General features: G+C 68.3%; 51 protein-coding genes and 2 tRNA genes (2 of these 53 only partly in view). 32 read left to right on the forward strand and 21 right to left on the reverse strand.

The genetic code is table 11. From position 1 onward, the window contains the following. The 4 genes from leuS to AAEX57_RS02295 all read left to right on the forward strand — a co-directional run. On the forward strand, positions 1-870 hold the 3' portion of the coding sequence (gene leuS, locus AAEX57_RS02280; RefSeq protein WP_446721050.1) for a leucine--tRNA ligase. Its footprint begins 2061 nt before the window's first position; 870 of the gene's 2931 nt are visible here — the last part of the coding sequence; its start codon lies off the left edge, out of view; it ends in the stop codon at positions 868-870. A gap of 208 nt (positions 871-1078) precedes the next feature. Then, positions 1079-1987, forward strand: a complete 909-nt coding sequence (locus AAEX57_RS02285; protein ID WP_342090640.1) for a type IV toxin-antitoxin system AbiEi family antitoxin domain-containing protein — start codon at positions 1079-1081, stop codon at positions 1985-1987. A 136-nt stretch (positions 1988-2123) separates the two neighbouring features. After that, positions 2124-2582: an S-ribosylhomocysteine lyase gene (locus AAEX57_RS02290; protein WP_342090641.1), complete on the forward strand. Its 459-nt coding sequence runs from the start codon at positions 2124-2126 to the stop codon at positions 2580-2582. Further along, positions 2579-3265, forward strand: coding sequence for a 5'-methylthioadenosine/adenosylhomocysteine nucleosidase (locus AAEX57_RS02295; protein ID WP_342090642.1), 687 nt, complete (start codon positions 2579-2581; stop codon positions 3263-3265). The genes AAEX57_RS02290 and AAEX57_RS02295 overlap by 4 nt, the downstream gene beginning before the upstream one ends. Before the next feature lie 92 nt (positions 3266-3357). Here AAEX57_RS02295 and AAEX57_RS02300 read toward each other — a convergent pair whose 3' ends face one another. From AAEX57_RS02300 to mshD, 8 genes are all read right to left on the reverse strand, one after another. Continuing rightward, positions 3358-4233: a sucrase ferredoxin gene (locus tag AAEX57_RS02300; RefSeq protein ID WP_342090643.1), complete on the reverse strand. Its 876-nt coding sequence runs from the start codon at positions 4231-4233 to the stop codon at positions 3358-3360. 286 nt (positions 4234-4519) lie between these two features. Beyond that, positions 4520-5296, reverse strand: a complete 777-nt coding sequence (gene pstB, locus AAEX57_RS02305) for a phosphate ABC transporter ATP-binding protein PstB (protein ID WP_342090644.1) — start codon at positions 5294-5296, stop codon at positions 4520-4522. Between the two features lie 21 nt (positions 5297-5317). Further along, positions 5318-6487, reverse strand: a complete 1170-nt coding sequence (gene pstA, locus AAEX57_RS02310; protein WP_342090645.1) for a phosphate ABC transporter permease PstA — start codon at positions 6485-6487, stop codon at positions 5318-5320. After that, on the reverse strand, positions 6484-7404 hold the full coding sequence (gene pstC, locus AAEX57_RS02315; RefSeq protein WP_446721057.1) for a phosphate ABC transporter permease subunit PstC: 921 nt from the start codon (positions 7402-7404) through the stop codon (positions 6484-6486). Before pstC ends, pstA begins: the two co-directional genes overlap by 4 nt. Before the next feature lie 310 nt (positions 7405-7714). Further along, the gene (pstS, locus tag AAEX57_RS02320; protein WP_342090729.1) at positions 7715-8908 is read right to left on the reverse strand and encodes a phosphate ABC transporter substrate-binding protein PstS; all 1194 of its coding nucleotides are present in this window, start codon (positions 8906-8908) and stop codon (positions 7715-7717) included. A 169-nt stretch (positions 8909-9077) separates the two neighbouring features. Continuing rightward, positions 9078-9959 carry an NUDIX hydrolase gene (locus AAEX57_RS02325; protein WP_342090647.1) on the reverse strand — a complete coding sequence of 294 codons (882 nt, stop codon included), beginning with the start codon at positions 9957-9959 and terminating at the stop codon, positions 9078-9080. 110 nt (positions 9960-10069) lie between these two features. Then, positions 10070-12241: an RNA degradosome polyphosphate kinase gene (locus AAEX57_RS02330; RefSeq protein ID WP_446721051.1), complete on the reverse strand. Its 2172-nt coding sequence runs from the start codon at positions 12239-12241 to the stop codon at positions 10070-10072. Continuing rightward, entirely contained in the window at positions 12189-13079 is an 891-nt protein-coding gene (gene mshD / locus AAEX57_RS02335) for a mycothiol synthase (RefSeq protein WP_342090650.1), read from the reverse strand. Before mshD ends, AAEX57_RS02330 begins: the two co-directional genes overlap by 53 nt. Positions 13080-13163: 84 nt before the next feature. Here mshD and AAEX57_RS02340 point away from each other — a divergent pair, with 84 nt between their 5' ends. Then, entirely contained in the window at positions 13164-13799 is a 636-nt protein-coding gene (locus AAEX57_RS02340) for a hypothetical protein (protein WP_342090651.1), read from the forward strand. A 10-nt stretch (positions 13800-13809) separates the two neighbouring features. Here AAEX57_RS02340 and AAEX57_RS02345 read toward each other — a convergent pair whose 3' ends face one another. Continuing rightward, positions 13810-14772 (reverse strand): NADase-type glycan-binding domain-containing protein, encoded by a 963-nt coding sequence (locus AAEX57_RS02345; protein WP_342090652.1) that lies wholly within the window; start codon positions 14770-14772, stop codon positions 13810-13812. A gap of 113 nt (positions 14773-14885) precedes the next feature. On the opposite strand from AAEX57_RS02345, the gene AAEX57_RS02350 reads away from it, so the two are divergent. After that, entirely contained in the window at positions 14886-15530 is a 645-nt protein-coding gene (locus AAEX57_RS02350; RefSeq protein WP_342090653.1) for a winged helix-turn-helix transcriptional regulator, read from the forward strand. A 494-nt stretch (positions 15531-16024) separates the two neighbouring features. Here the strand turns inward: AAEX57_RS02350 and dtd are convergent, their stop codons facing one another. Continuing rightward, complete coding sequence (gene dtd / locus AAEX57_RS02355; RefSeq protein ID WP_342090654.1) at positions 16025-16471, reverse strand: D-aminoacyl-tRNA deacylase; 447 nt, start codon at positions 16469-16471, stop codon at positions 16025-16027. A 53-nt stretch (positions 16472-16524) separates the two neighbouring features. Here dtd and AAEX57_RS02360 point away from each other — a divergent pair, with 53 nt between their 5' ends. The 4 genes from AAEX57_RS02360 to AAEX57_RS02375 are packed head-to-tail and all read left to right on the forward strand — an operon-like array spanning position 16525 to position 19127. After that, positions 16525-16653 carry a hypothetical protein gene (locus AAEX57_RS02360; RefSeq protein WP_342090655.1) on the forward strand — a complete coding sequence of 43 codons (129 nt, stop codon included), beginning with the start codon at positions 16525-16527 and terminating at the stop codon, positions 16651-16653. A gap of 1 nt (position 16654) precedes the next feature. Next, positions 16655-17158, forward strand: coding sequence for an FABP family protein (locus AAEX57_RS02365; protein WP_342090656.1), 504 nt, complete (start codon positions 16655-16657; stop codon positions 17156-17158). A gap of 7 nt (positions 17159-17165) precedes the next feature. After that, positions 17166-18104, forward strand: coding sequence for a CAF17-like 4Fe-4S cluster assembly/insertion protein YgfZ (gene ygfZ, locus AAEX57_RS02370; protein ID WP_342090657.1), 939 nt, complete (start codon positions 17166-17168; stop codon positions 18102-18104). A gap of 57 nt (positions 18105-18161) precedes the next feature. Beyond that, positions 18162-19127, forward strand: coding sequence for an asparaginase (locus AAEX57_RS02375; protein WP_342090658.1), 966 nt, complete (start codon positions 18162-18164; stop codon positions 19125-19127). A gap of 60 nt (positions 19128-19187) precedes the next feature. Here AAEX57_RS02375 and AAEX57_RS02380 read toward each other — a convergent pair whose 3' ends face one another. The 3 genes from AAEX57_RS02380 to AAEX57_RS02390 all read right to left on the reverse strand — a co-directional run bounded on the left by AAEX57_RS02380 (position 19188) and on the right by AAEX57_RS02390 (position 24173). Continuing rightward, positions 19188-20432: a L,D-transpeptidase family protein gene (locus tag AAEX57_RS02380; RefSeq protein ID WP_342090659.1), complete on the reverse strand. Its 1245-nt coding sequence runs from the start codon at positions 20430-20432 to the stop codon at positions 19188-19190. A gap of 206 nt (positions 20433-20638) precedes the next feature. Then, positions 20639-22522: a translational GTPase TypA gene (typA, locus tag AAEX57_RS02385; RefSeq protein WP_342090660.1), complete on the reverse strand. Its 1884-nt coding sequence runs from the start codon at positions 22520-22522 to the stop codon at positions 20639-20641. A gap of 151 nt (positions 22523-22673) precedes the next feature. Beyond that, the gene (locus tag AAEX57_RS02390; protein WP_342090661.1) at positions 22674-24173 is read right to left on the reverse strand and encodes an amino acid permease; all 1500 of its coding nucleotides are present in this window, start codon (positions 24171-24173) and stop codon (positions 22674-22676) included. Between the two features lie 162 nt (positions 24174-24335). Between AAEX57_RS02390 and AAEX57_RS02395 the strand changes: the two genes are divergently transcribed. Next, a complete protein-coding gene (locus tag AAEX57_RS02395; RefSeq protein ID WP_342090662.1) occupies positions 24336-24770 on the forward strand; it encodes a DUF3151 domain-containing protein in 435 nt (144 codons plus the stop codon). A 148-nt stretch (positions 24771-24918) separates the two neighbouring features. Here the strand turns inward: AAEX57_RS02395 and AAEX57_RS02400 are convergent, their stop codons facing one another. Then, entirely contained in the window at positions 24919-26340 is a 1422-nt protein-coding gene (locus AAEX57_RS02400; RefSeq protein ID WP_342090663.1) for an alkaline phosphatase, read from the reverse strand. Positions 26341-26597: 257 nt separating this feature from the next. Between AAEX57_RS02400 and AAEX57_RS02405 the strand changes: the two genes are divergently transcribed. Next, positions 26598-27881 (forward strand): adenylosuccinate synthase, encoded by a 1284-nt coding sequence (locus AAEX57_RS02405; RefSeq protein ID WP_342090664.1) that lies wholly within the window; start codon positions 26598-26600, stop codon positions 27879-27881. A 377-nt stretch (positions 27882-28258) separates the two neighbouring features. Beyond that, a complete protein-coding gene (locus AAEX57_RS02410; RefSeq protein ID WP_342090665.1) occupies positions 28259-28816 on the forward strand; it encodes a hypothetical protein in 558 nt (185 codons plus the stop codon). A 113-nt stretch (positions 28817-28929) separates the two neighbouring features. Here AAEX57_RS02410 and AAEX57_RS02415 read toward each other — a convergent pair whose 3' ends face one another. After that, positions 28930-31119: an NADP-dependent isocitrate dehydrogenase gene (locus AAEX57_RS02415; RefSeq protein ID WP_342090666.1), complete on the reverse strand. Its 2190-nt coding sequence runs from the start codon at positions 31117-31119 to the stop codon at positions 28930-28932. A gap of 164 nt (positions 31120-31283) precedes the next feature. Continuing rightward, positions 31284-31934, reverse strand: a complete 651-nt coding sequence (locus AAEX57_RS02420) for a TetR/AcrR family transcriptional regulator (RefSeq protein ID WP_342090730.1) — start codon at positions 31932-31934, stop codon at positions 31284-31286. A 241-nt stretch (positions 31935-32175) separates the two neighbouring features. Between AAEX57_RS02420 and AAEX57_RS02425 the strand changes: the two genes are divergently transcribed. The 3 genes from AAEX57_RS02425 (at position 32176) to AAEX57_RS02435 (ending at position 34942) form a co-directional block, all read left to right on the forward strand. Continuing rightward, positions 32176-32254 (forward strand) — tRNA-Gln (locus AAEX57_RS02425). A gap of 205 nt (positions 32255-32459) precedes the next feature. After that, complete coding sequence (glmU, locus tag AAEX57_RS02430; protein ID WP_342090667.1) at positions 32460-33965, forward strand: bifunctional UDP-N-acetylglucosamine diphosphorylase/glucosamine-1-phosphate N-acetyltransferase GlmU; 1506 nt, start codon at positions 32460-32462, stop codon at positions 33963-33965. Next, a complete protein-coding gene (locus tag AAEX57_RS02435) occupies positions 33962-34942 on the forward strand; it encodes a ribose-phosphate diphosphokinase (protein WP_342090668.1) in 981 nt (326 codons plus the stop codon). Before glmU ends, AAEX57_RS02435 begins: the two co-directional genes overlap by 4 nt. Positions 34943-35142: 200 nt before the next feature. On the opposite strand, the gene AAEX57_RS02440 is transcribed toward AAEX57_RS02435, so the two are convergent. Together AAEX57_RS02440 and AAEX57_RS02445 are read right to left on the reverse strand one after the other, a co-directional pair. Beyond that, positions 35143-37260, reverse strand: coding sequence for a helicase-associated domain-containing protein (locus AAEX57_RS02440; protein ID WP_342090669.1), 2118 nt, complete (start codon positions 37258-37260; stop codon positions 35143-35145). Further along, positions 37257-38264, reverse strand: coding sequence for a hypothetical protein (locus tag AAEX57_RS02445; protein ID WP_342090670.1), 1008 nt, complete (start codon positions 38262-38264; stop codon positions 37257-37259). The genes AAEX57_RS02440 and AAEX57_RS02445 overlap by 4 nt, the downstream gene beginning before the upstream one ends. A 136-nt stretch (positions 38265-38400) precedes the next feature. On the opposite strand from AAEX57_RS02445, the gene nagB reads away from it, so the two are divergent. The 3 genes from nagB (at position 38401) to AAEX57_RS02460 (ending at position 40466) form a co-directional block, all read left to right on the forward strand. Next, positions 38401-39189 carry a glucosamine-6-phosphate deaminase gene (nagB, locus tag AAEX57_RS02450; RefSeq protein WP_342090671.1) on the forward strand — a complete coding sequence of 263 codons (789 nt, stop codon included), beginning with the start codon at positions 38401-38403 and terminating at the stop codon, positions 39187-39189. A 105-nt stretch (positions 39190-39294) separates the two neighbouring features. Continuing rightward, positions 39295-39678, forward strand: coding sequence for a cold-shock protein (locus AAEX57_RS02455; protein ID WP_342090672.1), 384 nt, complete (start codon positions 39295-39297; stop codon positions 39676-39678). After that, positions 39678-40466: a DUF3027 domain-containing protein gene (locus tag AAEX57_RS02460; RefSeq protein ID WP_446721053.1), complete on the forward strand. Its 789-nt coding sequence runs from the start codon at positions 39678-39680 to the stop codon at positions 40464-40466. Before AAEX57_RS02455 ends, AAEX57_RS02460 begins: the two co-directional genes overlap by 1 nt. Positions 40467-40496: 30 nt before the next feature. Here the strand turns inward: AAEX57_RS02460 and AAEX57_RS02465 are convergent, their stop codons facing one another. Beyond that, the gene (locus AAEX57_RS02465) at positions 40497-40748 is read right to left on the reverse strand and encodes a DUF2530 domain-containing protein (RefSeq protein ID WP_342090674.1); all 252 of its coding nucleotides are present in this window, start codon (positions 40746-40748) and stop codon (positions 40497-40499) included. Positions 40749-40946: 198 nt separating this feature from the next. Here AAEX57_RS02465 and AAEX57_RS02470 point away from each other — a divergent pair, with 198 nt between their 5' ends. Further along, positions 40947-42365 carry an NCS2 family permease gene (locus tag AAEX57_RS02470; RefSeq protein WP_342090731.1) on the forward strand — a complete coding sequence of 473 codons (1419 nt, stop codon included), beginning with the start codon at positions 40947-40949 and terminating at the stop codon, positions 42363-42365. Positions 42366-42516: 151 nt separating this feature from the next. Here the strand turns inward: AAEX57_RS02470 and AAEX57_RS02475 are convergent, their stop codons facing one another. Next, complete coding sequence (locus tag AAEX57_RS02475; protein WP_342090675.1) at positions 42517-42924, reverse strand: cupin domain-containing protein; 408 nt, start codon at positions 42922-42924, stop codon at positions 42517-42519. 142 nt (positions 42925-43066) lie between these two features. On the opposite strand from AAEX57_RS02475, the gene AAEX57_RS02480 reads away from it, so the two are divergent. Then, entirely contained in the window at positions 43067-46477 is a 3411-nt protein-coding gene (locus AAEX57_RS02480; RefSeq protein WP_342090676.1) for a pyruvate carboxylase, read from the forward strand. Positions 46478-46558: 81 nt separating this feature from the next. Here the strand turns inward: AAEX57_RS02480 and AAEX57_RS02485 are convergent, their stop codons facing one another. After that, on the reverse strand, positions 46559-47218 hold the full coding sequence (locus AAEX57_RS02485) for a hypothetical protein (RefSeq protein ID WP_342090677.1): 660 nt from the start codon (positions 47216-47218) through the stop codon (positions 46559-46561). Between the two features lie 224 nt (positions 47219-47442). Here AAEX57_RS02485 and AAEX57_RS02490 point away from each other — a divergent pair, with 224 nt between their 5' ends. The 11 genes from AAEX57_RS02490 to AAEX57_RS02540 all read left to right on the forward strand — a co-directional run. After that, positions 47443-48432 carry a hypothetical protein gene (locus AAEX57_RS02490; protein WP_342090678.1) on the forward strand — a complete coding sequence of 330 codons (990 nt, stop codon included), beginning with the start codon at positions 47443-47445 and terminating at the stop codon, positions 48430-48432. 32 nt (positions 48433-48464) lie between these two features. Beyond that, complete coding sequence (nagA, locus tag AAEX57_RS02495; protein ID WP_342090679.1) at positions 48465-49619, forward strand: N-acetylglucosamine-6-phosphate deacetylase; 1155 nt, start codon at positions 48465-48467, stop codon at positions 49617-49619. 57 nt (positions 49620-49676) lie between these two features. After that, a complete protein-coding gene (locus tag AAEX57_RS02500) occupies positions 49677-50363 on the forward strand; it encodes a metal-dependent transcriptional regulator (RefSeq protein ID WP_342090680.1) in 687 nt (228 codons plus the stop codon). Positions 50364-50376: 13 nt separating this feature from the next. Then, complete coding sequence (locus AAEX57_RS02505) at positions 50377-51417, forward strand: hypothetical protein (protein WP_342090681.1); 1041 nt, start codon at positions 50377-50379, stop codon at positions 51415-51417. A 123-nt stretch (positions 51418-51540) separates the two neighbouring features. Further along, complete coding sequence (locus AAEX57_RS02510; RefSeq protein WP_342090682.1) at positions 51541-52293, forward strand: class I SAM-dependent methyltransferase; 753 nt, start codon at positions 51541-51543, stop codon at positions 52291-52293. A 109-nt stretch (positions 52294-52402) separates the two neighbouring features. Continuing rightward, positions 52403-52762 carry a thioredoxin gene (trxA, locus tag AAEX57_RS02515; protein WP_342090683.1) on the forward strand — a complete coding sequence of 120 codons (360 nt, stop codon included), beginning with the start codon at positions 52403-52405 and terminating at the stop codon, positions 52760-52762. 95 nt (positions 52763-52857) lie between these two features. Further along, positions 52858-52933, forward strand: a tRNA-Arg gene (locus AAEX57_RS02520). 255 nt (positions 52934-53188) lie between these two features. Next, positions 53189-54577 (forward strand): UTP--glucose-1-phosphate uridylyltransferase, encoded by a 1389-nt coding sequence (locus AAEX57_RS02525; RefSeq protein WP_342090684.1) that lies wholly within the window; start codon positions 53189-53191, stop codon positions 54575-54577. After that, positions 54574-54948, forward strand: a complete 375-nt coding sequence (locus tag AAEX57_RS02530; RefSeq protein ID WP_342097738.1) for a hypothetical protein — start codon at positions 54574-54576, stop codon at positions 54946-54948. Before AAEX57_RS02525 ends, AAEX57_RS02530 begins: the two co-directional genes overlap by 4 nt. A 215-nt stretch (positions 54949-55163) precedes the next feature. Continuing rightward, on the forward strand, positions 55164-56072 hold the full coding sequence (locus AAEX57_RS02535) for a hypothetical protein (RefSeq protein WP_342090686.1): 909 nt from the start codon (positions 55164-55166) through the stop codon (positions 56070-56072). A 20-nt stretch (positions 56073-56092) separates the two neighbouring features. Continuing rightward, on the forward strand, positions 56093-56679 hold the 5' portion of the coding sequence (locus tag AAEX57_RS02540; RefSeq protein WP_342090687.1) for a hypothetical protein. Its footprint extends 340 nt past the window's final position; only the first 587 of its 927 coding nucleotides appear in the window; it begins with the start codon at positions 56093-56095; the stop codon falls past the right edge of the window.

Here is a 56679-nt window from a genome sequence, read left to right on the forward strand (position 1 = left end):
GATCTTGGCCACGTCAGCTCCGAGGAGCCCTTCCGCAAGTACTTCGCGCAGGGGATGATCCAGGGTTACGCCTACACCGACAGCCGTGGCCAGTACGTCCCGGCCGCCGAGATCGAGGAGCGGGGTGAGGGCAAGCAGACGACGTACTGGTTCGAGGGCAAGCAGGTCAACCGCGAGTATGGCAAGATCGGCAAGTCGCTCAAGAACACCGTCAGCCCCGACGAGATGTATGCCGCCTACGGCGCCGACACCTTCCGCGTCTATGAGATGAGCATGGGGCCGCTGGAGCTCGGCCGGCCGTGGGACACCCGCGCCGTCGTCGGTTCGCAGCGCTTCCTGCAACGGCTGTGGCGCAATGTGGTCGACGAACAGACCGGTGAGCTGCGGGTCGTCGAGGCCGAGCTCGACGTCGAGACCGAGCGGATCATGCACAAGACCATCGACGCGGTCCGCAAGGACTACGCGACGCTGGGCTTCAACACCGCCATCGCCCGGCTGATCGAGTTCAACAACGCGCTGACCAAGCTGGATTCGGTGCCACGCGAGGCCGCCGAGGCCTTGGTGCTGATGGTGGCGCCGGTGGCGCCGCACCTGGCCGAGGAACTCTGGCAGCGGCTGGGCCATGACCAGACCCTCACCCACCACGGCTTCCCCGTCGCGGATCAGGCCAAGCTGGTCGACGAGCAGGTGACCTGCGTGCTGCAGATCAAGGGCAAGGTGCGCGCCACCCTGGAGGTCTCCGCCGAGATCACCGAGGAGGAGCTCAAGGCCCTGGCCCTGGCCCACCCGAAGGTGGTGGCCGCCACCGAGAATGGCGTGCGCACCGTGATCGTCCGGGCGCCCAAGCTGGTCAACGTGGTTCCCGCCTGACATACCGTCGCTCGGGTTCCCTCAAAGCGCTCGGGTTCCCTCAAGGCGCTCGGGTTCCTGCGGTCCGCTCGTGTTGCAACACACGCGGATCGCAGGAACCCGAGCGCCTGCCTGTGTTGCCCGGCCCGGCAGCCTGTGGACAACTTCTCGCTCACATTCCCCTGTGGATGGCTGACACTTTTCGGGGCCAGATGCACATAACAGGGGTATGGAAACCTTCACCCGCTCCGAGCTGGCTGCCCTTGGGATCTCCGACACCGACATCCGACGCCTGGTCAATGAGGGCCGCTATCTGCGGATCCGACGGGGCGACTACCTGAACGCCTCGTCAGGGCCCTTGCCCCGGTACGAGGCTCGCCACCGAATCCTGGCCCACGCCACCTGGCCGAGGCTTCACTCCGGAGTCCTGAGCCACCACTCGGCGGCAGCCTTGCATGGGCTCCCGCTCCCAGCCCACGAGCTGGAGCGAGTGCACGTCACCAGAGTGGGCACTGCTGGTGGCGTGCGGCGCCCAAGCGTCCAGGTGCACCGCGCTCGCCTCGACGACGTCGAAGTGACCGAGGTGGAGGGGCTGCCGGTGACCACCCTGGAGCGTACGGCCGCGGACCTGGCCCGGATCCTGACCCCAGACCGGGGGCTTGCCGTCGTGGATGCGGCGCTTCGCCAGGGAGCCAACCCCGCGTTGCTGGCCGAGATCGTCGAAGCGCAAGGCCGGATGGCAGGAGCACCACGAGCCCGGGCGGTGACCGCACTGGGGGATCCGCTGGCGGAGAGCGCCGGGGAGTCACGCAGTCGATGGTTCATGCACGAGTTCGGCGCTCCGGTTCCGGTGCTCCAGTTCTGGGTACTCGATGGCCAAGGGCAGCGCATCGGACGAGCGGACTTCGCATGGCCCGAGTGGGGTGTCGTCGGGGAGTTCGACGGGTGGGTGAAGTACGGCCGGCTCCTGAAACCCGGGCAGGACGTCTCCGAGGTACTGCGGGACGAGAAGACCCGTGAGCAGAGAATGCGAAATCAGGGCTGGTGGATGCACCGCTGGGGCGATCCGGAGCTTCGGACACCCGTCAAGTGGAGCAAGGACCTTCAACAGGCCCTGAAATCCGGAAGACCCCATTGATGCTGGGGCATGTAGACCAAAGAGCGATCCGAGTGGGTTGTTGCGGTCCGCGTGGGTTGCAACACACGCGGGTCTCGGGAATCCGAGCGTCGCGCAGCAACCCGAGCGGATTGGGCCGACCGATAACCTTGTGGCCATGCCGATGAATGTCGAGAGTTTCAACCTGGACCACACGCTGGTCGCCGCGCCCTACCTTCGGGTGGCCGACCGAAAGGTCCTGCCGCAGGGTGACGTGCTGACCAAGTATGACGTGCGCTTCTGCCAGCCCAACCAGGCCCACCTGGAGATGCCGGTGATCCACTCGCTGGAGCACACCATGGCGGAGAACTTCCGCAACCACGCGGACTACATCGTCGACTTCTCGCCGATGGGCTGCCAGACCGGCTTCTACCTGATCGTCGTCGGTGACCACGAGCAGGCCGAGATCGAGGAACTCGTCGCCGCCACCCTGACCGATGTGATCAACGCCACCGAGGTGCCCGCCGCCAATGAGGTGCAGTGTGGCTGGGGCGCCAACCACACCCTGACCGGCGCCCAGGAGGCTGCCCGGGTGATGCTGGACCAGCGCGCCGAGTGGTCCCAGGTGATGGCATGAGCGAGGTGCTGTTGCTGGCCGCGATGGCCGAGGAAACCCGCCCCGTGCTGGACGGGCGCCAGGCCACCGAGCTGGAGGTCGCCCGCGGCCGGGCCTGGCGGCTGGAATCCGACGGCCTGGAGATCACCCTGGTCACCTGCGGAATCGGGCTGGTGAACTCCGCCGCTGCCACCGCAGTCGCGATCGAGACCTACCAGCCCCGGTACGTGATCTCACTGGGATCCGCCGGTGGGCTGGGCACCGACGTCCGGGTGGGGGACATCATCGTCGGTGACTCCTACCGCTACGCCGACGCCGACTCCCGGATCTTCGGCTACGAACTGGGCCAGATCCCCACCATGCCCAAGGCCTACCAGGGCGACCCGGGACTGCTGGAGCTGGTGCGCGCCGACGACGCCGATGCCACGGTGCACGTCGGTGGGATCGTCAGCGGCAACTCCTTCGTAGCCGGCGACGTCACCACCGTGGTGCGCGGCCGCTTCCCGGACGCCCTGGCGGCGGACATGGAGTCGACGGCGATCGCGCAGGTGGCGCACCGGTACCAGCTGCCCTTCATCTGCGTCCGCTCGATCAGCGACCTGTGTTCGCCCAACGCCGACGACGAGTTCAAGGGCAGCATCGACGACGTCGCCCAGCGCTCCGCCGACGCCGTGTGGAGACTGGTTGCTCGGCTGCCGCGCTGAGGTCGCTGGTGAGCAGCGGCTGGCAGGCCTGATCACAGAAGCTCAATCACCCCGCCACCCCAGCCGCGTCCCAGCACCCAGAACCCCAGCCTTCAGACCGGCTCCACACTCCACCAGGAGACCGGCACCGGGGCCTTGCCGCAGCTCTCCGGCAGCTCCAGTTCGTCGGAGCTGTGCTTGGACACCCGCAGCGTCGAGACCCGGCCGTCGCGGTGGGTGGCGGTGACCAGATCCTCGTCGACGGCATAGGTGATCGCCCCGGGATCGGTCTGGCCGGTCTGGGTACGTAGCCAGCAGTCGGCCGCCCGGGCGGGCTGGGGCAGGTCGGAGCGGCCGCGGTCATGTTCCCCGTCCAGCGCCAGCAGTTGCCCGTCGAGCGCGCGGACGGCCAGTTCGCCGTCGATGAAGGCCAGCACCTGACGCGACGGCAGCGCCAGCGCCGTGCTGGCGAAGCGGTGCCCGCCCAGGTGGGTGGCCTCCCAGACCCTGCCGGGGAAGTGCTCCGCCAGCTCACGGGCCAGGGGCGCGCCCTTGACGGCGCAGCAGACATCGCGCTTGCCATTGGTGCAGACCAGCAGCATCGGCTCGCAAACCTCCAGTGGCGCCGGGGGAGCCGTCGCGGCACCCAGATCGCCCCACTGGGACAACAGGTGCACCAGCTCCGCGGCGTCGTCGAGCACGGCCGTCGCCAGCCACGGGGCGCTCACCGGGCCGCCGCCCACCAGCACCCGACGGGGGTTCTGGCCGTCGGGGTGGGAAAGTGGGCAACGCACCAGCAGCAGTCGACCGCCGGCCAGCGCCACGGTGCGTTCCAGCAGGGAGCCGAGCTCCGGATCCAGCCGGGACTGGGTGAAGGCCTTGGCTCCCCACGGGCCCGGCTGCTCCAGCGCCACCCAGAAGGCAGCGTCGGGCGCCGTCCCCCAGACCGGGATCCGGGCCGCCGAGAATCCGTCGGAGCAAGAAGTCATGCCTCCCACCTTATGCGGAGTGGCATCCCGGGCGCGCTGCTCCGACGCCCTGCTGCTCTTGAGCTCGCCCTGCGTCGCCAAGCGTGGCTCTGCGCCTGCAATAACCATGGCAAGCCCACGATTGGGGGAACAGGGCAGAAGTTCGGGGAGCGGGACGGGGGCGGTTCGGCGGAGGTGGTGCGTCGGCGGCGGAAACGGGCCGACGCCCCCGCGATGGTCTCGCGGGGGCGTCGGTGTGTGGCGACGAGGTGGCATCGGCAGGCGAAACCACCAGGAGGCAGATGGATCAGCCGAAGCGACCGGTGATGTAGTCCTCGGTGGCCTTCTCGTCGGGATTGGAGAAGATCTTCTCGGTCGCGCCGATCTCCACCAGCTGGCCCGGCTTGCCGGTGGCAGCCAGGTTGAAGAAGGCCGTCTGGTCGCTGACGCGGGCGGCCTGCTGCATGTTGTGGGTCACGATGACGACGGTGAACTTCTCCTTCAGCTCCTGGATCAGATCCTCGATCGCCAAGGTGGAGATCGGGTCCAGGGCGGAGCAGGGCTCGTCCATCAGCAGCACCTCGGGCTCGACCGCGATCGCGCGGGCGATGCACAGACGCTGCTGCTGGCCGCCGGAGAGGCCGACACCGGCCTTGTCCAGACGGTCCTTGACCTCATTCCACAGGTTGGCGCCCTTCAGCGAGCGCTCCACCACCTCGTCGAGCTTCGACTTGCTGCTGACGCCGTTCAGGCGCAGGCCGGCGGCGACATTGTCGTAGATGCTCATCGACGGGAAGGGGTTGGGCCGCTGGAAGACCATGCCCACCAGACGACGCACGGCCACCGGGTCCACCCCGTCGCCGTACAGGTTGACGCCGTCCAGCAGCACCTCACCCTTGCAGGAGGCACCGGGGATGACCTCGTGCATGCGGTTCAGGGTACGCAGCACGGTGGACTTGCCACAGCCCGACGGGCCGATGAAGGCGGTGACGGTGCGGGGCTCCACGGTGAAGGAGACGCTGTCGACCGCGTGGAACTTGCCGTAGTAGATGTTGAGGTCCTTGACCTCGATGCGCTTGGCCATTGTTGTTCTTCCTTCTCGGGCTTACTTCTCTTGGAGCTTGCCCATGCGGGCGATTGCGCGAGCAATGAGGTTCAGGATCATCACGAGCAGTACCAGGGTCAGGGCGGCGCCCCAGGCGCGCGTCTCACCGGTGGTGCCCGTCGCAAAACGACGGTCCTCGTTGATCATGGTCGGCAGCGAGCCCATGTTGGAGGCCAGCGGGCTGTAGTTGGTGCCGGTGGCGAAGGCCACCAGGATCAGCAGCGGAGCGGTCTCACCCATCACGCGGGCCAGACCCAGCACGATACCGGTCAGGATGCCGGAGCTGCAGGTGGGGATGACCACCTTGAGGATCGTCTTCCACTTGGGCACGCCCAGCGCATATGAGGCCTCGCGCAGGCTGTCCGGCACCAGCTTCAGCATCTCCTCGGTGGAGCGCAGCACGGTGGGCAGCATCAGCAGCACCAGGGCCAGCGACGCCGCGAAGGTGGAGCGGTCCATCCCACCGATGGTGATCACCAGGGCGAACATGAACAGCGCGGCGACGATCGAGGGCACGCCGGAGAGGATGTCGATGGCGAAGGAGACCGCCTTGGCGATCTTCTTGCCGCGGGCATACTCCACCAACCAGATGGCGCCCAGCACGGCGATCGGCACGGCGATCAGCGACGTGATCAGGCCGATCTCCAGGGTGCCGATGATGGCGTGCTTGGCGCCGCCGATCGACGAGTTCTGGGTGGCCTGGCCCTCGTCATTGGTCCACCACTGGGTGCTGAAGTTGCGGGCGGTGCCGGCGCCGGAACCCTCCGGCTCACCGATGATGATCTCGCTGGAGACCGCGGTGGGCTCCTTGCCCTTGGTCACGCCGGAGAGCTTCTCCCCGACGGCGACATAGCTGCCGGACTCGGTGTAGCGGTAGTCCAGCGGGGCGGCCGGCTCGGCGCCGCACTGGGACTGCTCCACCCGGATCCACTTTGACCCGTCCTTGGTGGCGCAGGTCTTGATGTAGTCGGGCTGTACGCTGACCAACGGCGTGATGCCCTTGATCACCACGGTGGAAAGGATCCACAGCAGCGGGATGATGGCCAGCAGACCGGCCAGCCACACGAAGGTGGTGGCGGTCTTGTCGGTCAGCTGGCGCTTGCCGCTGGGGGTGCGCAGCTGGACGCCGGACCCGGACGGGGCGGGGGTGTTCTCGACGGCGGTGCTCATGCCTTGACCTTTCCGGCGTTGGCGAGGGTACGGGCGATCGCGTTGACGACGAAGGTCAGCACGAACAGCACCAGACCGGCGGCGATGTAGGCGCCCGTCTTGTCTGCGCTGTCCAGCTCACCGGCGCCATTGGCGATCCGGGCGGCGAAGGTCTCGCCGCCATCGAACAGGGAGAAGCCGAGATCCTGCACGGTGGACAGGATGATCATCACGGCGACGGTCTCACCGAGGGCGCGACCCAGACCCAGCATGGCCGCGGCGGTGATGCCCGAACGGCCGTAGGGGATCACCGCGGTGCGGATCATCTCGGTCTTGGTGGCGCCGAGCGCCCATGCGGCCTCGATGTGGTCGCGGGGGGTCTGCGCGAAGACGTCGCGGCTGATCGAGGTGACGATCGGCAGGATCATGATCGCCAGCACGGTGGAGGCGGTGAACACGGTGCCGGGCGACGGCAGCAGGCCCGGCTTGAAGATCGGGATCCAGCTCAGGGCCTTGGAGATCACCTCGCCGATCGGAACCAGCGTCGGGCCGAGCACTCGCAGGCCCCACAGGCCGTAGACCACGGAGGGCACGGCGGCCAGCAGGTCAACCATGAAGCCGATGGTGTTGGCCAGCTTGCCGCGGGCGTAGTGGGTGATCAGCAACGCGACGCCGATCGCGATCGGCACCGCGATCATCATCGCGATGATCGAGCTGAAGACGGTGGTCCACAACAGGCCCAGGATGCCGAAGCGGAAGTTGGTGCCCAGATCCCACTCGTTGGAGGTGAGGAAGTTCGCATTGTTCCGGGTCAGGGCCGGCACCGCCAGCGCCAGCAGGAAGATGGCGATGAAGCCGACCAGCGAGACGATCAGGCCGGCGGACAAGCCGGTGGCCGACTTGAAGACCAGATCGGCGCCGCGCTTGACCTGGTCCAGGTGGACGGGCGCGGTCTCGACCTCCGGGGTGGACGCGGCCGCCTTCTGACTGGCGACGGCACGACGCACGCTGGGCGTGGGGGCCTCGGCGTGGGGGTGGGTGTGGACGATGTCTGCCGGCGACTCGGTGGCGTCGACCGGCGGCGCACCGTAGCGAGGCTCATTGCCTGGTGTGGGCATGGGTTTTTCCCTGTTCTCCTGGGGCTTGCCGTGCTGGGGCGTGACAGTGACAGGGAGTGACCTCCTCGCCTCGGCGAGAAGGCCACTCCCGGTCGTCAACTGCAGGCTGTCACTGCGGTCTTGCGAATGATCAGGCGACGGCCTTGATGGCTTCCTGAACCTTGGACTGCATCGACTTCGGCAGCGGGGCGTAGCCAGCGTCCTCCAGCTGGCTCTGGCCCTCGTCGGAAGCCATGTAGGTCAGGTAGTCCTTCAGCAGGGCGGTCTTGCCGGCATCCAGGCCCTTCGAGCAGACGATCTCGTAGGTGACCAGGATCGCCGGGTAGGCGTCGGCCTCCTTGATGTCGTACTTCAGACCGAGCTTCAGGTCGTTGCCCTTGCCCTTGACCTCGGCGCCCTCGATGGCCTTGCCGACGGCCTCGGCGCTCAGCTCAACCGCACCCGCGCCGTTGTCCAGCTGGGCGATGTTCAGGTCATTGGACTGGGCGTAGCTCCACTCCATGTAGGAGATGGAACCCTTGGTTGACTTCACGGCCTCGGCGACGCCGGAGGAACCGTCCTTGCCCTCGCCGGCCTTCATCGGCCACTTCTTGCCGGTCTCGGCGGTGAAGGCGGCCGGGGCGGCGGCCTTCAGGTACTTGGTGACGTTCTCGGTGGTGCCCGACTCGCCGGAGCGGTAGAAGACGGTGATCTTGTCGCCGGGCAGCTTGGCATCCGGGTTGACCTTGGCGATGGCCGGGTCATTCCAGGTGTTGATCTTGCCGGCGAAGATGTTCGACAGGATCTCGGGGGTGAGGATCAGCTCCTCGACGCCCTCCACGTTGTAGGCGAAGGCGACCGGGCCGACGACCATCGGCAGGTTCCAGGCTTCATTGCCACCGCAACGCTTCTTGGCAGCGTCGGTCTCGATGGTGCCGTCGTCCTTCTTCTCCGACTTCAGTGCGGAGTCGGAACCGGCCCAGTCGACCAGCTTGGCGTTGAAGTTGGTGATGCCCTTGCCGGAGCCGGTGGGGTTGTACTCGATGGTGCCCTTGTTGCCGCACTTGTCCTGGTAGGACTTCTTCAGCTCGTCCATGGCGGTCTTCTGGGCGCTGGAGCCCTCGCCCTTCAGGCTGCCCGCGGGGCAGGCGAGGTCGGCGGCGGCGGCACCGCCGGCGGCGGCGCTGGTGGCCTGGGAGGCGGCGCTGCCGGCCGCGCTGGTGGCCTGGGAAGCGGCGCTACCAGCGGCGCTGGTGGCGGACTTGGTGGCCTCATTGCCGCCACAGGCGGTGAGGCTCAGGGTGCCGAGGATGGCCACTGCTGCGAACTTGCCGGTGCGATTCATCGTCACAGTTGTTCCTTGTGTGTGTCGCTCTCGCGGCAGTCGCCGCGCAGGGAGCCGTGTGCTCCCTGAGCGTCAGGGTAGGGATGCCACGTGTACTGTTTCGTCCCACTTGGTTAACGGACGATGAACGTTCCACAGGATGCCCGGTGGCATCCCGCACAACTGCTTGTCACGCGGCACATTTGTGAGTTTCGACGGCGATCGGCTCGCCCTCGGAATCAAGATGGACCACCAGGATCTCCGCGGTCAGCATCGGGGAGTCGGTGATGCCCAGCCCGGCCCGCATGTCCGGGATCACCGGCCGGTGCCCGCACACCGCGGTCACCCGGCCCTGCTCGGCAACCCGCTCCCGCAGCCGCACCAGGTAGTCCTCGACAAGTGCTCCCTGGCCCTCGGCCTCCTCCTCGCTGAGCAGACTGACCCCCGTGATGGGCAGCCGGTTGCGTTCCGCGAAGGGCTGCAGGGTCTGCATGCAGCGGGTGGAGGTGGACGACAGCAGGTCACTGGTGCCATAGGCACCCAGCAGGTCACAGATCCGCTTCGACTGGCGGCGTCCCCGGGAGGCCAGCGGCCTTTTCGCGTCGGTGCCGCTCCAGTAGCGACGCAGCATCGCCTTGCCGTGGCGGACCAGCAGGATGGTGCCGGCCGACTCCAGGCCCAGCGCGGCCTGGAGCACGGCCACCTCATTGGGATAGCTGAGCTTGTTGACGGCCTTGTCGATCGGCATCCAGACGGCCTTCTCCACCTCCTTGTTGGGCTGCCGACGGCGCTCGGAATCGACGATCCCGAGCCACCAGCGCACCACCTTGTCCCGCTTGCCCACCTTGTACCGGGTCGTGCCCACCGGGAGCCCCAGATGGATCTTCACCCCGGTCTCCTCATATACCTCGCGGACCGCGGTGGCGGGTGCATCCTCGTCGGTCTTCGGTTTGCCCTTGGGCAGGGACCAGTCGTTGTAGGTGCCGCGTCGCACCAGGAGGACTTCTCGCCTGTCGTCTCCTCCCCGTAGCACCACGGCTCCCGCAGCCGTGATCTTGCCCTTGCTTCCCATGCCTTCCTCATCTGTTGTTGGTGGGGGGTGGACCGCGGCTCGGGGGATGGACGGGGCCCTGAACAGGGCTGGGGCGCCGATCGCAGTGCGGCGCCCCAGCTCTCGATGGATCAGTGCCGACGTTGGGCGGTGTTCATGATCTCCAGTTCCTGCAGGTCGACCAGGGGCTGGCCCGCCTCATCGGTGGTGTGCGGGGTCCACTGGTTGTCCAGCAACTGCCAGGAGACGGTGGACTCGTCGAAGGCGGTGGCGAACATCTTCTCGATCTCCGCGATGTGCCGCTGGTTGGTGATGCCGACCATCACCTCCACCCGGCGGTCCAGGTTGCGGTGCATCAGGTCGGCCGAACCGATCCCCACCGTCGGATGCCCGTCATTGGCGAACCAGAAGATCCGCGAGTGCTCCAGGAAGCGGCCCAGGATGGAGCGCACCCGGATGTTCTCGCTCAGCCCGGGGACGCCCGGCTTGATGGTGCAGATGCCGCGCACCCACAGGTCCACCGGGACACCGGCCTGGCTGGCGCGGTAGAGCGCGTCGGTCACCTTCTCGTCCACCAGGGAGTTGACCTTGATCCGAACGCCCGCGGGCCTGCCGGCCCGCTTGTTGGCGATCTCGTTCTCGATCCGTTCGATCAGTCCCTTGCGGATGCTGTGCGGGGCCACCAGCAGGCGACGGTAGTTGGTCTCCTGCGTCATGCCGGACAGGTGGTTGAACAGGCGGGCGACGTCGTCGGTGATGATCGGGTTGGACGTGAGCAGACCCATGTCCTCATACATCCGCGCCGTCTTGGGGTTGTAGTTGCCGGTGCCGATGTGGGCATAGCGACGTAGGCCGTCGCCGTCGTCACGCACCACCAGGCACAGCTTGCAGTGGGTCTTGAGCCCCACCATGCCGTAGACCACGTGCACGCCGTACTTCTCCAACTTGCGCGCCCAGGCGATGTTGTTCTGCTCGTCGAAGCGGGCCTTGATCTCCACCACCGCGAGCACCTGCTTGCCGGCCAGTGCCGCCTCGATCAGGGCGTCGACGATGGGGGAGTCACCGCTGGTGCGGTACAGGGTCTGCTTGATGGCCAGCACCTTCGGGTCGGCGGCGGCCTGCTCGACGAAGCGCTGGACGGAGGTGGCGAAGGAGTCGTAGGGGTGGTGCAGCAGCACCTCGCGCTTCTTCAGCGCGGCGAACATGTCGGCCGGCTTGGCGGTCTCCACCTCGGCCAGGTCGGGGTGGGTGATCGGCAGGAAGTTGGGGTACTTCAGGTCGTCGCGGTCCACGTCGGCCAGGCTGAACAGGCCGGTCAGGTCCAGCGGCGCGGGGAGTTTGAAGACCTCCTTCTCCCGCACGTCCAGCTCGCTCATCAACAGCTCGAGCATCGTGTCGTCGATGTCGTCCTGCACCTCCAGGCGGACCGGGGGACGACCCACCTTGCGGCGCAACAGCTCCTTCTCCAGCGCGAACAGCAGGTTCTCGGCGTCGTCCTCCTCCACCTCCAGGTCTTCATTGCGGGTGACCCGGAAGGTGGTGTGCTCCACCACCTGCATCCCGCTGAAGAGCTGGTCCAGGTGACGGCTGATGATCTCCTCCAGCGGGAGGAAGCGGCCGTCGCCCAGCTTGATGAAGCGGCTCAGGATGGTGGGCACCTTCACCCGGGCAAACTGGCGCTGGCCGGTCAACGGGTTCTTCAGCAGCACGGCCAGGTTGATGCTCAGACCGCTGATGTAGGGGAAGGGGTGGCTCGGGTCGACGGCCAGTGGGGTGAGCACCGGGAAGATCCGCTCGCTGAACAGCGTGCGCATCTGGTCCTTCTCCGCGGCGGTGAGCTCGTCCCACCGCAGGATCACGATGCCATTGCTGGTCAGCGCGGGACGGACCTCCTCCGCGAAGACCTTGGCCTGCTCTGCCACCAGCTCCTGCGCGCGACTCAGGATCGCGTCGTGCAGGTCTCGCGGCATCTGCCCGGTGACGCTGCGAACCGCCACGCCGGCGTCGATTCGACGCTTCAGGCCAGCCACCCGGACCATGAAGAACTCGTCCAGGTTGGAGGAGAAGATTGCCAGGAACTTGGCGCGCTCCAACAGGGGAATGCGCAGCGAGTCCTTGGCCAGGTCCAGCACGCGATTGTTGAAGGCGAGCCAGCTCATCTCCCGGTCGGAGTAGCGATCGGCGGGTAGCTCGGCGAGACCCTTGCGGGGGTGGTCAGCGAGGTCGTCGTGAGCGTTCAACGGGGTTCTCCTAGGAGGTGTAACTGGCGTCGCGAGTGACAACCACAAACTTAGCGGATTCATACATCTTCACGACTCTTTCCGAACTCGCTTCGACGTAGAGCCGCACCCGACGGACACCCTTGTCAGCGAGGTGAGCCAGGCCGGCGGAGAGCAGGGCTCGGCCGATTCCCCGCCCGGCGTAGGCCGGGTCCACGCCGATCACGTAGACCTCGCCCACCAACTCGTCGGGATGCGACGGGTCACTGTGTTCGGTCTTGGTCCAGTGGAAGCCCACGAAGGCGCCCGAATCGTCGTCGGTCGCCACCAGCAGCCCGGCCGGATCGAACCAACCCTGGCCGGTGCGCATCCAGAAATCCTCCAGGGTCATCTCCGCCTGCTCGGGATGCTCCACGAAGGCGTCCTCGTTCACCTCCACCAGCGCCTGGGCATCCGCTTCCTCGAAGGGGCGGATCACGATGCTCTCTGGCGCGGGCTCGCGCGACGGCGGGAAGGCCTGCAGGTCACGTTCCATGATCAGCAACTCACGGGTGAGCTCGGCGCCGATCCGATCGGCCAGCCCCTGCGCTCCCGGCAGATTCCCGAAGGCCCACCAGGTCGGGTGCTTCTCCACCGTCAGCACCTGCTCCACCAGCGCCGATGCGATCCCCTGGCGGCGCAGGTGCGGATCCACCAGCAGTTGCACGGAGTGATTGTCCCGGTCACACTGGGCATAACCGCTGATCTCGCCATGGTGGTGGGCCAGCCAGTGCACCGCATGGCCCTTGCCGGTCAAGGCGAAACTGGCAGCCTCGTTCAGGGGACGCACCTGGTCGTGCTCGGTCACGGTAGTCACCAGACGCTCCACCGCGGCACGCTGCGGCGGGGTCAGGGCTCCGGTACGGGTGATGGGTGTGTTCACCACGCTCACGCTACCCCCTGTCGACTGTTGCGATGCCACCCTCTGAGGCCACCGCTGTCGGTGCCGCAGGCTAGGGTCATTGTCATGAGCACGCGGCAGAGCGGAAGACCGATGGTGGAGCTGGGGATCCAGCAGCAGCCGGCGGTGGCGGCGCGCGCCCGAGGCCTGATGGCCCTGCTCCGGTTGGGGCTGTTGTCTTCCCTTGTCGGGTTGGCCTGTGCGTTGATGGCCTCGCGGACCCTGTTGCGGTTCGAGCAGACTTCCCGGCTGTGGCCGATGGTGGGCAACCTGGCCAGCGTCCTGCTGCTTCTGGTCTGTGCTGGGCAGTGGTACGTGTGGCGGCAGGCGCTGCAGGAGTGGACGGGCACCAAGGATGTGTCGTTGATCCACCTGATCGCGCCGTCGGCCTTCGGGCGGTGGGTGGCGTTGCTGTGTGGCATTGCCGGCCCCGTCGCGTGTCTGCAGATGATCCGCCAGACCGCCCCCTCCGAGGCCGCCCATCGGTGGGCTGCCGCCGGTGGGATCGCGATGATCCTGGCCATGGCCTTCGGTGGGATCCACCGCTTCAATCCGGCCGGCCCCCGCGGTGTGCTGCCGCAACGGCTGCGCAATGCCCGGGTGGTCACGGCCGACAGCGAGGCCCATGTGGATCCGGATGCCGAAACCGTGATCCTGCGCCGCGGGGCCGATCAGGGCGAGGCCCTGCCGCCCGTCGGCTGACCGGTGCCGCTCAGCCGGCCCGGGTGAGGAATTCCACCTCGGTGACGATCACCGCATTGCGGCTGGCGGTCGATCGGCCCGGCTTGGTGGTGGCGTCGATCCGCATGGTGAGACCACCCTTGGCATCCACCTCGGGAATCCGGATCTCCTGCAGCCGCTGGTCGTCAACGGAGAGTTCCTGGACGAAGTAGGCTCCGGACATGCTCGGCAGGCTCCAGGTGACTCGGCTCAGCCGCCGGTACTGCGGGTAGAGGTCCGAGCCGTCGACCTTCTTGGTGTAGCCATTGGTCATCCGCACCCCGACCACCTTGGTCCCCTCCGGGAAGCTGAAGGTGAGGGTTTGACCGGTGCCCTTGCCCTCGCAGCGCCAGCCGGTGGTCTGGTCGCCGTCCAGCACCCGCTCGGCGTCGCTGGGCACCAGGTTGCCGTCATAGCCCGGCTGGCTTGCCGCGATGCAACTCGCCTTCACCCCGTCGGCCTTGACCGGGCTGACGGCACCCACCCACGGGCCCTCCTGGGCATCATGACTGGTCTGGGCGCCCGGCGTGCTGGCCGCGACGGGCATCTGCGGCCCGGCATTCTGCGAGTCCGTGGTGGGCCGGCCCCAGTGTCGGCCGATCGCCAGCCCGGTGCCGAGCGCCAGGACGAACGCCCCGACCAGGGGAAGCACGGTCCGGGTCAGCCCGCGGGGACGCTCGGGGGGCAGCTCCAGCACCTCTGCCGTCCGGGCGGTACCCACCGAATGCTCCACGCCGAGGTTCGGGCTGGGGATCGGACTGGCGGGGCTGGCCGCGGTGCCGGGACTGCGCCGGTGCAGGGGGCGGGTGGGTGCGGTCACGTCGGGGTCGGGCGGCAGATAGTTCGGCTTGAACTGGTCGGTCCAGCGCTCCTGCTCCGCGTCGGTCGGTTGCGGAGCGGGAGTGGGATCGGGCCGCGCCGGACGGAACCAGTCGTCGGGGAAGTCACCGCTCATGATGCGACGAGTCTAGCCGCGCCACCGGGCCGTCTGTCGGCCAGCATGCAGATGCGGTCTCTGGTCCCGCTCCGGGGGACGTAGGCTTGGACAGGTTCCGGACAAGGGGTGAGATGGCACGAATCGCACTGGTCACAGGAGGCACCCACGCCGACCTGCCGGATGCCTTCGCCCTGTTGACCCACACCGTCGAACGGATCGACGAGGCCGGCTGGAGCGCTGGGGGTGAGGCCGACGTGATGCTGGTGGACGGCCGCGCCGATCTCACCCAGGCCCGGGACATCTGCCTCCGGCTGCTCGGCGCGGACTCGCAGGCGCCCATCCTGCTCCTGGTTGATGCGCAGGCGCTGGGCGTGTTGGGCCCGCAGTGGGGGGTGGCCGACTTCGTGCTGGAGACGGCCTCGGCCGCGGAGATCGAGGCGCGCCTACGGCTGCTGGTCGGCGAGGCGCGCTCCAGTTCGGTGATCACCTGCGGCCCGGTCACCGTCGACGAGTCCGCCTACACCGCCACCGTCGGCGGGCACTCCCTGGAGCTCACCTACACCGAGTTCGAACTGTTGAAGTACCTGGCGCTGAACCCCGGCCGGGTGCTGGGGCGCGAACACCTGCTGAGCGAGGTCTGGGGCTACGACTACTACGGCGGCACCCGGACCGTGGACGTGCACATCCGGCGGCTGCGCGCCAAGCTGGGGCCGGAATACGACGGTCACATCACCACGGTGCGCAATGTCGGCTACCGCTTCTCCGCGACGCGCTGATTCACACACCGACTCGCTTCGGCTTCGCCTGCGCTCGTCGCCGGTGCGTTGAGCTCGCTGCGCTCGCGCGTTTCTTCTTGAGGTGCGCCTTCGGCGCCACCCTCGCAAGCTCGGGTGGCATCGCGGCGATGGTCTGAGGGCCTCCGGCACTGACACCGACGGCCCCATTGACCGACAGACAATCGCCGCAATCGCTCACGCACGTATTCGCTGCGGCTTCGCCTTCACTCATTGTCGTGGTTCGTGCTCGCTTCGCTCGCGCGCTCCTTCATGGGTGCCTCGCTGCGCTCGGCCCGCCGAAGCGAGCTTCGGCGGCATCGCGGCGATGGTCTGAGGGCCTCCGGCACTGACACCCACGGCCCCATTGACCGACAGACAATCGCCGCGATCGCTGACGCTGAAAGGCTCCTCGACGTGCTCGGGGATCGTGGTGGCGTTGGGCGCAGAGGCGACCACGATGGCCGAGCCTGACGAGGCCCCACCCGCGACGGATCTCAGCGCGGGGCGAAGAGCTCCGCGGAGTCCAACACCAGGGTGACCGGGCCGTCGTTGACCAGCGCCACCTTCATGTCGGCACCGAAGACGCCGGTCTCGACGTGCGCTCCCAACTCGCGCAGCGCCTCGACGAAGGCGTCCACCAGCGGCTCGCTGACCGGTCCGGGGGCCGCCGCGCTCCACGACGGGCGTCGACCCTTGCGGACATTCGCGTACAGGGTGAACTGGCTGACCACCAGCAGCGGAGCGACCACATCGCTGGCGGACTTCTCGTCGTCCAGGATCCGCAGGCCCCAGAGCTTCTCCGCCATCCGGCGCACCACGTCCTGGTCGTCGTCGTGGGTGATCCCGGCCAGCACCACCAACCCGGGTGATGGAAGCCGACCGACCACCTCGCCGTCGACGCTGACCGTGCCTTCCAGGGCTCGCTGCACCACACATCGCATGTGCCCGAGGTTAGCGGGAAGAAATGCGCTTGCCCGCTGGTTAGACTCTGCGGGTGGCCAACATCTCCGTGATCATCCTTGCGATCGCCTGCGCCCTGATCGGGCTGGTGGCGCTCGGAGTGCTGGCCGTCCTCCTGCTCCCACAGGAGTGGCGAGAACGACGAACGAAGCGAGACAGCTGACATGGCCTTCCAGATTCCCGACGACCTCAACCCGGCGCTCTTTCCGCTGGCCTGGATGATCGGACGCTGGCGCGGCAACGGGCACGGCACCTGGCCCGGCCACGGCGAGTTCGAGTACGGTCAGCAGATCGACTTCGAGACAAATGGCGGGCCCTACCTGCACTACATCTGCCAGACCTACAAGGTGGATGCCAAGGGCACCCCGACCGAGCCGATCAGCATGGAGACCGGCTTCTGGCGTCCCAGCACGGACAAGAAGAACCTCGAGGTGGTGCTGACCGCGCCCGAGGGCTGGGCCGAGGTCTGGACCGGCACCATCGACGGCGCCAAGATCGAGATGGTCTCCGACGCAGTGGCCCGCACCAACACCGCCGACGTCGAGTACACCGGCGGCTCGCGTCTCTATGGCCAGGTGGAAGGCGACCTGCTGTGGACCTTCGACCGCGCCACCACAAACCACCAACTGCAGCCCTACCTGTGGGCGCGCCTGCAGCGCGTCGCCTGAGCCGGCCATGAGCGCGGTCAACGTCACCGGCGGCGTCGACGAGGGTCTGGCCTGGCATCACGGCGACCCGATGCGCGAACAGCGCACCATGGAAGCCGGCGGCGGCGAACTGGCCCTGGCCAATCGCCCGGTGTTGAGGATCAGCGGCCCGGACCGGCTGACCTGGCTGCATTCCCTGACCAGCCAGCACCTGACGGAGCTGGCGGTGGGCGAGGCCACCACGGCCTTGGTGCTCGACCCCAACGGCCGGGTCGAGCACGTCCTGCACGGCATCGACGACGGGGAGTCCTTCTGGGCGTGGACCGAGGCCGGCCGGGGTGCGGAATTGGCCGGCTGGCTCGACCGGATGCGCTTCATGATGCGCGTCGAGGTGGCGCTGCGGGGGGATCTGGAGCTGCTCTGGGTTGGTCGTGACGTCGCTCGTCCCGAGGCGGCGCTGGCCAGCCGCGCCAGCCAGGTGGCCGGGGGAACGGAGCACCTGGTTCCCCGGGGGAGCAGCGCCGGCGCGCAGCCCGTTGGGGTGTGGGCGCACGAGGCCCTGCGGATCGCCGCCGGAATCCCGCGGATCGGCGTCGACACCGACCACAAGACCATCCCCAACGAGATCGGCCTGCTGGGAACCCATCTGGACAAGGGCTGTTACCGCGGTCAGGAGACCGTCGCCCGGGTGCACACCCTTGGCCGGCCCCCGCGTCGCCTGGTGCAGCTCCACCTGGACGGCTCGATGGAGGCGCTGCCGGAGCTCGGCGCGCCGCTGGAGCTCGACGGGCGTCCGGTGGGCTTTGTCGGCAGCTCGGAGCGGCACCACGAACTGGGCCCGATCGCGCTCGGCCTGGTCAAGCGCAATGTGGCCGTGGAGGCCACCCTGACCGCGGGCGGGATCAGCGCCAACCAGGAAGCCCTGGTTGACCCCGAGGTGGGTCTGCACGTTCGTCCGCGTCTCTGAAATCCTGCCGCCCGGACGGCTTTCGGCCGCAGAAGCTGCGGCGGATAGGATCGGGGCGTGAACAATACCCAGCCCTCGCCCGTCCTCGTCCAGGTGATCCGTCAGGACTTCCTGGAGTGCGTCCACCGGGGACGGGTGGTGCTGACCAATCCCGACGGCTCGGTGGCACTCGCCCTGGGCGATGCCGAGGCCCAGCTCTACCCCCGATCGGCCAACAAGCCGATGCAGGCGCTGGCCATGCTGCGCAGCGGGCTGGACCTGACCGGCGAGCTGCTGGCGCTGGCCGGGGCCTCCCATTCGGGTGAGGACTTCCATCTGGACGGCACCCGGCGCATCCTGGCCGGCGTCGGGCTGGACGAGGGCGCGCTGCAGTGCACGCCCGATCACCCCCTGGATGAAGAGGCCCGCGGCGAATGGATCCTGGCCGGTCATGGCAAGGAGCCCGTCGCGATGAACTGCTCCGGCAAGCATGCCGCCATGCTGCGCACCTGCCTGCGCGCCGGCTGGCCCACCCAGGACTACCTGGACCCCGACCACCCGCTGCAACAGGCGGTGGCGCGCACCATCACCGAACTGGCCGGTGAGGCCAGCAATCCCACCGTCGACGGCTGCGGTGCACCGCTGTTCTCCATGTCCCTGCGCGGCCTGGCCCACGCCTTCGGCCAGTTCGCCGCCGCTGACGAGGGCGAACTCAAGACCATCGCCGACGCCTACCGGGATCATCCCGAATGGGTTTCCGGAACCCGTCGCGACGAACTGAAGCTGCACCGCGCCATCCCCGGACTGATCTGCAAGGCCGGGGCGGAGGGCTGTCTGGCGATCGGCCTGGCCGACGGCCGCGGCATCGCGATCAAGAGTGACGACGGCAGCGCTCGCGGCAGCATGGCCGTGGCCCATGCCCTGGTCACCAGGTTGGGTTTCGGCAGCGCCCAGCTGGACGAGCTGGCCACCGCCCCCGTGCTGGGGCACGGCGAGCCGGTTGGGCAGGTACGGGCCGTTCCGGGGCTCTTCGACGCGATCTGACCCACACGAAACCGCCCGCCCTGCCGAAGCAGGACGGGCGGTTCCGTCATGGAGTGCGGACTACGAGGTGACGATCACCTTGTCGCCAACCCGGACCTGGCTGTACAGCCAACGGGCGTCGGAACGGCTGTTCATGTTCACGCAGCCGTGGCTGCCCCGGCCGGAGTAACCGATCTGCGCGAACTCGCTGGAGTAGTGCACCGCCTGACCACCGGAGAAGAACATGGTGTACGGCATGTTCACGTGGTACAGGGTGGAGTACCAGTTGGGGTGCTTCAGGTAGACCTTGAAGGAGCCGGAACGGGTCGGCAGGCTGGGCCGGCCGGTGCGCACCTTGTAGCTGGCCTGGATCCGGCCGTTGACCACCCAGTACATCTTCTGGTCACCCTTGTCGATGCAGATGGCGCGCCCGGTCAGGCAGCGGCTGTCCAGCCGCACCGAGGGCTTGGTCACCTTCGGGCGCTTCTTGTACTTGGCGATGATCAGGTTGTGGGTGGTGGCGTCGGTCACGCCGGTGGCCTTGAGGCCGTTGTTGGCCTGGAAGCGCTTGACGGCCGCGGTGGTGGCGGGGCCGTACTTGCCGATGATGGCGCTGGCCGGCAGGTAGCCCAGGCCGTTGAGGCGGCCCTGGATCTGCTTGACGGTGTTGTTGTTGTCGCCGGGGCGGGCGATGATCTTGCCGCTGGTGACGGGCTTGGGGGCCGGCTTGTTCGTCTTGCGGGCCTTGTACTTGGCGATGATCAGGTTGTGGGTGGTGGCGTCGGTGACCCCGGTGGCCTTGAGGCCGTTGTTGGCCTGGAAGCGCTTGACGGCCGCGGTGGTGGCGGGGCCGTACTTGCCGATGATGGCGCTGACCGGCAGGTAGCCCAGGCCGTTGAGGCGGCCCTGGATCTGCTTGACGGTGTTGTTGTTGTCGCCGGGGCGGGCGATGATCTTGCCGCTGGTGACGGGCTTGGGGGCCGGCTTGTTCGTCTTGCGGGCCTTGTACTTGGCGATGATCAGGTTGTGGGTGGTGCTGTCGGTGACGCCGGTGGCCTTGAGGCCGTTGTTGGCCTGGAAGCGCTTGACGGCCGCGGTGGTCTGGGTGCCGTAGTACCCGGTGATGGCGCTGACCGGCAGGTAGCCCAGGCCGTTGAGGCGGCCCTGGATCTGCTGGACGGTCTTGCCCCGGCTGCCCATCTTGGCGATCACGGCGTCCGCGGCCGGCATCGGCGCGGCGTCCGCTGGAGCGGTCAGGGTGGGAGTGGCCACTAGAGCGGCAGCTGCGGCTGCGGCGACGAGTGCTCGCGAGATCTTGTGTGACATGGCTGTTGCCCTCCGTGTGAGTTCCTACTCTCAATACGCACGGCCGGGAAAGGCGGTTGCAGTGAAATCTTGAGAGTTTCCCTGAATCTTTCTAATCCTGATCGCATCTTTGCATGACCAGCGGTCCAAGTGCCCCAGTCACCGTCGACTTGGACGCCTGACCCGCTGACCTCGAACGGATCCAAGGTCAGCGGATCAGGATAACTTCAGCTCTTGCTGGCCGCGTTGGCGGCGGCCTTGGCGCGGCTGCGCACCTTGGCCCGGTCGTTCTGGCTGAGCTGCACCTTGCGGATCCGGACGTCCTTCGGGGTCACCTCAAGACACTCGTCCTCGGCGCAGTACTCAAGGGACTCCTCCAGGCTCATCCGACGCGGGGGAATCAGCCGCTCCAGCTCGTCACCCGTCGCGGAGCGCACATTGGTCAGGTGCTTCTCCTTGGTGGGGTTGACATCCATCTCGTCGGGGCGGGAATTCTCGCCGACGACCATGCCCTCGTAGACATCCTCGCCGGGGCCGACGAACAGCGTGCCGCGCTCCTGCAGGTTGAACAGGGTGTAGGAGGTGGTGACGCCCATCCGGTCGGCCACCAGCGAGCCGGTGGGGCGGTTGCGCATTTCACCAGCCCACGGGAAACGGCCCTCGAAGACGTGGTTCATGATGCCGGTGCCGCGGGTCTCGGTGAGGAATTCGGTGCGGAAGCCGATCAGGCCACGCGCGGGCAGCACGAACTCCAGCCGGACCCAGCCGGTGCCGTGGTTGACCATCTGCTCCATCCGGGCCTTGCGGACGCCCATCATCTGGCTGACCGGCCCGACGAATTCCTCGGGGCAGTCGACGGTGAGCCGCTCGAAGGGCTCGTGCAGCTTGCCGTCGACCAGGGTGGTGACCACCTCGGGCTTGCCGACGGTCAGCTCGAAGCCCTCACGGCGCATCATCTCCACCAGCACGGCCAGCTGCAGCTCGCCACGGCCCTGCACCTCCCAGGTGTCGGGGCGGTCGGTGTTGTTGACGCTGATCGAGACATTGCCGATCAGCTCCTGATCCAGGCGCGCCTTCACCAGGCGGGCGGTCAGCAGCTTGCCGACGCGGCCGGCCAGCGGGGAGGTGTTGATGCCGATGGTCATGGAGATGCTGGGCTCGTCGACGTGGATCAGCGGCAGGGCCTTGGGATCCTCCGGATCGGCGATCGTCTCACCGATGGTGATCTCCGGGATGCCGGCGATCGCGATGATGTCGCCGGGGCCGGCCTCGTCGACGGGCTTGCGCTCCAACGCGTCGGTCATCAGCAGTTCGGAGAGCTTCACGTTCTGCTGGGTGCCGTCGCGACGGATCCAGGTGACCTGCTGGCCACGCTTGATCACGCCCTCCTTGATCCGGCACAGCGCCAGACGGCCCAGGTAGGGGGAGGAGTCCAGGTTGGTGACCAACGCCTGCAGCGGCGCGTCCTCGGTGTAGGTGGGGGCGGGGATCGTCTTGGCGATCACCTCGAACAGCGGCTGCAGGTTCTCGCTGTCGGGCATGTCGCCGTCGGCGGGCTGGGTCAGCGACGCACGGCCGGCCTTGGCGGAGGCGAAGACCACCGGGAAGTCCAGCTGGTGGGCCTTCTCGTCGTCGACCAGATCCATGAACAGCTCATAGGTCTCGTCGATCACCTCGGTGATCCGGGCGTCGGGGCGGTCAACCTTGTTGATCACGACGATCAGCGGCAGGTTCTTCGCCAGCGCCTTGCGCAACACGAAGCGGGTCTGGGGCAGCGGGCCCTCGGAGGAGTCCACCAGCAGGATCACGCCGTCGACCATCTCCAGACCGCGCTCCACCTCGCCACCGAAGTCGGCGTGGCCGGGGGTGTCGATGATGTTGATCAGCAGCTCTTCGCCATCGGTCATGGTGTGCTTGACCGCGGTGTTCTTGGCGAGGATGGTGATGCCCTTCTCGCGTTCCAGGTCCATCGAGTCCATCACACGGTTGTTGACGTCGGAGCCTTCACGGAAGGCGCCGGACTGCCACAGCATCGCGTCGACGAGGGTCGTCTTGCCGTGGTCGACGTGGGCCACGATGGCGACATTGCGCAGGTCATTGCGGATCGGCATGCAGGGATTCTCCGAACTTGAGAGGGGATTACGACAAAATCCTACCGCCGGTGGATGGGGCCGCTTGACCACGGCCAGCTGCCTCACAGGGTGCCGCAAGACTGCTGGGGCTCGAACCACTCGGCGTTGGTGCCTTCGCGTCTGGCCGCCCTCAGTGGTTCTGGCTCAGCGTGATTTCCAGATCATGTGGCAGCTGCTCGCCGGTGCCGACGCGGGAACGGCGGTAGCCAAAGGCGGCATAGACCACCACGCCGAGCACCAGCCAGAACAGGAAGCGCAGCCAGGTCTCCACCGCCAGGTTCAACGAGAGCCAGATGCAGATGGCGGCGCTGAGCAGCGGCAGCACCGGCGAGCCGGGCACCCGGAAGGGGCGGTGCAGATCGGGCTGGCGGCGACGCAGCACCGGCACGCCGATGCTGACCAGGATGAAGGCGCTCAGGGTGCCGATGTTGACCATCTCCTCCAGCCGGCCGACCGGGGTGAAGCCGGCCAGCAGCGCGATCACGACGGTGATGATCGCGGCGATCAGCCACGGGGTGCGGTAGGTGGGGTGCACCTTGGCCAGCCGCATGGGCAGCAGGTGATCCCGGCTCATCGCGAAGATGATCCGCACACAGCCGGTGAGCATGGTGAGCACCACCGTGGTGAGGCCCACCACGGCGCCGGCGGCGATCAGCGTCGCCATCCAGGTCTTGCCGTGGTAGCTGAAGGCCTCCGCCAGCGCGGCCGACGGCTTGAGCTGGTCATAGCGCACCATGCCGGTCACCACGATGGACACTGCGCAGTAGAGCGCGGTGCAGATCACCAGTGAGCCGATGATGCCGCGCGGCAGGTCGCGCTGCGGATTCTTGGTCTCCTCCGCGGCGGTGGCGACGACGTCGAAACCCAGGTAGGCGAAGAAGACCAGCGCCGCGCCGGAGAAGATGCCACCGATCCCGAAGGCAGCCTGTTGGTGGCCCAGTACCGCCTGGATCAGCGGCTGGGTGAGTCCGCTGGTCTCGGCCGGCACCGGCACCGGCGCCGGGATGAAGGGGTGGTAGTTGTCGGCATTGACGTAGCCGATGCCGGCCACGATCACGAACAGCACGATGGCCACCTTGAGCGCCACCAGCACGGTCTCCACCCGCATGGACTCCTTGATGCCCACCACCACCAGGCAGCCGAGCACCGCCACCAGCAGCATCGCCGGCAGGTCCACCAGCCCGCCATAGCTCAGCGACGGCGGCAGCGTGATACCCATGTGCCCCAGCAGCACCCCGACGTAGGCGCTCCACCCCTGGGAGACCACCGCCGCGGCCAGCACCAGTTCCAGGATCAGGTCCCAGCCGATGATCCAGGCCACGAATTCACCCATCGACGCGTAGCAGAAGGTGTAGGCGGAACCGGAGACCGGCACGGCGGCGGCGAACTCCGCGTAACAGAGCGCGGCCATTCCGCAGCACAGGGCGGCGACGACGAAGGAGAGCACCACGGCCGGCCCGGACATGGTGTTGGCCACCCGCCCGGTCAGGGTGAAGATGCCGGCGCCGACGATGATGCCGACGCCGAAGACCGTCAGGTCCAGCGCGGAGAGCGACTTCTTCAACTGGTATTCGGGTTCGTCGGTGTCGCGCAGGGACTGCTCGATCGACTTGGTGCGCATGATGTCCATGCAGGCTCGCCACCTCACTGTTCCGGCCTGTTCCGGGAGTCGTCAATTCTTCTCCCTGCCGGTGTCAGGCTCGTCGATTTCCGCATGCTGGGACCGCTCGGTGGGCGAACTTGGGTGGCTCAGGGCCGGGACAGCGCTGGCCCGGCTTCCTATAGTGGGGCCATGTCACCCGAGACCCACCCGAACCTGATGGCCAGCGGCCCCGAGACCCTGCTGCCCACGGACCCCGCCCTGGCCAAGCTCAGCAACGACGGGCTGGACGGCTTCCTGGAGGTGGTGCGCGACCACCCGACCTCCAGCCTGTGCTGGGCGATGCTCGCCGAGGCGGCGTTGCAGTCCGAGAGCCTGGAGGACGACCTGACCGCCTACGCCTATGCCCGCACCGGCTACCACCGGGGGCTGGACTCCCTGCGTCGTAGCGGCTGGCGCGGCTCCGGCCCGGTGCCGTGGAGCCACGTCCCCAACCAGGGCTTCCTGCGCTGCCTGTGGGCCCTGAGTGTCGCCGCCGGCCGGATCGGCGAGGCCGATGAGGCCGAGCGGTGCGCCCAGTTCCTGCGCGACAGCTCCGAAGAGGCCTTCCAGGTGCTCAGCAGCTGACCACACGGCGGCAAGCGCCGTGACGTCTGACGCTGTGGGTGCCCGCCACGCACCGTGACCACGGTGGCCGAGAGGACGCAGCAGGGGCCCACCGAGCGTGCGGTGGGCCCCTGCTGGTTCCCGTCGGGAGGTGCGTCCCCTCCGTGGGTCAGCGAAGGGTCTTCTTGGCGCTCATGGCGGCGGACTTGTTGGCCCACAGGTCCTTGAGCAGCACATTGGCCAGATCGGTGTTGTCCAGGTACTTGCCGCGCACCGGGTCACCGGCGACGGCGCGAGCGGCCAGCTGCTTGGAGCCTGCGCCCTTGGCGTAGACGGGCACCAGCTGGTTGGTGTGGTTGTCGGAGTGCCAGGCGTGCTGTGGCAGACGGCCCTTCTTGCCGCGCAGCAGCGTCCAGTTCGGGTCGGAGACGGCGCCGGAGAGGTAGCCGGTCTCGTGGTCGGCGGTGACGATCACCAGGGTCTCGTCCCAGCTGGAGTTCTTCTCCACCCACGTGTTCACCGCGGCTACGGCCTTGTTGAAGTCCAGGGTCTCCTCGATGTTGCGGGCGCCCTGGTTGCCGTGGCCGGCCCAGTCGATCGCGCCGCCCTCGACCATCAGGGTGAAGCCGTCGGGATCGTTGTCCAGCACGTTCAGCGCACCCTTGGTCATGGTGGCCAGATCGGGCACGTTCTTGTTCAGCGCAACGTCGTAGGGCTGCTCGGACTCGCCGTCGCGGTTCTGCTGCAGCGTGGTGGCCACCTGCGGGATGCCGAAGACCCGCTTTGGGGTCTTGCCCTTGGTGAGCTTCTGGAAGTCGGCCTTGGTCTCCAGCAGCTTCCAACCCTTGGCGCCCTTCTGCAGCGCCTTGTAGTCCTCTTCGGCGATGTAGCCGTACTTGGGGGCCTTCAGCTTGTTGCCGTTGTCGTCGAAGTTGGGGTTGCCGGCGCCCATCATCACGGTCATCTTGGAGGCGACCTCCTGCTTCGCGATGCCGTGGTAGTCATTGCGCGACTTGTTGTGCACCACGTAGGAGGCGGGGGTGGCGTGGCTGAACTGCACCGACGAGATGGAGCCGGCCGACTTGCCCAGGGCAATGGCGCGCTCGGAGATGTTCTCCACCGGGTTGCCGTCGGGGTCGACGCCCAGCCCGGCGTTGTAGGTCTTCACGCCGGAGGACATCGCGGTGCCAGCAGCGGCCGAGTCGGTGGGATCGGCCTTCACGTAGTCGAAGTCGCGCCAGGCGCGCAGCGGGTCGTACGAGCCCTTGACCGAGTAGGTGGCCATGTCCACCTGCACCGGCCAACGCTCCTGCAGGTTGACCGGCTTGCCCTTGACCTCGCGGACCGCACCTTCCTGGCCGACGGCCTGCTTGTAGCTGCGGCCCTTCTGGTAGAGGGAGGCGGCGGCGATCTGGTTGTAGCCCATGCCGTCACCGATCAGCACGATGACATTCTTGGGGGCCTTGGCCTTCTTGACCTTCTTGACGGGCTGGGGAGCGGCATCGGCGGCGGTGCCGTTGGTGCCCGCACAGGCAAAGCTGGCCACCAGGGCGAGGCTGGCCAGTGAGGCGGCGATTCGACGATTCTGCATGGGTTCTCTCCTTCGAGGAGCTCCGTGTGGGGGGAGCGTGCTACTGGATGTAGTAACAACCCAATCCGGTGTAGGTGGCATCGGCGTAGCCTTCAGGTGACGTTCAGGTGACCTTTGCTCTTGCGGACGTCCCCGAGGTCGGTGACATGCGTGGGATAGAGTTGTGCGGCAAGAGCCCGCTTGCACTGTGCAAGGGGCTTCACCTGTTTCTGGCGTCGGGCAGCCATGTTGGCGCCGACGAGACTTGGAGGGCTGCAATGCCTGGCATCGTGGTGATCGGTACCCAGTGGGGCGACGAGGGCAAGGGCAAGGCCGTTGACCAGCTGGGGGAGCGCGTCGACTTCTGCGCTCGCTACTCCGGCGGCAACAATGCCGGGCACACGGTGGTGGTCAACGGGCAGAAGACCGTACTGCACCTGCTGCCGTCGGGCATCCTCAACCCCAACACCACCTGTGTGCTGGGCAATGGCGTGGTGATCGATCTGGACGTGCTCTACACCGAGCTCGACGAGCTGGCCGAGCGTGGCACCGAGGTGCAGCACCCGAAGATCTCCGCCACCGCGCACGTGCTGACCAGCTACCACCAGACCATGGACAAGGTCACCGAGCGCTTCGCTGGCAAGCGCAAGATCGGCACCACCGGCCGCGGGATCGGCCCGGCCTATTCGGACAAGATCAACCGGATGGGCATCCGGGTGCAGGACCTGTTCGACTCCGAGGTGCTGCGCGACAAGGTGACCGCGGCCCTGGCCAGCAAGAACAGCCAGCTGGTCAAGATGTACAACCGGCCCGAGATCCGCGTCGACGAGGTGGTGGATCAGCTGCTCAAGCACCGCGACCGGATCCAGCCGCACGTCGTCGACTCCGCGCGGGTGCTCAACCAGGCACTCGACGAGGGCAAGGTGGTGCTCTTCGAGGGCGCCCAGGCCCACCACCTGGACGTCGACCACGGCACCTATCCCTACGTCACCAGCTCCAACCCGACCGCCGGCGGCGCCTGCACCGGCACTGGCGTCGGTCCCACCCGGATCGATCGAATCGTCGGTATCGCGAAGGCCTACACCACCCGCGTCGGCGAGGGCCCCTTCCCCACCGAGCTCTTCGACGCCGACGGCGAGCGCCTGCGCGCCGAGGGTGGCGAATTCGGCGCGACGACCGGCCGTCCGCGCCGCTGCGGCTGGTTCGACGCCCTGGTGGTGGAGCAGGCGGCCACCTTCAATGGCTGCACCGACATCTTTCTCACCAAGCTGGACATCCTGTCCGGCTGGGACACCATCCCGGTGTGCGTCGCCTACGAGATCGACGGCAAGCGCGTCGAGTACTTCCCGGTGGACACCAATGAGCTGGCCAAGGCCACCCCGGTCTTCGAGTACCTGGACGGCTGGCACGAGGACATCTCCGGTGCCCGGCACTTCGACGACCTGCCGGCCAACTGCCAGGCCTACGTCAAGCGCCTGGAGGAACTGATCGGCTGCCGGATCTCCGGCATCGGCGTCGGCCCCGGCCGCGAGCAGACCGTGACCATCAACGACCTGCTCTGATCCAGCACGTCACGGCGACGCCCGTCCACCCTTGGGTGGACGGGCGTCGTGGCTGTCGGGCGCCGTGGACTGTCGTGGTGCCGGGTCAGCGACGGCAGTCGTGATCGCCGGTGCTGCCCCGCGGGCAGTCGCGCTCGGGCGGGGCCACGGCCTCGACGGTGCTCTTTCCCGGATGCGGTGAGGGCCGCTGGGAGGTGGGGGCCGGCTGGCTGGTGTGAGGCCCGCCCGGTGACATGGACGTCGGCGCCGTCGTGCCGGGCTTGGTGTGACCCGGTTGGGTCCCACCCGGGCCGTCGCTATCGGGCGGGGTCATGGTGGAGGTGGCGGGCCCGGCGGGATCCGGGCTGGACGACTCATCCGGTTCCACCGTGCTGCGGGTGTCCACCGAGGACTGCGATCCGGCCGGATCGGTGGCCGTGCTGTGTGTTCCCGGCTGGTGGGTCTGCGGGGCCGTCTGGGAGGGCGTGGGGGTTGGCGTCGTCTCCCAACTCTCGCCCAGGGGCGGCGGGGGCGTGGCACTGGGCGTGGGCGTGCTGCCGGGTGTCTGCTCGCCATCGGCGGACGGTGTGGCCGATGCAGTGGGGCTCTGCCCCATGCTGCTGCTCGCCTGGGATTCGGCGGGCAGCGGCGTCGTCGAGGCGGGGCTCTCATCCATCGGCGACGGGCTGGGCGCCGCCGTGCTGGACGGGTCGGTCGGGCTCGGACTTGCTGGGACTGCGGGCGCGCTGATCCTGGCCGACGGCGCGGGGCCAGGCTGGCTCAACGACTGCAAGGGCACGAAGGTGTTCACAAAGGCGGATGCGACCACGGCCGTGAGGAAGACGGCCGAGCCAGTACGGGCGACGCTCATGGGGCTCTTCTCTCGGACTCGGACGCAAGGTGTGGGGGGCGAGCCGACGACGGCTCCCTTGCGCTTGTCCGGAACAATACCCTGAAGCTGAACGGCTGCTGAAAGCGCGGGTGGGTCATTTCATCCCGGCGCAACATCGGCGCGACAACAGTAGGGCCCGGGCTTTGCGCCCGGGCCCTCCTCAAGGTGATCGATGGGTCACTTCAGCGTGGCGAGGGCCTCGTTGAAGGTGGCCGACGGGCGCATCACGGCGCTGATCCTGGCCTCGTCCGGGCGGTAGTAGCCACCGATGTCGGCCGGCTGGCCCTGCACCGCGAGCAACTCATCGGCGATGGTCTGCTCGTTGTCACCCAGCTGCTGGGCCACATTGGTGAAGGCCTGCGCCAGCTCGGCGTCGTCGGTCTGCGCCGCCAGCTCCTTGGCCCAGTAGAGCGCCAGGTAGAAGTGCGAACCGCGGTTGTCGATCTGGCCGACCTTGCGGGCCGGGCCCTTGTTCTCGTTGAGCAGGGTCTCGGTGGCCTTGTCCAGCGCCTCGGCGAGCACCTCGGCCCGCTTGTTGCTGTCGAAGGCCGCCAGGTGGCGCAGGCTCTCGGCCAGCGCCATGAACTCGCCCAGCGAATCCCAGCGCAGGTAGTTCTCCTCCACCAACTGCTGCACGTGCTTGGGGGCGGAGCCGCCGGCGCCGGTCTCGAACAGGCCGCCACCATTCATCAGCGGCACCACCGAGAGCATCTTGGCGCTGGTGCCCAGCTCCAGGATCGGGAACAGGTCGGTGTTGTAGTCGCGCAGCACGTTGCCGGTGACGGAGATGGTGTCCTCGCCCTTGCGGATCCGGTCGATGGAGAACTTGGTGGCCTCCATCGGGCTCATGATCTGGATGTCCAGGCCGCTGGCGTCGCCGACCACCTCGGGATCGGCCAGGTACTTGTTGACCAGCTCGATCAGGTTGCGGTCGTGGGCGCGCTCGGGATCCAGCCAGAAGACGGCGGGGGTCTTGGAGAGGCGGGAGCGGGTCACGGCCAACTTCACCCAGTCGCGGATCGGGGCGTCCTTGGCCTGGCAGGCGCGCCAGATGTCACCGGGCTCGACGTCATGCTCCATCAGCACCTCGCCGGCGGCATTGACCACCTGCACCTTGCCAGCGGTGGCGATCTCGAAGGTCTTGTCATGGCTGCCGTACTCCTCGGCCTTCTGCGCCATCAGGCCGACATTCGGCACCGAACCCATGGTGGTCGGGTCGAAGGCGCCATTGGCCTTGCAGTCGTCGATGACGACCTGGTAGATGCCGGCATAGGAGCTGTCCGGGATCACGGCCAGGGTGTCCTGCTGCTGGCCGGCGGCATTCCACATCTGGCCGGAGGTGCGGATCATGGCCGGCATGGAGGCGTCGACGATCACGTCGCTGGGGACGTGCAGGTTCGTGATGCCCTTGTCCGAGTTCACCATGGCCAGCGCGGGACCGTTGGCCAGTTCCTCGTCGAAGGAGGCCTTGATCTCGGCGCCATTGGGCAGCGCGTCCAGCCCGGCGAAGATGCCGCCCAGGCCGTTGTTGGCGCTGAGATCGGCCGCCTCCAGATCCTTGCCGTACTTCTCGAAGGTCTGCGGGAAGAAGGCCTTGACGACGTGGCCGAAGATGATCGGGTCGCTGACCTTCATCATGGTGGCCTTGAGGTGGGTGGAGAACAGCACGCCCTCGTCCTTGGCGCGCTTGACCTGCTCGGCCAGGAAGGAGTCCAGGGCCTTGGCGCGCAGCACGGTGCCGTCGATCACCTCGCCGGCCAGCACGGGCAGCGACTCCTTCAGTGCGGTGACGGAGCCGTCGGCGGCCACCAGCTGGATCTTCAGGGTGTCCTCGGCGGGCATCACGACGGAGAGCTCGTTGTGCCGGAAATCATCGCCGCTCATGGTGGCGACATTGGTCTTGGACTCGGCGCTCCAGGCGCCCATCGAGTGCGGGTTCTTGCGGGCGTAGTTCTTGACCGCGATCGGGGCGCGACGATCGGAATTGCCCTCGCGCAGCACCGGGTTCACGGCGGAGCCCTTGACGGCGTCGTACTTGGCCTTGTCCTCGTCGGAGGCGGTGTCGTAGTCGGGCAGGTCGACGCCCTGGGAGCGCAGCTCGTCGATGGCGGCCTTCAACTGCGGCATGGAGGCCGAGATGTTGGGCAGCTTGATGATGTTGGCCTCGGGGGTCTTGGCCAGCTCACCGAGCTCGGCCAGCGCATCGTCCTGCTGTCCGAAGGCGGCAAGGATGCGGCCGGCCAGCGAGATGTCGCGGGTCTCGACCTCGACGCCGGCGGTGCTCAGGTAGGCCTGGATGACCGGCAGCAGGGAGTAGGTGGCGAGCAGCGGTGCCTCGTCGGTGTGGGTGTAGATGATCTTCGCCATGGGCTGGGGCTTCCCCTCAAATCGTCTGGACGTCTAACCGTCAACTGGCAGGGGCTGGCGGCCGTGCCAGCCTTCCTTCGCCACCCTATCGGACCCGTCCGACAGTTTTCGCGGGCTGACTTTCCCTGTGCCACCCGGCCGCTTCCCGGCCAGTGGGCTGCCCTTCAGACGCCCGGTCGGCGGTTCCGGCGTCGGCCAGCACCTTCGGTCGGCATCTCGCGCACGGTGAGTTGCGGCTCGGGCACCAGGTTGGCCATCCCATTCCAGGCCAGGTTCACCAGGTGGGCGGCCACCACCTCCTTGGGCGGCTGGCGGGTGTCCAGCCAGCTCTGGCCGGCCAGCGCCACCAGGCCAACCAGCGCCTGGGCATAGGTGCCGGCGAAGCCCGGGTTGAAGCCGTGCCGCTTGAGCGGCTCCGCCAGGAGGCCCTCCACCCGGCCGACGATGTCGGACAGGATGCTGGCGAAGGAGCCCTGGGCTGCCACCACCGACGAGTCCCGGGCCAGGATCCGGAAGCCGTCCGGGTGCTCGTCCAGGTAGTCCATCAGTGCCAGCGCGCCGTACTCGATCAACTCGCGTGAGGTGGCATCGGGCGTGGTCAGCGCGGTGCGGATGGCGTGGTGCAGGCGGGTGACCTCGCGATCCACCACCACCGCGTAGAGCCCCTCCTTGCCGCCGAAATGCTCGTAGACCACCGGCTTGCTGACCTGGGCGGTTGCGGCGATCTCCTCGACGCTGGTGCCCTCGAAACCCTTCTGGGCAAAAAGTTCCCGGGAGACGCTGATCAGCTGTTCGCGACGCTCGGCGCTGGTCATTCGGATGCGGGCGCCGCGCCGGGCCCGGATGGGGGCGGTTCGGCCGGCGTGACTGGGTTCGGGCTGGCTGCTGAGCGGCTGCGCCCTGAGGTTCTCACTGTCCGGCATGCCGCCCATGATCCCACAGCCGTCGATCCGCAGTCCCGGCCCAGCCAGCCCCCCTCGGTCAGGGGTGGGCCGCAGTACCGCCCGTGCCGTAAGGTGTACGGAGTCCTTTGTGCGCCACGGCGCGACGGGACGTTCCCCGGTTGGTCTGCCGGCAGGGCCCGCCTGACTTTGAATCAGGATTAGCGACAGTGGTTCGACTCCACTCCGGGGAGCAGCAAGGCAGGGCCTCGACATCGGTCGGGGCCCTGTGTCGTTCGCGGGGCCTGCGCCAGGCCGTCGCGACGTCGGGCGGACCGGGCCGGGGCCGATCAGTGCGGCACGGTCGCCGAGCATCGACGCGGTAGAGTTCCACCGGAGCACTGATGAGGCAGTATCTCCCTGTCAGTGGCAGGAAGCTGCCGGACCCGAAGGAGCCACGTGACCAGTCAGCAGCCCGAGCCCGCCCAGCAGGTGTCGGCCGTCGTCGTCCTTGCCGCCGGCGGCGGTACCCGCATGAAGTCCAACACCTCCAAGTTGTTGCACCAGGTGGCGGGGCACTCCATGCTCAGCTACGCCGTCAATGCCGCTGAGGAGGTTGAGCCGGAGCACCTCGTCGTGGTCGTCGGCCACAAGCGGGAGCAGGTGCTGCAGCACCTGTCCGAGATTGCCCCCAATGTGGTCACCGCGGTCCAGGAGGAGCAGAAGGGCACCGGGCACGCCGTCCAGTGCGGCCTGCAGGGGCTCGGCGAGTTGCGCGGCGAGATCCTTGTCACCTATGGCGACGTGCCGATGCTGACCGGTCAGACCCTGATCGAGCTGGTGCAGGAGCACCGTGCCCAGAGCAACCACATCACCGTGCTGACCGCGAAGGTTCCCGAGCCCTTCGGTTACGGCCGGATCATCCGGGATGGTGACCAGATTGCCAAGATCGTGGAGCAGAAGGACGCCAGCCCCCAAGAGGCTGCCGTCACCGAGATCAACTCCGGCATCTACATCTTCAACGCCGAAACGCTCTACGAGGGCCTCAAGCACCTCAAGACCGACAACGCCCAGGGCGAGCTCTACCTGACCGACGTGATCTCCACCGCCCGCGGCAACAGCGAGCGGGTGGGCGCCTACATGATCGACGATCTGTGGCAGACCGAGGGCGTCAACGACCGGGTGCAGCTGGCCCGGATGAATGAGGAGATGAACCGCCGGATCGTCGAGAAGTGGATGAAGAGCGGCGTCACCGTCCAGGACCCGCGGACCACGTGGATCCAGCAGGGCGTCGACATTGCGCAGGACGTCACGATCCTGTCCGGGACACATCTGGAGGGCGCCACCAGCATCGCCACCGGCGCCGTGATCGGACCCGACACCACCCTGACCGACGTCGAGGTGGGCGAGGGCGCCACCGTCATCCGCAGCCACGGCTCGCTGAGCGTGATCGGCGCCGGCGCCACCGTCGGCCCGTTCAGCTTCCTGCGCCCCGGCACCGAGTTGGGCGCCGAGGGCAAGATCGGCGCCTTCGTGGAGACCAAGAATGCCCAGATCGGCGACGGCTCCAAGGTGCCGCACCTGACCTACTGCGGCGACGCGCGGATCGGTGAGGGCGTCAACGTCGGCGCCGGCACGATCTTCGCCAACTACGACGGCACCAACAAGTCGGTCACCCATCTGGGTGACGACGTCTTCATCGGCTCCAACTCCGTCCTGGTCGCGCCCGTGGACATTGCCCCCGGTGCGTTCGTCGCCGCCGGATCGGCCGTCGTCGAGGACGTTCCGGCCGGTGCCATGGCCGTCGCCCGCGGCCGGCAGGCCGTCAAGGAAGGCTGGGTGGCCACCAAGCGGCCCGCCTCCAAGGCCGCCGGCTCCGCCGCGCAGGCCAGCCCCGAGATCCACCCGGACGTTGCCGCGTCCCGGGAGAAGATGGCCAACGTCAAGCCGGAGGACTACAAGTGAGCGGTGTCAAGCGCCCGAATGACAAGCATCTGATGCTCTTTGCGGGGCGTGCGTACCCCGAGCTGGCGCAGGAGATCGCGGAACTAACCGGCGTGAGCCTGGTGCCCACCAGGGCGATCGACTACGCCAACTCCGAGACCTATGTTCGCTTCGAGGAGTCGGTGCGCGGCGCCGACGCCTTCGTGATCCAGAGCCACTGCGCCCCGGTGAACCAGTGGATGATGGAGCAGTTGATCATGGTGGACGCCCTCAAGCGCGCCTCCGCCAAGCGGATCACGGTGGTCAGCCCCTTCTACCCCTATGCCCGTCAGGACAAGAAGCACCTGGGCCGCGAACCCATCAGCGCCCGGCTGATGGCCGACCTGTACAAGGCCGCCGGGGCGGACCGGATCATGTCCGTCGACCTGCACGCCGCGCAGATCCAGGGCTTCTTCGACGGCCCCGTGGATCACCTGTGGGCGCTGCCGGTGCTCAGCGACTACGTCAAGCAGAACTACTCCACCGAAGAGATGGTGGTGGTCTCGCCCGACGCCGGCCGGGTGCGGCTGGCCGACATGTTCACCGACCGGCTGGGCTGCCCGCTGGCCATCATCCACAAGCGGCACGACGTGAATGTGGCCAACCAGGTGAAGGTGCACGAGGTGGTCGGCGACGTGAAGGGCAAGACCTGCCTGCTGGTCGACGACATGATCGACACGGCCGGCACCATCTGCCAGGCCGCCGAGGCCCTGATGGAGCACGGCGCCAAGCAGGTGATTGCCGCCGCGACCCACCCGGTCTTCTCCGGTCCGGCCAAGGAGCGGCTGGAGGCGAGTGCCTTCAGCGAGGTGATCGTCACCAACACACTGCCGCTTCCCGAGGGCTTCAAGGAACTGGACAAGGTGAAGGTGCTCTCGATCGCGCCGCTGATCGCCCAGGCGATCCACGAGGTCTTCGAGGACGGTTCGGTCACCAGCCTGTTCGGCGGCAACGCCTGACTTGGGGACCCGACCTCGTCCCACTGCGATACTGACCGCATCTGGCACCGACTACGGTGCCGGATGCGGTCAGTACATTTGTCCAGGAATTGTGGCCTCAAGAATCCGCGAAATCGGCCTGCCGAACTCGCCTTCATTCCTTCTCCGAAGGGCCTCGACGGGCTCGGCCATCGTGGTTGCGGGTGGCTGTGAGCGCCAGGTCAGGCCGGACGGACGCTGACCATCCGGCTGACCGGCAGGGTGAAGGGGCCCTCGGCCTTCTTCATCAGCCGGGCGGTGCCGCCGGAGAGCGCCAGCACCCGTACCTCCGCGGTCTGCGGGGTGCCGTCATTGCCGACATATTCCAACCGCCACCACCCGGGCATCCCGATCGAGTCGCTGAGCGCGGTCAGCAGGTTTCCCGCGGCCAGGGCGTGCTTGCGGCCCTCGTCGCGGGCCAGCAGTTCCGCCACCACCGCGTCGGCATCCACGCGTCGGGCGCCCTCCTCGAAGGGCACGACCGTGGCCTTGGCGCGGCGCGGCGGCGGGGTGGTGTAGCGCGTCCCGGTGGAATCCTGCGCCACCGGCGCCAAGCCCATGTCGCGCAGGAAACTGACCAGCTCGGCGGGTTCCGCGGCCGCGGCCAGCACCGTCGGGGCCAGCTTGCGCAGCCCCAGCACCCGGGCGTCGCCATGCCCCAGGATCGCGTCGACGATCACCGGGTCATCCACCGTCACCACACTGCCGACGGCGCTGACCTGCACCTGGCCGTGCTTGCGGGCGACGTCGGTCACCAGGTAGTCCAGCGACTGGGGCACGGGGGTCACCGAGTGCTGGGTGATCCAGGCTCGGATCTCATCGGCTGTCCAGCCGGCATCCAACCCGCGACGCACACTACTCGCGGTGAAGCGATGCACCCCGGCTCCGCCGCTGGATTCCCGATCGGCCAGCAGACCCATCACCTGCGCGACGTCCGCGCGCAGCGGCGCGGGGGTGACGGCCGTCAGGTCCGACTGGATCACGAAGTCGGTGACCGGCTGCGGGAAACCCGGGTCCTGGTCCGCATCGGCCAGCTGGGTTCGCTTGCCCAACGCGACCAACCCGAACCAGCCGAATTCCACCAGGAACTGCTGACAGGCCAGCTCCAGATCCAGTTTGGTCCAGGCGGGCCGCAGCCACCCGATCCGCGACGCCAGCACCGACGCCTCGATCGGTGCGCCCGGTGCCGCGGCCTGGATCTGGGTGGCTGCCAGGCGTCGCAGTGCCCCGGCCCAGGCGACGGTGTTGCCCGGTGCCAGGGCGGGGGCGGCGAGGTCGGCGAGCGAATCCAGCGCCAGCCAGGCGTCGCGCAGTCGCAACCAGCGCTGCCAGCCGTCCAGCTCGAGCCACTGGTCGAAGTGATGAGTGGGGAGCCACGCGCTCGGCGTGCTCGCGATCAGCCCGGCGCGTTCGGCCACCAGCAGGAGCAGCAGGGTGCGCTGGGCGCCGCCGACCTCGCGGGAAAGGGCCGCCAGGTCGCGTTTGGCCAGGGCGCCGGTGGCCAGCGGGCGGGGTTGCATGCGCCCCATGGCCTCGATCAACACCTCGGTGTTGGCCACCAGTTCGAAGGCGCTGCCCAGACCGGCCTGGTCCACCACTCGGGAATCGCTCCCGGCCGGCCAAGATGGGACGACGGGGGAGAGCTCGTCGCTGAACAATCGCCCGCCGCGCAAGCGCAGCGCCACCTCCCGTGGCAACACGATGGTGTCCTGATCCAGCGGGCGAAGCAGCTTGTGGAAGAGCAGTTGGTCCACCGGACGGGTGGAGCTGGCGGAGCCGCGGCGGTCGGCCTGCGCCACCCGGCCCGTCGGGTTGGTCCACAGCAGGCGGTCCAGCACCGCGCGGCCCGGCTCCCCGACGATCGCCAGCGCCTGGTCGATCTGGCTGTCGGTCAGGGGCATCGACGACTCGCCGGCCAAGCCGGCGGGATAGTGGCCGAAGGCGGTGCGCACGGCACGGGTGATGTGCCAGCTGCGGTCGGTGCCCCAGGCCAGGGCACGGCGCTGCAGGGCGCGGACGGCCTGGTCGACGTGGCCCCGCTCGGCCGCCATCACCGCAGCCAGGTGGCGGGTGCTGATCGCGTCGGGGCTGGCGGCCAGCGCCAGGGCGACGCGTCGCTGCCAGGCGTCCAACCCCTCGATCGCGAGCTGGGTTGAGGCGGGGCCGACGGCGCGATCCACCAGCTCGCCCAGGTCCAGCGGGCGGGGGATGGCCAGATCCGGCCGCAGCCGGACCAGTTCGGCAAGCTCCTCCGCGCCCAGGCCGCGGATCACGTCCGCGATGGAGCGCGCGCCGCTCACCGCTGCATCCGCTTGCGCAGGTGGTTGTAGCTGCAGGCCAGGCTGGCGGGAATCATCAGTAGGCACAGCATGCGGCCGAGCGGCATCATGTGCAGCGTCCAGTCCTGGTACACCATCGCGTCGTACAGCACGGTCAGCAGCATCGCCCACAGCGCCAGGTTGAACAGTGAACGCAACAGCACACCGCCCGCATCGGTCCGGCGGGTCAGGATGGAGCCGGCCAGCAGCATCAGGTAGCTCAACCCGGGCACCAGGGCGCCGAAGGCCAGCACCGCCAGCGTCAGCGGGCCGGTCTCGGAGACCACCGTCTGGGCATTCAGTTGGGTGGGCAGCGGCCGCTGGGCCGGCGGCTGCGGGCCGAACTGCTGCTGCATCGGCAGTTGTTGCGGGGCCTGCGGCGTGCCGGGGCGGGGCGCCGGGTCAAAGGGGTTCGCGGGGCGTTGCGGCACGTGCTGCTCCGGGCGGAGCTGTTGCGGTGGCGCCTGGTGCGTGGCCTGTCCGTGCGCGGCACCGACGGGTGGTGGCAGCGGCACCGGCTGGCCGGCCGGCGGCGGGAACTGCCCAGGTGTCGGCACCGCGGTCATCCGGGCATGAGCCGTGGTGGGCGGTACCGCTTCCGGGACTTGGGCGTGGCCGAAGTCGGCCTGCTGGGGGGCGCCCGACGGCGGGGGGAAGGCTGGCGACCCGGCGTCGGGTTGGGCAGCCGGCCCCAGCGGCATCCGCGGATTCCAACGGCCCCCGGCATGCACCGCGCCCCAGGCGGAATCGGCTGCCACCACGGTGTCGAAGGGGGAGTACGGGTCTCGGGGATCCTCCTGCCGGGGTGCCAGCGACTCCAGCGGAACCACCGTCGGCTCCTGGAAAGCGGTGGGCGGCTCCGTCGGCTGGCCGTCGGCCGGGTTCGGCGGGGGCTCCTCGACGGTCAGCGCGGCGACCCTGGGCGTCGCGAATCCCTCGGGGCGCTCCACGGGCGCGTACTGCGCGCCATCGGTCCAGTCAGCCATGCCCTTCAGTCTAGGCGGCCCCACTGACATCCCGTCAGTGAGCGCCAGCGCGCGACGCTCACCGTCGCTGAGCAAATGCGCGTAACAGGTGAGCGATTCGCTCGGTTGTCCTCCCATCGCTCCTAGCCTCGGCCACATGGAGATCATCATCGTCGACAATTCCGAACAGATCGGACGGGTGGCAGCCGGACGGCTGAGCCACTGGATCAAGGGCATCGAGGCTCCCGTGCTGGGCGTGGCCACTGGCAGCTCCCCGCTGGGCATCTACACCGACCTGGTCCGTCGGGTGGGCGCGGGGGAGTTGGACCTCTCGAAGGCCAGCGCCTTTGCGCTGGATGAATACGTCGGCCTGCCCGCGGACCATCCGCAGAGCTATGCCGACACCATTCGTCGTACCGTCACCGAACCGCTGGGGATGGATCCGCAGCGGGTGCACGTACCCGACGGCATGGCCGATGACATCGACGCCTTCTGCCAGTCCTATGAGGACGCCATCATCGCCGCCGGTGGCGTGGATGTGCAGATCCTGGGCATCGGCCCCAATGGGCACATCGGCTTCAACGAGCCCGGCAGCTCGCTGGCCAGCCGCACCCGGATCAAGACACTCAGCAAGGCCACCCGCCAGGCCAATGCCCGCTACTTCAGCGACGAGTCCCAGGTGCCCACGCACTGCCTCACCCAAGGCCTGGGCACCATCCTGGACGCCCGGCACCTGCTGCTGGTGGCCGACGGCGAGCGCAAGGCCGATGCCATTGCCGCCATGGCCGAGGGCCCATTGGGAACCCACTGCCCGGCCACCGCGGTGCAACTGCACCGGCATGTCGTGGTGGTCGTCGACGAGGCCGCCGCCAGCAAGTTGCGCCATGCCGACGAGTACCGCGAGGTGCAGCGGCTGAAGCCCGACTGGCAACGGATCCCCGGCTGAGCGCCCCGGCGACGGACCAATCCGGTGGTGCCTGGCGCGCTGGCCGGTTATCCTCATCTAACCTGTGCCCATCGGTTCAGGTGACATCGACCAAGCGAGGATGAAGTGCCCATCGGCAAGGTGCGTTTCTACGACGCGGAGAAGGGTTTTGGCTTCCTGAGCAAGGAGGACGGCGGCGACGTCTACGTGCGCGCCAATGTGCTGCCCGAGGGAGTCACCTCGTTGAAGCCGGGACAGAAGGTGGAATTCGGCATCATCGAGGGGCGACGTGGTGAGCAGGCGCTCAGCGTGCGGCTGATCGACGCCCCGCCGTCGCTGTCCAAGGCGAGCCGCAAGAAGCCCGACGAACTGGCTGTGATCACCGAGGACCTGATCAAGCTGCTGGACGGCATCGGCAATGGCTACCGGCACGGCCGCCACCCCGACGCCAAGCATTCCAAGCAGATCGCGATGATGCTGCGCAAGGTCGCCGACGAGCTGGAGAAGTGATGGTGGCAGCCACCAGGGCAGGCAAGGCCCCCAAGCTGGATTCCGTCACCGCCGCCGCCGTCGAACAGGCCCGTGAGGCCGTCGTCGAGCACGCCAAGGACTTCGGCGTCGGCGATCACCTGGGGACGGTGGCGGAGGACGAGCGCGTCGTCACCCACCTGTTCGCCTGCCCGCACCCGGCCTACCGGGACTGGCGCTGGGCGGTGACCATGGTGCGTGCGTCGCGCGCCCGCGTCGCCACCATCAATGAGATCGTGCTGCTGCCCAGCGACGACGCCTTGCTGGCCCCCGCCTGGGTGCCGTGGAGCGATCGGATCCAGGCCGGCGACGTCGCCCCCGGCACGCTGCTGCCCACCCCGGACAATGACCCCAGGTTGGAGCCCGGCTTCACCGGTGGCGAGCTCGCCGCCGACGCCGACCCGGCCGAATGGAGCGCCACCCGCGCCGTCGTGCACGAGCTGGGGCTGGGGCGTGAGCGGGTGCTCTCCCAGCACGGCCGCGCCGAGGCCGCGCAGCGGTGGAGCGCCAGCGAGGCGGGCCCGGACAACCAGTCCACCCGGCTGGCCCCGGCCAATTGCGTCACCTGTGGCTACTTCGTCCGGCTGCAGGGCGGTCTGGGCACCATGTTCGGTGCCTGCTCCAACGAGTTCTCGCCCTTCGACGCCAATGTGGTGGCGATCGACCACGGCTGCGGCGGGCACTCCGACGTCGTCGCGGAGGAGCGTGGAGTGGAGCTGGCCGAACCGGTCTTCGACACCATCAGCGTGGACAACAACCTGTTCGACTGACTCCTTGCTGAGCCGAGGTGGTGCTGTGCCTCAGTCGCGACGGCGACGCCGGCGGCTGCACCACCAGATGCCCACCAGCCCCAGCAGCACGCCGCTGACGCCCACCCAGAGCCACCACTGCTGGCCGTTGCTGGCAAGTACGTCGAGCCGCAGCCACAGGGCCAGCGTCGCCACCAGCCACAGCGCGGTGCCGATCTTGGCGACGGTTACGCCGTCTTCGTCCAGCGGCCGGATGGGGGCCTGCACGAAGTGGTGGTGCTCGTTGCCGCGGGGCTCGGTCATGGACGCAAGTCTAGGTGGCGCAGGCGACGCCCATACGATTGGCGCATGGTCATGAAATCCCCCAAGGCGGCACCCACCACGCCGCCCGGTCAGTCTTCCGGCGCCCAACTCTCCGCCCTCGACCGCTGGTTCGAGATCACCCAGCGCGGTTCCGACGTCGGGCGGGAGGTGCGTGGTGGGCTGGTGACGTTCTTCACCATGGCCTACATCATCGCGCTGAATCCGATCATCATCGGCTCCGAGGCCGACATGAACGGCAAGCTGCTCTCCGGCGCGCCCAAATTCCTGGACGCCGCCAGGACCCAGGTGGACTGGGCAGCCGTCGCCGACTCCAAGATGATGGTGGCCGCCGGCACCGCCCTGATCGCCGGCCTGATGACCATCCTGATGGGCGTCTGGGGCCGCTACCCGCTGGGTCTGGCCACCGGACTGGGCCTCAACGCGATGCTGGCCTACGCCATCGCCCCACAGATGACCTGGCCGCAGGCGATGGGCCTGGTGGTCTGGGAGGGCATCCTGATCACCCTGCTGGTGCTCACCGGCATCCGCACCGCCGTCTTCCGGGCCGTGCCGCCGCCGATGCGGACGGCGATCAGCGTCGGCATCGGCCTGTTCATCACCTTCGTCGGCCTGATGGATGCCGGCGTGGTGCGCAAGCCGGCCGGCGCTCCGCCCGTGGAGCTGGGCATCAACGGCTCACTGATGGGCTGGCCGATCGCCGTGTGCATCTTCGGCTTCCTGTTGCTGGTGCTGCTCCACACCCGCAAGGTGCGCGGTGCCATGTTGCTGAGCATCCTGACCACCTCGGTGGTCGCGGTGATCGTCGAGGCCATCTTCAAGATCGGCCCCACCTTCCTGCCCGACGGCAGCAAGAAGGCCACCGGCTGGGCGCTGAACGTGCCCTCGCTCCCCAGCGCCGCCGACTTCGCCAGCCCCAACCTGGGCACCCTGGGCAAGGTGGACATGCTGGGCGCCTTCAGCCCGGGCGGCCACTTCTCCCTCAAGATCTTTCTTGGCCTGTTGCTGCTGGTCTTCAGCCTGCTGCTGGCCGACTTCTTCGACACCGTCGGCACCGTGGTGGCGATCGGTCAGGAGGGTGACTTGCTCAATGAGCACGGCAACCCGCCGCACCTGCAGCAGATCCTGACCGTCGACTCGGTGGCGGCGATGGCGGGCGGCCTGGGCGGCGTCAGCTCCAACACCTCCTACATCGAATCCGCCGCGGGTGTCGGTGAGGGCGCGCGCACCGGCCTGGCCTCCGTGGTCACCGGTCTGGCCTTCCTCGCGTCGATCTTCCTCACCCCGATCGTCGACATGATCCCCTCCGAGGCGGCCGCGCCGGTGCTCGCCTTCGTCGGCTACCTGATGATGAGCCAGGTGGCGCACGTCGACTGGGACGACGTCGAGGACGGCATCCCCGCCTTCCTGACCATCGTGCTGATGCCCTTCGCCTACTCGATCACGACGGGTATTGGCGCGGGCTTCATCGTCTACTGCCTGATCAAGCTGATCAAGGGCAAGGCCAAGCAGGTGCACCCGCTGCTGTGGGGCGTCTCCGCGTTGTTCATCATCTACTTCGCGCAGGGAATCCTGATGAGCCTGGTCAGCAAGGTCTGATCGAAAAGCTTTGGCGGATCCGGCCTGCGGCGGCCGACTACGCGTTGTAGTCGCGAGCGGCTACAATCCGGTGCTGGACGTTGGTCTCCGGCTGGATGAGCCGGTACAAGGCCGGGCGCTCACCCTGGGGGTGGCGCCCGGCCTTCGTCGTTCAGTCGTGCGGCAGCAGCATGGTCACCGTCAGCGTGGTCGGCTCGGTGGCGAGCACCGCATGCCGCAGCATCGGAGTGAGGTGCAGCAGGGATCCGGGCACCAGCTCGACGACACCGTCGGGCAACGTGAAGTCCACCCGGCCGCGCAGCACCTGGATGATCACCGGATGGTGGGCGGCATGCTCCTTCAACTCGTCGCCGGTCTCGAACTCGAAGGCCACCACCTTGGTGGTCTCGTTGTCCAGCACCGCCTTGGCGCCGGGGCGTCCGCCGCGGGAGCTGGACTGGCCACGGGCGTCGGCGACGTAGGTGGAGACGCCACCGCGCTGGCCGGCATCGACGCCCTGGTCGACGTGTCCGACGCGGGGGTCGTCGGCGGGGAGGTCGTTCTCTGTAGCATTTAACACGGCTAGCTCCTTGTTATTGGTTTCCTGTGACGATAGGCCGCGCGGGCACAGAAGGGAAGACCCGAAGCGATGGTCGATGTGGCAAATGTCACAGGCATGAGACGGGCCGGGAAATGTCGGAGCCGGACGATAGCTTGGCGGCATGTTCTCCAAAGTGCTGGTAGCCAACCGTGGCGAGATCGCCGTCCGCGCCTTCCGGGCCGCCTACGAACTGGGCCGCAGGACGGTCGCCGTCTATCCCTTCGAGGATCGCAATTCCGAGCACCGGCTCAAGGCCGACGAGTCCTACCTGATCGGTGAGCAGGGACACCCGGTGCGGGCCTACCTGGACATTGCGGAGATCATCCGGGTGGCCAAGGAGTCCGGCGCCGACGCGATCTACCCCGGTTACGGCTTCCTCAGCGAGAACCCGGATCTGGCGCAGGCCTGCGTGGAGGCGGGGATCACCTTCGTCGGGCCGCCGCCCCAGGTGCTGGAGCTGGCCGGCAACAAGGTGCGCGCCCTGGCCGCGGCCAAGGCCGCCGGCATCCCCACGCTGCGCTCCTGCGATCCGTCCACCGACGTCGAGTGGCTGACCCAGCAGGCCGACGAGATCGGCTTCCCGATCTTTGTCAAGGCCGTCGCCGGTGGCGGTGGCCGCGGCATGCGCCGGGTGAACGCCCCGGAGGACCTTGCCGAGGCGATGGGCGCGGCCATGCGGGAGGCGGAGAGCGCCTTCGGTGATCCGACGGTCTTCCTGGAGCAGGCCGTCGGCCGCCCCCGGCACATCGAGGTGCAGATCCTGGCCGACCAGCACGGCAATGTGATGCACCTGTTCGAGCGGGACTGCTCCATCCAGCGTCGCCACCAGAAGGTGATCGAGATCGCCCCCGCGCCGCACATCAGCGACGAGTTGCGCGCCGCGCTGTGCAGTGACGCGGTGAAGTTCGCCCAGTCGATCAACTACTCCTGCGCCGGGACCGTGGAGTTCCTGGTGGAAACCGAGGGTCCCCGGGCCGGTGAGCACCACTTCATCGAGATGAATCCCCGGATCCAGGTGGAGCACACCGTCACCGAGGAGATCACCGACGTTGACCTGGTGCAGTCCCAGATGCGGATCTGCGAGGGGGAGAGCCTGTCCGACCTGGGGCTTTCCCAGGAGACGCTGCAGATCCGTGGCGCCGCGCTGCAGTGCCGGATCACCACCGAGGATCCGGCCAACCAGTTCCGGCCCGACACCGGCACCATCACCGCCTACCGCTCCGCCTCCGGCGCGGGCATCCGACTGGACGGCGGGACGGTGGCCACCGGGGTGGAGATCAGCGGCCACTTCGACTCGATGCTGGTCAAGATGACCGCGCGCGGCCGCGACTTCGAGATGGCCATCAGCCGTGCCCGGCGTGCCCTGGCGGAATTCCGGATCCGCGGTGTGAGCACCAACATGCCCTTCCTGCGTGCCGTGCTGGACGAGCCCGACTTTGCCAAGGGTGACCTCTCCACCGGCTTCATCGACGACCGCCCGCACCTGCTGACGGCCCGCACCCCGGCCGACCGGGGCACCAAGATGCTGCGCTGGCTGGCCGACGTCACCGTCAACAAGCCCAATGGTGAGCCGATCACCACTCTTGACCCGGCCGCCAAGCTGCCCGCCGGGGTGGATCTGACCGCGCCGGTGCCCGACGGCCCGCGCCAGCGGCTGCTGGAGCTGGGCCCGCAGGCCTTCAGCCGCCAGCTGCGCCAGCAGAGCGGCGTCGAGGTGACCGACACCACCTTCCGCGATGCCCACCAGAGCCTGCTGGCCACCCGGGTGCGCAGCCGTGACCTGCTGACCGTCGCGCCGTACTACGCCCGGATGCTGCCCGACCTGTTCAGCGTCGAGTGCTGGGGTGGCGCCACCTACGACGTGGCGCTGCGCTTCCTGGGCGAGGACCCGTGGGAGCGGCTGGCCAAGCTGCGCGAGGCGATGCCCAACACCCTGCTGCAGATGCTGCTGCGCGGCCGCAACACCGTCGGCTACACCCCGTACCCGACGGATGTCACCCGCGCCTTCGTGCACGAGGCGGCGGCCACCGGCGTCGACATCTTCCGGATCTTCGACGCGCTGAACGACCTGGAGCAGATGCGTCCGGCGATCGAGGCGGTGCTGGAGACCGGGACCGCGATCGCCGAGGTGGCGCTGTGCTATACCGGCGACCTGAACGATCCGGCCGAGACCATCTACACGCTGGACTACTACGTGGAGCTGGCCCGCAAGTGCGTCGATGCCGGGGCGCACATCCTGGCGATCAAGGACATGGCCGGGCTGCTGCGCCCGCCCGCCGCCGCCAAGCTGGTCAGCGCCCTGCGCGCCGAATTCCCCGAGATCCCGCTGGCGCTGCACACCCATGACACCGCCGGTGGCCAGCTCGCGACGCTGCTCGAGGCGATCCGCGTCGACGTGAACATCGTCGACGTTGCGAGCGCCCCGATGGCGGCCACCACCAGCCAGCCACCGGCCTCCGCGCTGGTGATGGCCTTGGCCAACACCGACAAGCAGACCAAGCTGGATCCGCGGGCCATCACCGAGCTGGAGCCCTACTGGGAGGCGGTTCGCAAGGTCTACCACCCCTTCGAGTCCGGTCTGCCGTCGCCCACCGGCCGGGTCTACGACCACGAGATCCCCGGCGGTCAGCTCTCCAACCTGCGCCAGCAGGCGATCGCGCTGGGCCTGGGGGAGAAGTTCGAGCAGATCGAGGCGATGTACGCCGCGGCGGACAAGATCCTGGGCCGCCCGACGAAGGTCACCCCCAGCTCCAAGGTGGTGGGGGACTTGGCGCTGCACCTGGTGGCCGTCGGCGCCGACCCGAAGGCCTTCGAGGCCGATCCGCACGCCTTCGACATCCCGGATTCGGTGATCGGCTTCCTGAACGGGGAACTCGGCCAGCCGGAGGGTGGTTGGCCCGAGCCCTTCCGCAGCAAGGCGCTGGAGGGCCGCAAGCAGCCGGTGCGGGTGACCGAGGTCAACCCGGAGGATCTGGCGCTGCTGGCCGAGCCCGGCCGCACCCGGCAGGAGACCCTGAACCGGCTGCTCTTCCCGGCCCCGACCAAGGACTTCGAGGAGTACCGGGAGACCTACGGCGACCTGTCGGCGATGCCGACCCTGCCCTACCTGTTCGGGCTGCGCACCGGCGAGGAGCAGGTGGTGCACCTGGACAAGGGCGTCAGCCTGATCTTCGAATTGGACGCGATCAGCGAGGCCGACAAGAAGGCCAAGCGCACCGTGCACGCCCTGCTCAACGGCCAGATGCGGCCGGTGCGGGTGCGGGACAACTCGATCAAGGCTGAGGCCGCAACGGTGGAGCGCGCGGACAAGTCCAACCCGGGTCACGTCGCGGCGCCCTTCGCCGGTGCGGTCACCGTCGGGGTCACCGAGGGCCAGCAGGTGGCGGCGGGCGAGACCGTGGCCACCATCGAGGCGATGAAGATGGAGGCCGCGATCACCACGCCGGTGGCCGGCACCGTGCAGCGGGTCGCGGTGGCCACCACCACCCAGCTGGAGGGCGGCGATCTGCTGCTGGTGGTCAGCCCGGCCTGACCATCGGGCCTCGACAGGCTCGGCCTTCGTGGTTGCGTGGGAAGGGAGCCGACCACGGTCCCCGGAGCTTGTCGAGGGGTCTCAGCCCTGGGTGAAGGTGACGAACAGGTCCGGCGCGGGGCGATCCTCGCGCCGGGCCTGGTCCGCCAGAGCTTCGAAGCCCATCAGGTAGTCGGCCAGCCGCTCGGCGCGCTCCCGGCTGTGCGGCAGCACCTGCTCCAGACAGTCGCGCAACGCCCGGCCGCTGGCCACGACGTGCGCGTGCTTGCAGTAGCCCACCCGCATCCCGGCCGGTGGGCGCAGGGGCAGCTGGGCGTCCAGTGACATCAGCTTGCCGATGCCGTACTGGCTGGGTAGCCCGGCGCGGGTCAGCTCGAATTCCAGCTGGTCGATCTGCTGCGGGGTGCGGTCCAGTTCATGGCGCGCCAGGCTGCGCTCCGCCAGCCAGGCGTCGACCACCCGCCAGCAGGTCTCCAGCCGTTCGGGCTTGATGAAGCGCCCGGCGAGCAGCGCCTCGATGTCGGTGGGCAGTGGGGTGCCGTGCGGCACCACAGGCGCGTCGGGTGCGCGCCAGAAGAGCGGGCCGAGCTTGCCCAGCCGCCCGGGAGCGGACTTCTCCACCTGGGGGACGCGGAAGGCGTCGGAGGCGATCTTGCGCAGGGCCCCGGCGAGCTCCGGGGTGGCGCCGAACATGTCACGGACCTCGTCGATGCAGATGGCGTACATATGCAACTCACCCATGGCCGCCACGCTAGTCGCTCACCGTGGGTGTTCGCTGCCGACAAGCAGGTCTGTCAGGGGCATAGGGTGGCATCCGTGAATCCGCGCTCGCGTCGTCTGCTCGTCTCCGGGGTGCTGGCCGCCCTGGTCCTGCTGGTGATCCTGGGTGCGGTGCTGAACTGAAACTGATCCGCCCGGCAATGACGCCCCATCCCGGCTCGTGGCGTCCCGACGAAGGAATGACGATGGCAGACCCGACGCCGCACCCGGTGCGCCGCCCCGTCCGTCCCGCCTGCCCATGGGCCGCGCGTCCATGGGCCCTCGGTGCGCTGGCCGGCCTGGCCGGGGTGTTCGGTGCCGTTCCGGCCCTGGCCGCCGACGGTTTCACCGCGGCGGATTCGGTGGCCAGCGTGGTGGGGATGGCCGCCGATCCGGACCATGGCTACTACTGGGTTCCGGACCGCACCGCGGGACGGGTGCAGGCGCTCGGCCGGGATGGCGCCGTGCAGGGCAGCGTCACCTACGGTGCGACCCCCGTCAATGTGCAGGCGATCACCTACCGCAACGAACGCCTCTGGGTCGGCGACGTCGGTGACCCGTCGGGCAGTCGCAAGAGCATCAGCGTCTACCGTTTCGGTGACCTCGGGCTGGGCGGCAATGCCCCCTACCGGCACTACTCCCTGACCTATCCCGACGGAGCCAAGGATTCGGCCGCCATGACCGTCAGCCGCAACAACCGGATCTATGTCGCCACCTTGGGCGCCAAGCCGGGGATCTACCGCTCCGTTGCCGAGCCCAGCCCCGGTGGCGTCGCCAACCAGCTGACGCGGGTGGGTGACGCGCCCGCCGACGTCACCGACATGACCTTCAGCCCCGATGGTGGCCTGGTGTTGCGCACCGCCGACGCGATCTACGCCTATGAGGTGGACAGGTTCGGCCAGACCGGTGCCGCCCCGCTGCCGCAGGCCGCCCGCGGCGAGGCGATCACGCCGTCGCTGAGCGGCGCCTCGCTGCTGGTCTCCGGGCAGGAGACGCCGGTGGTGATGAGCACCGTGGCGGTGCCCACCACCGTGCAGCCGATCACCCCGAGCCCCAGCCCGACTGCCAGCGCGTCGGCCTCCCCGGCCAACAGCACCCCCAGCGCCATCGCGCAGAATCGCGGCACCCTGTGGGCGCTGGCGCTGGCGGGCGTGATCGCCACCGCCGCCGGGGCCGTCGTCGCACTCAAGCGTTGAACACACAACCGACTAATGAACTGGAGTAGAAGATGAGCAAGGTCGCCTGCCGACGGGTGGTCACCGGGATCGACGACGCCGAGCGCGCCCTGACGGTGGAGATCGCCGACGGTCGGATCACCGCGGTGCGCGACGGGATCGAGCCCGACGCCCAGCTGCTGGACGGCTGCCTGGTGCCCGGCTACGTGGACACCCACAGCCACGGTGCCGCCGGCGCCGACTTCACCGATCCGGATCCGGCCAAGGTTGCCCGGGCGATCGAGCACCACCGGCGGCATGGCAGCACCACCCTGTTCGCCTCCACCGTGACCGCCCCGATGGACACCGTCGTGGAACAGATCATCCGGCTGCGCGCCGTGGTGGACGCCGACGAGCTGCAGGGAATCCACATCGAGGGCCCCTTCCTGGCAGAGGAACGCAAGGGCGCGCACCCCACCGAACTGCTGATGGACCCCACCCCGGAGGCGATCGAGCAGATCATCGCGGCTTCCGGGGGCGCTGGGGCATCGGGGGGTGCGGTGAAGATGATCACCCTCGCCCCGGAACGCGGCAACGGTTTCGGCGCGGTGCGGCGGCTGTGTGAGGCCGGGATCATCCCAGCCTTTGGCCATTCCGACGCCGATGCCGAGACCACCCGTCGGGCCATCGCGGAGGGGATGAATGTCGCCACCCACCTGTTCAATGCGATGCGCCCGATCCACCATCGCGAACCCGGCCCCGTGCCGGTGCTGCTGAACGATGCCAGCGTCCACGTGGAGTTGATCTGCGACGGGGTGCACCTCAATCCGGACATCGTTCGGCTGGCCATTGAATCCGCCGGCCAGGATCGGGTGCTGCTGGTCACCGACGCGATGAGCGCCACCGGCTGTGCCGACGGTCGCTACCAGCTGGGAGCGTTGCCCGTCGAGGTGAGCCAGGGCACCGCCCGGATCGTCAACCCCGACGGCAGCGCCGGCGCGATCGCCGGCTCCACCCTCACGATGGATCGCGCCTTCGCCTTCGTGGTGCGCTGCGGATACGGCATGGTCACCGCGTCGCGGCTGGCCAGCAGCAACCCGGCCCGCGTCCATGGACTGGCGGAAGTGGGTACGGTGGAGCCCGGCAAGTGGGCCGACCTCTGCCTGGTGGACGAGGCCGGCGAGCTGCGGTCCGTCATGCGGCGGGGGCAGTGGCTCGAACAGCCCTGACCTGAGATATTCGTGATCAGGACTCGCCGGTGATCTGGACTGCAGAGGGAGCACGCCGTGAATGAGCTGATCGACACGACCGAGATGTACCTGCGCACCATCTACGAGCTGATGGAAGAGGGCATCACGCCGCTGCGCGCCCGGATTGCCGAACGGCTGCACCAGAGCGGCCCCACCGTCTCCCAGACCGTGGCCCGGATGGAGCGCGACGGCCTGTTGACCGTGCACGGTGACCGGCGGATCGAGCTGTCCGAGCGCGGGCAGGAGCTTGCGGTGGCGGTCATGCGCAAGCATCGCCTGGCCGAACGGCTGCTGGTGGATGTGATCGGGCTGGACTGGAGTCGGGTGCACGAGGAGGCCTGCCGCTGGGAGCACGTGATCTCCGATGAGGTGGAGCTGCGCCTGGTGAAGATCCTCTCCAATCCGCAGGAATCCCCCTACGGGAACCCCATCCCCGGGCTGGAGGCCTTGGGTGGCGAGGCCACGGACGCGGCCTTCCGGGACGGCGTCGAGGCGCTGACCGACGTCCTCGGCGATGACTGGGTCACCGTGGTGCTGCGTCGGATGAGCGAGAACAGCCAGGCCGACACCGAGGCCCTGGAGGTGCTGGCCGGTGCCGGCATCACCCCCGGTGTGGAGCTGCGGGCATCGCGTCAGGCGGATGTGGTGGCGCTGCAGCGCGGCCAGAACACCTGTTGGATCCCCGGGATCGTGGCCGAGGGCCTGTTCGTGAGCAGGGCATGACGACGGACCACCGATGATCTCCTCGGCAGCGTTGATCGCGCTGTGCGAGCAGCACTGGTACGACGCGGCACTGTCCATGCTGGCCGGGAGGCTGCGCGCCGACGACACCGATCCGGCGATCGTCGAGGCGCACCGGCTGGCCAGCGTGGCGCAACGCGTGCTGTCGCTGGATGCGGAGGATTTTGCGGAGCTTGCCACGACGGTGCCGGACCGGCCGTGGGCCGAGCGGCTCGCGGCTTCCGGCTTCCCGCACGGCCCGCGGGATGCCCAGCGCGGCGCCCTCGGCTCACTGGTGCCGTTGTACGAGCTGATGCTGGAGGTGCTCAACCTGCGCTCCGAACGCGGCGAGCCGCAGAGCCTGGTGGTCACCGCGCACCTGATCGCGGAGTACCTGTGCCAGTTGGGCTGGCAGACCAGGTTGGGGCACGGCGGCGATCCGCTGCGGATGGCCGACCAGGTGGGTGAGCGCTGGGGCACCGACGACCCGAGCTGTCCGCACAATTCGGCGATGCGGGCCACCGCCAAGCGTGCGGTCAACGCCGCGCAGGGTGACCAGGTGGGCTTCACCAGTTACCTGGACAAGTTCCACTCCCGGTTGGGCGACACCCTGGCGGTGTGCGCGATGAACCACCTGACCATCGAGGCGGGGGAGCGGCCCGACGTCGGGCCCACCTGCCCCAATCCCTGTGGCTGGGCGCTGCAGGGCAGCCGCGACGAGCGACGTGACCTGGACGGCCGACTGCGCCTGGCGCTGATCTACCTGGACAGTCCGTTGGTGGCCCTGCGGCACCACGCCCCCGTGGGGCACTTCTTCGGCGTACCGTCGGTGACCGAGATATCCGAGGGCTGGCTGCGCACCTGGGAGAAGCTGACCGCCCCATGGGCCGACGGCTCCAACCCGCTGATCGGGGCGGTGCCGACCGATCCCGACGAGGCGCTGCCCGGCCTGTCCGCGCTGATCACCACCGTCGCCGGCCAGCGGATTGGGCAGGGCACCCTGCTGCGGGAGATCGGCGACGACATCATCGCCGCCCTCCGCGAGGCCCGCAGCTGAGGCCGGCGAAGCGTCCCTCGACAGGCTCGGGGACCGTGGTGGGGTGGGCTCGGAGGTGACCACGATGGCCGAGCCTGTCGAGTCCCCTCCCGTCTCAACCCGCAGCTGACTAGTGTGGTGCCCATGGACGACTGGAACTCCTACCTGGCGGATTTCCATGCGGAACGGCCTGGGATCGCCGACGCGATCCTGACCCGCTGCATTTCCGGGCATCACAACCCCTATCGCTGGCTGGCGCGGGCGGTCAGTGCCTCGGCCAGCACGGTGCTGGACATCAGGTGCGGTGCGGGGGCGATCGGCCGGGAGCTGGAGGCAGACGGGCGTACCGTGCTGGGGATCGACCGTTCCTTGGCCGAGTTGCGCAGCGCCACCGGCCCGGGGCCCTTTGTCCAAGGGGATGTCCGGGCGCTCCCCTGTGCCGACGGCTGCTTCGACGCGGTGGTCAGTACCTTGGGCTGGGCGATGGTCCATCCGACGGGCGACTTCCTGGACGAGGTCGCCCGGGTACTGCGCCCCGGCGGTGTCTTCGTCGGGCTGGTGCCGACCCTGCGCCCGTTGAACGTGGCGGACATGAAGGTGGTGGGGCAGCTCGCCAGGATGCTGCAGGCCACGCCGCAGTTCCCCAGCAGCGTGGAACTCAAGGTGGGCAAGGTGCTGGAGCATCACGGGCTGCGCAAGGCCGAGGATGCGCGCGAGCGTTATCACTACGACGTCGCCAACCGGGCCGATGCCGAGTTGCTGGTCAGCGGCTTCCATCTGCCCGACGTCGATCCCGCCCGGATCCAGCAGACCGTCGACTGGATGGTGAAGCGGGCCGACAAGCACGGCGTGCTGCAGGTGCCGGTACCGCTGCGCCGGATCGTCGCCTTGAAGTGAGTCGCGGACCTGAGCGTTGCTTCCGCCCGGAATATCCGGTGATGGGGCATCGTTGAGAGTGCGATGGGCGCGGTACCCGCGCCCCGACCCGTACCGAAAGGGACAACTGATGGCTCCCGTGGCCCTGAACACCGACACCTTCGCCAGCACCATCAAGGACGACGAGATCGTCCTGGTGGACTTCTGGGCCTCCTGGTGTGGCCCGTGCATGCGCTTCGCCCCGATCTACGACGAGGCCTCGGGCCGGCATGAGGACGTGACCTTCGCCAAGGTGGACACCGAGGCCGAGCGCGATCTGGCCGCCGGGCTGGAGATCACCTCCATCCCCACCATCATGGCCTTCCGCCAGGGAATGCTGGTCTTCCGCCAGTCCGGCCTGTTGAACGGCTCGCAGCTGGACAAGCTGGTCGAGCAGATCAAGGGTCTGGACATGGAGACCCTGAAGCAGCAGGCTGCCCAGCAGGGCTGATCCCAGGAGTGCCCGCGACGCGGGTGGTGGGGTGGACGGATTCGCTCGCCCCACCCGCGTCGACATATCCTGTCCCGAGCGCCAACTGGCGCCGTGGCCCTGTAGCTCAGGGGATAGAGCAACGGTTTCCTAAACCGTGTGTCGGAGGTTCGAATCCTCCCAGGGTCGCCACCTGCCACAGCCTCGACCGTGGGCCTGAGGACGCGCTGAAGTCGCCCTCGCCAACCAACGGGCGAGCTTGGGTCTGACCCTCCCCTTCCTAGGGTTGTCCAAGAAGGCGACGCCGCGCGTCGCATGTCTCCTGGGGGTGGGTAGACGGCTTCGGCCCTGCGCGCGGCGTCGCTTTCCTTGTGCCCGAGGCGCCTCCGGGCGCACGCACAGCGGGGCCCGGCGCGGCCGGGACCACGACACTCTAGGATCGAACCCATGAGTGCCAACGGTCTAGAACTCGCCCAGGACAAGATGCGCACCGCGGGGGTCAGCGACGCTGCCGTCGAGGTGTTCAGCCACTACTACCACCAGCTGGAATCCGGCGCGACGGGGCTGATCCGGGAGGACAGCATCGAGCCGATGAGCGCGCCGCCGATGCTCGACGACGTCGAGATCACCGAGGAACAGGCGCGCGAGGCCATGCGCAATACGGTGATCATCAAGCTCAATGGCGGGCTGGGCACCTCGATGGGCCTGGACAAGGCCAAGAACCTGCTTGAGGTGCGCGACGGCAAGACCTTCCTGGACATCATCGTCCAGCAGGTGCTGGCCGCCCGTGAGCGCTATGACGCCAGGGTTCCGCTGTTGCTGATGAACTCCTTCCGCACCCAGGACGACACTCTGGCGGCGCTGGCCAAGTACCCGGAGCTGTCCATCGAGGGGCTGCCGCTGGACTTCCTGCAGAACCAGGAACCCAAGCTGCGTGCAGACGACCTGACGCCGGTTGAATGGCCGGCGGATCCGACGCTGGAATGGTGCCCGCCCGGCCACGGCGACCTGTACCCGGCGCTGCTCGGCTCCGGCGTGCTGGATGCCTTGCTGGAGCAGGGATTCCGCTACGCGTCGGTGAGCAATGGTGACAACCTGGGGGCCGCGCCGGATGCCCGCGTCGCCGGTTGGTTCGCCCAGTCGGGCGCCCCCTATGCCGCCGAGGTGTGCGTGCGCACCATCAACGACCGCAAGGGAGGCCACCTGGCCGTCCGCAAGGCCGACGGCCAGCTGGTGCTGCGCGACACCGCCCAATGCGCGCCGGAGGAGATGGACTACTTCACCGACGAGCACCGTCACCCCTTCTTCCACACCAACAACCTGTGGATGGACCTGCAGGTGGTGCGCGACACGTTGGTGGAGCGCAAGGGGGTGCTGGGGCTGCCGATGATCCGCAACGAGAAGACCGTCGACCCGGCGGATTCGTCGTCGCCGAAGGTGATCCAGGTGGAGAGCGCGATGGGCGCGGCGATCGAGGTCTTCGCCGGCGCGCAGGCGATCTGCGTCGGGCGGGACCGCTTCCTGCCGGTGAAGACCACCAACGAGCTGCTGCTGTTGCGCTCCGACCTGTACGAGCTGGACGAGGCCGGTCATCTGGTGGCGCAGGCCAAGACCCCGGCGATCAAGCTGGACAAGCCCTACAAGCTGGTGCAGGACTTCACCCGGCTGATCCCGCAGGCGCCCTCGTTGAAGCGGGCCAGCTCGCTGAGCGTCAACGGCGAGGTCACCTTTGGCCGGGATGTGACGGTGATCGGCGATGCGACGGTGACCGCCGCGGCCCCCGCGAGGCTCCCCGACGATACCGTGCTGCAGGGTGACGTCGAGCTCGGCGAGTGACCCCCGAAGGCTCCAAGCTGCTGACGGCCGTGGCGCTCGCCCTCACCGGCGAGCGCCCGGCCATTCCGCTCTGCGCGGACAGCACCGACGAACTGGTGGCAGCCCTGGCTGAGCTCGGATGGGACGCGGCGCGGGTGCAGGAACTGCGACGTCGGTGCCAGGGCGACGAGGAACCGTGGCCCTTTCCGGTGCCGCGGGATGTGCTGGTGGCGGTTGGATTCGCCCGCTACGCTGCGGTCCTTTCCCAAGTGCGCGGCAGATTGGGGGTCGATGGGTTGGTGGGAACCATCCGTCGTGGGCCGACGGTGATCGGTCCGGCAGAGCAACGGCTGCTCGCCGAGCGCCCACCGCACCACGGCCCGGTGGGATGAGCTCGTCGAACGGCGTCCTTCGTCAGATTGAAGGAGATAAATATCACTCGATGAGTAATTTAACTTGCGTTCGAGAGGTTGATTGGGTGAAGTTGCCTCTGCGTTGACCACTGCCCGGGGGAGTGGTCAATGATCGCAGATCGGTCCCCGGTCCCCGGTCTCCGGGGCCGGGGATCAGGTCTCTTCACCACCCATTCGGATGATTGGAGAGCGGGATGGTCAGCGCTGACGTCTCTGACGTGCCCGAGGGCGAAAGTTCCTTCGCGAGCATGCTGTGTGATGCGATCGCGCACCAGTCATTGAGTCTGGACGAGATCCGTGATCGGCTGCATGCGGCCGGGACTCCCGTCTCCCGGGCGACGCTGAGCTATTGGCAGAATGGCCGCTCGCTTCCCAGCCGGGAGGGGTCGCTGAAGGCGGTGGCCGAGTTGGAGAAGATCCTCAACCTGGCGGTCGGCCAGCTCTCCGGAGCCCTGCCGGCCGGTGCGCTGACCTGGTGGGACGGGGTCAGGCAGGCCGCCGTGCCGGATCAGGCCGAGGCGCTGATGGAGACAATGGGCATGTCCCTGCAGGGCCGTCACAGCGTCGAGTACCTGCGCGACGGCATCCAGGTGCCGGCCGACCGACTCTGGCAGTTCGAGACGACCGAACAGGTCTTGCGGGCGGAGGTGGATGGCCTGGACCGGGTGCCGGTCGTCTTCCGGATGAACTTCCTGGAGGAACCGCCACCCCTGATCGAACCCATCGCCGGATGTGAGCTGGGCAGGGTGGTGCAACTGGATGATGAGGGGTTGCTGGCGGGCGAGCTGCTGCTGCCCCGTCCCCTCCAGGTCGGGGAGCTGCACATGCTGGAGTATCGGTTGGTCTGGGAGATGCAGCCCGGGGAGTCCGAGGGCGGTTTCACCCGAGTCCTGCCGAGGACCATGAGTTTTCTGGTGATCGACGTCCAGATCGACGGAGAACCGCCAGTCAGCGCCAGCTACTTCACCGCCCCGCATGCCGTCAGCGGGCAGTGTGGCTCTGCCGCCGCAGACCTGCGCCAGCAGCTCCCGCCGCAGAATCACCTGCAGGTGACGCTCAACCGGCCAACACCCGGATCGCACGGAATTGCCTGGGGGTTCTGATCACGTCCAGGGAGCAGAGGGTGCATCCTGATCTGGTGCGCTTGGTGAACCATGACAGCGATGACGGGGGCTCGCCTCTGGTGGAGCCCGACACCTTCGCCCATCGGCTGGGGGAGGCGGTGGCGGCCAGTCCTCTCACCCTCGACGCCCTGAGCTCGCGGCTGGGGCAGTTGGGGACGCCGGTGACCATCGCGACGCTGAGCTACTGGCGTTCCAGCCGCTCGGTGCCCACCCGACGGAAGTCCCTGCGGGCGGTGGAACACCTGGAGAACCTGTTGGGTCTGGCGCCGGGCTGGCTGGTCAGCGCTCTGCCGGCTGCCGCGGCCGACGGCTGGGATCCGGTGGCGATGCTGCCGCCCAATCCGCGGCTGATGACGGCGCTGGACGGTCTGGGGCTGGATCTGCGTCGCCGCAGTTCCACGGATCTGGTGCGGGACCGGCTGCAGATCACGCCCGGAGCCCGGACCCATGAGGTGCGACAGCTCATCCGGGTGGAGGCCGACGAGTTGCTCCGGGTGGCCGTCATGGTTGCCATGGAGAGTGGACAGCACCTGGGGGAATTGGAAGGGCTGGGTGGGGCCGTGGTGGAGGACATGGTGGAGCTGCC

This window comes from Luteococcus sp. H91, from assembly GCF_038433135.1.
In the GTDB taxonomy this organism is placed as follows: Bacteria; Actinomycetota; Actinomycetes; order Propionibacteriales; family Propionibacteriaceae; genus Luteococcus.

What these genes read in the sequence shown, in the direction of transcription:
- AAEX57_RS02480 (WP_342090676.1), top strand. Translation starts at nt 43,067, where the DNA reads ATGTTCTCCAAAGTGCTGGTAGCCAACCGTGGCGAGATCGCCGTCCGC.
- AAEX57_RS02340 (WP_342090651.1), top strand. Translation starts at nt 13,164, where the DNA reads ATGAGCACGCGGCAGAGCGGAAGACCGATGGTGGAGCTGGGGATCCAG.
- AAEX57_RS02395 (WP_342090662.1), top strand. Translation starts at nt 24,336, where the DNA reads ATGTCACCCGAGACCCACCCGAACCTGATGGCCAGCGGCCCCGAGACC.
- AAEX57_RS02350 (WP_342090653.1), top strand. Translation starts at nt 14,886, where the DNA reads ATGGCACGAATCGCACTGGTCACAGGAGGCACCCACGCCGACCTGCCG.
- AAEX57_RS02345 (WP_342090652.1), bottom strand. Translation starts at nt 14,772, where the DNA reads ATGAGCGGTGACTTCCCCGACGACTGGTTCCGTCCGGCGCGGCCCGAT.
- dtd (WP_342090654.1), bottom strand. Translation starts at nt 16,471, where the DNA reads ATGCGATGTGTGGTGCAGCGAGCCCTGGAAGGCACGGTCAGCGTCGAC.
- AAEX57_RS02505 (WP_342090681.1), top strand. Translation starts at nt 50,377, where the DNA reads ATGATCTCCTCGGCAGCGTTGATCGCGCTGTGCGAGCAGCACTGGTAC.
- nagA (WP_342090679.1), top strand. Translation starts at nt 48,465, where the DNA reads ATGAGCAAGGTCGCCTGCCGACGGGTGGTCACCGGGATCGACGACGCC.
- AAEX57_RS02510 (WP_342090682.1), top strand. Translation starts at nt 51,541, where the DNA reads ATGGACGACTGGAACTCCTACCTGGCGGATTTCCATGCGGAACGGCCT.
- AAEX57_RS02300 (WP_342090643.1), bottom strand. Translation starts at nt 4,233, where the DNA reads ATGACTTCTTGCTCCGACGGATTCTCGGCGGCCCGGATCCCGGTCTGG.
- nagB (WP_342090671.1), top strand. Translation starts at nt 38,401, where the DNA reads ATGGAGATCATCATCGTCGACAATTCCGAACAGATCGGACGGGTGGCA.
- AAEX57_RS02285 (WP_342090640.1), top strand. Translation starts at nt 1,079, where the DNA reads ATGGAAACCTTCACCCGCTCCGAGCTGGCTGCCCTTGGGATCTCCGAC.
- AAEX57_RS02415 (WP_342090666.1), bottom strand. Translation starts at nt 31,119, where the DNA reads ATGGCGAAGATCATCTACACCCACACCGACGAGGCACCGCTGCTCGCC.
- AAEX57_RS02295 (WP_342090642.1), top strand. Translation starts at nt 2,579, where the DNA reads ATGAGCGAGGTGCTGTTGCTGGCCGCGATGGCCGAGGAAACCCGCCCC.
- ygfZ (WP_342090657.1), top strand. Translation starts at nt 17,166, where the DNA reads ATGAGCGCGGTCAACGTCACCGGCGGCGTCGACGAGGGTCTGGCCTGG.
- AAEX57_RS02460 (WP_446721053.1), top strand. Translation starts at nt 39,678, where the DNA reads ATGGTGGCAGCCACCAGGGCAGGCAAGGCCCCCAAGCTGGATTCCGTC.
- AAEX57_RS02365 (WP_342090656.1), top strand. Translation starts at nt 16,655, where the DNA reads ATGGCCTTCCAGATTCCCGACGACCTCAACCCGGCGCTCTTTCCGCTG.
- trxA (WP_342090683.1), top strand. Translation starts at nt 52,403, where the DNA reads ATGGCTCCCGTGGCCCTGAACACCGACACCTTCGCCAGCACCATCAAG.
- AAEX57_RS02290 (WP_342090641.1), top strand. Translation starts at nt 2,124, where the DNA reads ATGCCGATGAATGTCGAGAGTTTCAACCTGGACCACACGCTGGTCGCC.
- AAEX57_RS02325 (WP_342090647.1), bottom strand. Translation starts at nt 9,959, where the DNA reads ATGGGAAGCAAGGGCAAGATCACGGCTGCGGGAGCCGTGGTGCTACGG.
- AAEX57_RS02485 (WP_342090677.1), bottom strand. Translation starts at nt 47,218, where the DNA reads ATGGGTGAGTTGCATATGTACGCCATCTGCATCGACGAGGTCCGTGAC.
- AAEX57_RS02490 (WP_342090678.1), top strand. Translation starts at nt 47,443, where the DNA reads ATGGCAGACCCGACGCCGCACCCGGTGCGCCGCCCCGTCCGTCCCGCC.
- AAEX57_RS02405 (WP_342090664.1), top strand. Translation starts at nt 26,598, where the DNA reads ATGCCTGGCATCGTGGTGATCGGTACCCAGTGGGGCGACGAGGGCAAG.
- AAEX57_RS02390 (WP_342090661.1), bottom strand. Translation starts at nt 24,173, where the DNA reads ATGGACATCATGCGCACCAAGTCGATCGAGCAGTCCCTGCGCGACACC.
- AAEX57_RS02465 (WP_342090674.1), bottom strand. Translation starts at nt 40,748, where the DNA reads ATGACCGAGCCCCGCGGCAACGAGCACCACCACTTCGTGCAGGCCCCC.
- AAEX57_RS02470 (WP_342090731.1), top strand. Translation starts at nt 40,947, where the DNA reads ATGGCCTACATCATCGCGCTGAATCCGATCATCATCGGCTCCGAGGCC.
- AAEX57_RS02400 (WP_342090663.1), bottom strand. Translation starts at nt 26,340, where the DNA reads ATGCAGAATCGTCGAATCGCCGCCTCACTGGCCAGCCTCGCCCTGGTG.
- AAEX57_RS02445 (WP_342090670.1), bottom strand. Translation starts at nt 38,264, where the DNA reads ATGGCTGACTGGACCGATGGCGCGCAGTACGCGCCCGTGGAGCGCCCC.
- pstS (WP_342090729.1), bottom strand. Translation starts at nt 8,908, where the DNA reads ATGAATCGCACCGGCAAGTTCGCAGCAGTGGCCATCCTCGGCACCCTG.
- pstA (WP_342090645.1), bottom strand. Translation starts at nt 6,487, where the DNA reads ATGAGCACCGCCGTCGAGAACACCCCCGCCCCGTCCGGGTCCGGCGTC.
- AAEX57_RS02330 (WP_446721051.1), bottom strand. Translation starts at nt 12,241, where the DNA reads ATGAATCCGCTAAGTTTGTGGTTGTCACTCGCGACGCCAGTTACACCT.
- AAEX57_RS02525 (WP_342090684.1), top strand. Translation starts at nt 53,189, where the DNA reads ATGAGTGCCAACGGTCTAGAACTCGCCCAGGACAAGATGCGCACCGCG.
- pstB (WP_342090644.1), bottom strand. Translation starts at nt 5,296, where the DNA reads ATGGCCAAGCGCATCGAGGTCAAGGACCTCAACATCTACTACGGCAAG.
- AAEX57_RS02420 (WP_342090730.1), bottom strand. Translation starts at nt 31,934, where the DNA reads ATGACCAGCGCCGAGCGTCGCGAACAGCTGATCAGCGTCTCCCGGGAA.
- AAEX57_RS02380 (WP_342090659.1), bottom strand. Translation starts at nt 20,432, where the DNA reads ATGTCACACAAGATCTCGCGAGCACTCGTCGCCGCAGCCGCAGCTGCC.
- AAEX57_RS02535 (WP_342090686.1), top strand. Translation starts at nt 55,164, where the DNA reads ATGGTCAGCGCTGACGTCTCTGACGTGCCCGAGGGCGAAAGTTCCTTC.
- typA (WP_342090660.1), bottom strand. Translation starts at nt 22,522, where the DNA reads ATGCCGATCCGCAATGACCTGCGCAATGTCGCCATCGTGGCCCACGTC.